45 protein-coding genes, 7 tRNA genes and 2 pseudogenes are annotated in these 56,353 nt (G+C 45.7%); 17 read left to right on the top strand and 37 right to left on the bottom strand.

Features of this window, described 5'->3' with window-relative positions:
- Positions 1-13 precede the first annotated feature (13 nt).
- Together L5M17_RS19250 and L5M17_RS19245 are read right to left on the bottom strand one after the other, a co-directional pair.
- Positions 14-1,172: pseudogene (locus tag L5M17_RS19250) on the bottom strand (IS4 family transposase).
- 227 nt (positions 1,173-1,399) lie between these two features.
- Positions 1,400-2,290, bottom strand: a complete 891-nt coding sequence (locus L5M17_RS19245) for a hypothetical protein (RefSeq protein ID WP_263148868.1) — start codon at positions 2,288-2,290, stop codon at positions 1,400-1,402.
- Positions 2,291-2,651: 361 nt separating this feature from the next.
- On the opposite strand from L5M17_RS19245, the gene L5M17_RS19240 reads away from it, so the two are divergent.
- From L5M17_RS19240 to L5M17_RS19230, 3 genes are all read left to right on the top strand, one after another.
- Complete coding sequence (locus tag L5M17_RS19240; protein ID WP_263148866.1) at positions 2,652-3,299, top strand: peroxiredoxin-like family protein; 648 nt, start codon at positions 2,652-2,654, stop codon at positions 3,297-3,299.
- 132 nt (positions 3,300-3,431) lie between these two features.
- Positions 3,432-4,067: a DUF2913 family protein gene (locus L5M17_RS19235; protein ID WP_263148865.1), complete on the top strand. Its 636-nt coding sequence runs from the start codon at positions 3,432-3,434 to the stop codon at positions 4,065-4,067.
- 422 nt (positions 4,068-4,489) lie between these two features.
- Entirely contained in the window at positions 4,490-5,242 is a 753-nt protein-coding gene (locus L5M17_RS19230) for a substrate-binding periplasmic protein (RefSeq protein WP_113939376.1), read from the top strand.
- 80 nt (positions 5,243-5,322) lie between these two features.
- Here the strand turns inward: L5M17_RS19230 and L5M17_RS19225 are convergent, their stop codons facing one another.
- Genes L5M17_RS19225 through L5M17_RS19215 form a run of 3 tightly spaced genes read right to left on the bottom strand, consistent with a single transcriptional unit; the run spans position 5,323 to position 8,647 of the window.
- Entirely contained in the window at positions 5,323-5,844 is a 522-nt protein-coding gene (locus L5M17_RS19225; protein ID WP_028761343.1) for a hypothetical protein, read from the bottom strand.
- An 18-nt stretch (positions 5,845-5,862) separates the two neighbouring features.
- Positions 5,863-7,986 carry an aldehyde ferredoxin oxidoreductase gene (locus tag L5M17_RS19220; RefSeq protein ID WP_263148864.1) on the bottom strand — a complete coding sequence of 708 codons (2,124 nt, stop codon included), beginning with the start codon at positions 7,984-7,986 and terminating at the stop codon, positions 5,863-5,865.
- A gap of 16 nt (positions 7,987-8,002) precedes the next feature.
- Entirely contained in the window at positions 8,003-8,647 is a 645-nt protein-coding gene (locus L5M17_RS19215; protein WP_105251824.1) for a 4Fe-4S dicluster domain-containing protein, read from the bottom strand.
- Positions 8,648-9,002: 355 nt separating this feature from the next.
- Between L5M17_RS19215 and L5M17_RS19210 the strand changes: the two genes are divergently transcribed.
- Entirely contained in the window at positions 9,003-11,372 is a 2,370-nt protein-coding gene (locus L5M17_RS19210; protein WP_263148862.1) for an OmcA/MtrC family decaheme c-type cytochrome, read from the top strand.
- Between the two features lie 158 nt (positions 11,373-11,530).
- On the opposite strand, the gene L5M17_RS19205 is transcribed toward L5M17_RS19210, so the two are convergent.
- Both L5M17_RS19205 and L5M17_RS19200 read right to left on the bottom strand, forming a co-directional pair.
- A complete protein-coding gene (locus L5M17_RS19205) occupies positions 11,531-13,309 on the bottom strand; it encodes a flotillin family protein (protein WP_263148861.1) in 1,779 nt (592 codons plus the stop codon).
- A gap of 36 nt (positions 13,310-13,345) precedes the next feature.
- Positions 13,346-13,981 carry a YqiJ family protein gene (locus L5M17_RS19200; RefSeq protein WP_028761348.1) on the bottom strand — a complete coding sequence of 212 codons (636 nt, stop codon included), beginning with the start codon at positions 13,979-13,981 and terminating at the stop codon, positions 13,346-13,348.
- A 437-nt stretch (positions 13,982-14,418) separates the two neighbouring features.
- Here L5M17_RS19200 and L5M17_RS19195 point away from each other — a divergent pair, with 437 nt between their 5' ends.
- From L5M17_RS19195 to L5M17_RS19175, 5 genes are all read left to right on the top strand, one after another.
- The gene (locus L5M17_RS19195; protein ID WP_263148860.1) at positions 14,419-15,924 is read left to right on the top strand and encodes a carboxypeptidase M32; all 1,506 of its coding nucleotides are present in this window, start codon (positions 14,419-14,421) and stop codon (positions 15,922-15,924) included.
- Between the two features lie 181 nt (positions 15,925-16,105).
- Positions 16,106-16,603: a GNAT family N-acetyltransferase gene (locus L5M17_RS19190; protein WP_113939489.1), complete on the top strand. Its 498-nt coding sequence runs from the start codon at positions 16,106-16,108 to the stop codon at positions 16,601-16,603.
- Positions 16,600-16,950, top strand: a complete 351-nt coding sequence (locus L5M17_RS19185) for a DMT family protein (RefSeq protein ID WP_006082592.1) — start codon at positions 16,600-16,602, stop codon at positions 16,948-16,950. Before L5M17_RS19190 ends, L5M17_RS19185 begins: the two co-directional genes overlap by 4 nt.
- A 28-nt stretch (positions 16,951-16,978) precedes the next feature.
- Positions 16,979-17,236 (top strand): DUF2960 domain-containing protein, encoded by a 258-nt coding sequence (locus L5M17_RS19180; RefSeq protein WP_263148859.1) that lies wholly within the window; start codon positions 16,979-16,981, stop codon positions 17,234-17,236.
- Between the two features lie 59 nt (positions 17,237-17,295).
- A complete protein-coding gene (locus L5M17_RS19175; RefSeq protein WP_028761351.1) occupies positions 17,296-17,805 on the top strand; it encodes an RDD family protein in 510 nt (169 codons plus the stop codon).
- Between the two features lie 107 nt (positions 17,806-17,912).
- Here L5M17_RS19175 and lptG read toward each other — a convergent pair whose 3' ends face one another.
- Positions 17,913-18,971: an LPS export ABC transporter permease LptG gene (gene lptG, locus L5M17_RS19170; RefSeq protein WP_105251819.1), complete on the bottom strand. Its 1,059-nt coding sequence runs from the start codon at positions 18,969-18,971 to the stop codon at positions 17,913-17,915.
- Positions 18,968-20,080, bottom strand: coding sequence for an LPS export ABC transporter permease LptF (gene lptF, locus L5M17_RS19165; protein ID WP_113939369.1), 1,113 nt, complete (start codon positions 20,078-20,080; stop codon positions 18,968-18,970). Before lptF ends, lptG begins: the two co-directional genes overlap by 4 nt.
- Before the next feature lie 243 nt (positions 20,081-20,323).
- Here lptF and pepA point away from each other — a divergent pair, with 243 nt between their 5' ends.
- The 3 genes from pepA to L5M17_RS19150 all read left to right on the top strand — a co-directional run bounded on the left by pepA (position 20,324) and on the right by L5M17_RS19150 (position 25,576).
- On the top strand, positions 20,324-21,832 hold the full coding sequence (gene pepA, locus L5M17_RS19160) for a leucyl aminopeptidase (protein WP_006082597.1): 1,509 nt from the start codon (positions 20,324-20,326) through the stop codon (positions 21,830-21,832).
- 343 nt (positions 21,833-22,175) lie between these two features.
- Complete coding sequence (locus L5M17_RS19155) at positions 22,176-22,679, top strand: DNA polymerase III subunit chi (RefSeq protein ID WP_263140268.1); 504 nt, start codon at positions 22,176-22,178, stop codon at positions 22,677-22,679.
- 20 nt (positions 22,680-22,699) lie between these two features.
- Positions 22,700-25,576 (top strand): valine--tRNA ligase, encoded by a 2,877-nt coding sequence (locus L5M17_RS19150; RefSeq protein WP_263148858.1) that lies wholly within the window; start codon positions 22,700-22,702, stop codon positions 25,574-25,576.
- A 603-nt stretch (positions 25,577-26,179) separates the two neighbouring features.
- Here L5M17_RS19150 and L5M17_RS19145 read toward each other — a convergent pair.
- The 12 genes from L5M17_RS19145 to recA form a co-directional block, all read right to left on the bottom strand.
- Positions 26,180-26,256 (bottom strand) — tRNA-Arg (locus L5M17_RS19145).
- 103 nt (positions 26,257-26,359) lie between these two features.
- A tRNA-Ser gene (locus L5M17_RS19140) sits at positions 26,360-26,451 on the bottom strand.
- Positions 26,452-26,496: 45 nt separating this feature from the next.
- Positions 26,497-26,573, bottom strand: a tRNA-Arg gene (locus L5M17_RS19135).
- 49 nt (positions 26,574-26,622) lie between these two features.
- A tRNA-Arg gene (locus L5M17_RS19130) sits at positions 26,623-26,699 on the bottom strand.
- 49 nt (positions 26,700-26,748) lie between these two features.
- Positions 26,749-26,825, bottom strand: a tRNA-Arg gene (locus tag L5M17_RS19125).
- A gap of 44 nt (positions 26,826-26,869) precedes the next feature.
- A tRNA-Arg gene (locus L5M17_RS19120) sits at positions 26,870-26,946 on the bottom strand.
- 22 nt (positions 26,947-26,968) lie between these two features.
- Positions 26,969-27,060, bottom strand: a tRNA-Ser gene (locus tag L5M17_RS19115).
- Positions 27,061-27,265: 205 nt separating this feature from the next.
- On the bottom strand, positions 27,266-27,463 hold the full coding sequence (gene csrA / locus L5M17_RS19110; RefSeq protein WP_006082602.1) for a carbon storage regulator CsrA: 198 nt from the start codon (positions 27,461-27,463) through the stop codon (positions 27,266-27,268).
- A gap of 118 nt (positions 27,464-27,581) precedes the next feature.
- Positions 27,582-28,838, bottom strand: coding sequence for an aspartate kinase (locus tag L5M17_RS19105; RefSeq protein ID WP_168822957.1), 1,257 nt, complete (start codon positions 28,836-28,838; stop codon positions 27,582-27,584).
- Positions 28,839-28,847: 9 nt separating this feature from the next.
- Positions 28,848-31,472, bottom strand: a complete 2,625-nt coding sequence (alaS, locus tag L5M17_RS19100) for an alanine--tRNA ligase (protein ID WP_263148857.1) — start codon at positions 31,470-31,472, stop codon at positions 28,848-28,850.
- 319 nt (positions 31,473-31,791) lie between these two features.
- Positions 31,792-32,262, bottom strand: coding sequence for a regulatory protein RecX (locus L5M17_RS19095; RefSeq protein WP_375539965.1), 471 nt, complete (start codon positions 32,260-32,262; stop codon positions 31,792-31,794).
- Positions 32,263-32,279: 17 nt separating this feature from the next.
- The gene (recA, locus tag L5M17_RS19090; RefSeq protein WP_105251812.1) at positions 32,280-33,347 is read right to left on the bottom strand and encodes a recombinase RecA; all 1,068 of its coding nucleotides are present in this window, start codon (positions 33,345-33,347) and stop codon (positions 32,280-32,282) included.
- 402 nt (positions 33,348-33,749) lie between these two features.
- Between recA and mutS the strand changes: the two genes are divergently transcribed.
- Positions 33,750-36,320 carry a DNA mismatch repair protein MutS gene (gene mutS / locus L5M17_RS19085; protein WP_263148855.1) on the top strand — a complete coding sequence of 857 codons (2,571 nt, stop codon included), beginning with the start codon at positions 33,750-33,752 and terminating at the stop codon, positions 36,318-36,320.
- 132 nt (positions 36,321-36,452) lie between these two features.
- On the opposite strand, the gene rpoS is transcribed toward mutS, so the two are convergent.
- The 11 genes from rpoS to mazG all read right to left on the bottom strand — a co-directional run bounded on the left by rpoS (position 36,453) and on the right by mazG (position 46,927).
- Positions 36,453-37,433, bottom strand: a complete 981-nt coding sequence (gene rpoS, locus L5M17_RS19080) for an RNA polymerase sigma factor RpoS (protein WP_028761361.1) — start codon at positions 37,431-37,433, stop codon at positions 36,453-36,455.
- An 81-nt stretch (positions 37,434-37,514) separates the two neighbouring features.
- A complete protein-coding gene (locus tag L5M17_RS19075; RefSeq protein ID WP_263148854.1) occupies positions 37,515-38,411 on the bottom strand; it encodes a peptidoglycan DD-metalloendopeptidase family protein in 897 nt (298 codons plus the stop codon).
- Between the two features lie 100 nt (positions 38,412-38,511).
- Complete coding sequence (locus L5M17_RS19070; RefSeq protein WP_028761363.1) at positions 38,512-39,147, bottom strand: protein-L-isoaspartate(D-aspartate) O-methyltransferase; 636 nt, start codon at positions 39,145-39,147, stop codon at positions 38,512-38,514.
- Complete coding sequence (gene surE, locus L5M17_RS19065) at positions 39,144-39,893, bottom strand: 5'/3'-nucleotidase SurE (RefSeq protein ID WP_105251808.1); 750 nt, start codon at positions 39,891-39,893, stop codon at positions 39,144-39,146. Before surE ends, L5M17_RS19070 begins: the two co-directional genes overlap by 4 nt.
- The gene (truD, locus tag L5M17_RS19060; RefSeq protein WP_263148853.1) at positions 39,890-41,005 is read right to left on the bottom strand and encodes a tRNA pseudouridine(13) synthase TruD; all 1,116 of its coding nucleotides are present in this window, start codon (positions 41,003-41,005) and stop codon (positions 39,890-39,892) included. The genes surE and truD overlap by 4 nt, the downstream gene beginning before the upstream one ends.
- Positions 41,006-41,025: 20 nt before the next feature.
- Positions 41,026-41,511, bottom strand: coding sequence for a 2-C-methyl-D-erythritol 2,4-cyclodiphosphate synthase (gene ispF, locus L5M17_RS19055; protein WP_263148852.1), 486 nt, complete (start codon positions 41,509-41,511; stop codon positions 41,026-41,028).
- 37 nt (positions 41,512-41,548) lie between these two features.
- Positions 41,549-42,340, bottom strand: a complete 792-nt coding sequence (gene ispD / locus L5M17_RS19050; protein ID WP_212601489.1) for a 2-C-methyl-D-erythritol 4-phosphate cytidylyltransferase — start codon at positions 42,338-42,340, stop codon at positions 41,549-41,551.
- 12 nt (positions 42,341-42,352) lie between these two features.
- Positions 42,353-42,652 (bottom strand): cell division protein FtsB, encoded by a 300-nt coding sequence (gene ftsB / locus L5M17_RS19045; protein WP_105253074.1) that lies wholly within the window; start codon positions 42,650-42,652, stop codon positions 42,353-42,355.
- A gap of 99 nt (positions 42,653-42,751) precedes the next feature.
- Entirely contained in the window at positions 42,752-44,047 is a 1,296-nt protein-coding gene (gene eno, locus L5M17_RS19040) for a phosphopyruvate hydratase (RefSeq protein ID WP_105251763.1), read from the bottom strand.
- 229 nt (positions 44,048-44,276) lie between these two features.
- A complete protein-coding gene (locus tag L5M17_RS19035; protein ID WP_012587102.1) occupies positions 44,277-45,914 on the bottom strand; it encodes a CTP synthase in 1,638 nt (545 codons plus the stop codon).
- Between the two features lie 116 nt (positions 45,915-46,030).
- On the bottom strand, positions 46,031-46,927 hold the full coding sequence (mazG, locus tag L5M17_RS19030; protein ID WP_263148851.1) for a nucleoside triphosphate pyrophosphohydrolase: 897 nt from the start codon (positions 46,925-46,927) through the stop codon (positions 46,031-46,033).
- 542 nt (positions 46,928-47,469) lie between these two features.
- On the opposite strand from mazG, the gene aguA reads away from it, so the two are divergent.
- Both aguA and L5M17_RS19020 read left to right on the top strand, forming a co-directional pair.
- Positions 47,470-48,582: an agmatine deiminase gene (aguA, locus tag L5M17_RS19025; RefSeq protein WP_263148850.1), complete on the top strand. Its 1,113-nt coding sequence runs from the start codon at positions 47,470-47,472 to the stop codon at positions 48,580-48,582.
- A 73-nt stretch (positions 48,583-48,655) separates the two neighbouring features.
- A complete protein-coding gene (locus L5M17_RS19020; RefSeq protein ID WP_263148849.1) occupies positions 48,656-50,362 on the top strand; it encodes an amidase in 1,707 nt (568 codons plus the stop codon).
- A 169-nt stretch (positions 50,363-50,531) separates the two neighbouring features.
- On the opposite strand, the gene L5M17_RS19015 is transcribed toward L5M17_RS19020, so the two are convergent.
- The 5 genes and pseudogenes from L5M17_RS19015 to L5M17_RS18995 form a co-directional block, all read right to left on the bottom strand.
- Positions 50,532-51,596 (bottom strand): methionine synthase, encoded by a 1,065-nt coding sequence (locus tag L5M17_RS19015; protein ID WP_263148847.1) that lies wholly within the window; start codon positions 51,594-51,596, stop codon positions 50,532-50,534.
- Positions 51,597-51,651: 55 nt separating this feature from the next.
- The gene (locus L5M17_RS19010; protein ID WP_263148846.1) at positions 51,652-52,626 is read right to left on the bottom strand and encodes a DUF1852 domain-containing protein; all 975 of its coding nucleotides are present in this window, start codon (positions 52,624-52,626) and stop codon (positions 51,652-51,654) included.
- A gap of 442 nt (positions 52,627-53,068) precedes the next feature.
- The gene (locus L5M17_RS19005; RefSeq protein WP_263148844.1) at positions 53,069-53,761 is read right to left on the bottom strand and encodes an IS6 family transposase; all 693 of its coding nucleotides are present in this window, start codon (positions 53,759-53,761) and stop codon (positions 53,069-53,071) included.
- A gap of 53 nt (positions 53,762-53,814) precedes the next feature.
- A pseudogene (locus L5M17_RS19000) lies at positions 53,815-54,027 on the bottom strand (IS6 family transposase); the annotation flags it as partial.
- 134 nt (positions 54,028-54,161) lie between these two features.
- Positions 54,162-54,581, bottom strand: a complete 420-nt coding sequence (locus tag L5M17_RS18995; protein ID WP_011919768.1) for a tetratricopeptide repeat protein — start codon at positions 54,579-54,581, stop codon at positions 54,162-54,164.
- 273 nt (positions 54,582-54,854) lie between these two features.
- Here L5M17_RS18995 and L5M17_RS18990 point away from each other — a divergent pair, with 273 nt between their 5' ends.
- Positions 54,855-55,883, top strand: a complete 1,029-nt coding sequence (locus tag L5M17_RS18990) for an IS110-like element ISSba8 family transposase (protein WP_263138145.1) — start codon at positions 54,855-54,857, stop codon at positions 55,881-55,883.
- 290 nt (positions 55,884-56,173) lie between these two features.
- Positions 56,174-56,353: transposase (locus L5M17_RS18985; RefSeq protein WP_263148842.1), on the top strand; the 180-nt coding region annotated here is incomplete at its 3' end.

Genomic DNA, 56,353 nt, shown 5'->3' with positions numbered 1-56,353 from the left:
TAATGCCGTTCACTTAAGAGTGAACGGCATTTTTCTTTGGTCTAACCGGAAACTTGTTTTTGCTCATTTTAAGAACTCGTGGATATGCCCTTTCCCGTTTACCATCCAGCTTAAATTGCCGTGCATTTCGTTCTATATCCAATACGTCTCTCGGGACATTCCCCGGTGTTTGTGATGGCAGTTGTGTCAACTTGAAGATGATATAACTCGCCGCATCCCGAAAACTCAGTTGATTGGGGTGGACCGATGGCAAGCTTTTGGCCATCAGTAACATCTTATATCGGATTAGATTGTAGGCCAGCAGTATGCCCCACAGCTCTTGAGTCACCAGTTCTGGTAGCTGACTGCGGAGCGTAAAACGGCTCTCCAGTAGATGTTGTTTCATCTCTCTGTAGCCCAGTTCGATTTCCCATCGATGGGCATATAAGTCGACGATGTCTTCGCTGGGGTAACGCATCGGGTCAGTCAACGAGGTCAAAATGGCGACTGACTTACCTTTCACTGTCTTAGTCAATAAACGCGCTTCAAGAGTTTCAGGGAGCTGCGGCCATTTCTTTCTGGCTTGAGGTGTAGTGGTGAGTTTCACCCACTGGTCATGCTTTCCTAGCGTTCGCACCACCTCATATTGAGTGCCTTTCTTCAATGGCAACAACCAGTGGCTATCAGGTTGCGCTTGCTGCCAAGCGTGTAACAGGCCGAGCGAGTAAAATCCTCGGTCAAATAGGGTTAGGCTGTGATTGGGAATGCTAGGAATGAGCTGGGACGCTAAGTTCATTTCATTTTCAGCAACCGAATCAAAGGCGCTGTTGACCAACAAATGGCTGCTTAATTCCATCAAGCAAACCATGCGAATTTGCGGATAAGCCGCTTCGCCTGAAGCGTTTGCGGTACGCGCAAAGGCGGCTTGATTTTGGACACTATCGGGTGTCCGCCACACTACACCGTCAACACCATACAAGTTAAGGCCGCACCAATGAGGATGTTCAGCTCTCGCGTGCCAGGTATTCGGCCCAAATCATCGCGTCCATCGGCAATTTACGCCGTCTTAACGTCGCAACGCCCTGAGAGTCTAGACAAGATTGAATTAACTCAGGTTCTAACACATCTGCTAAGCAGGTGAATTCGGTTAGGCGGGTAATATGAGTACGGGCGAGTGCTTCTGAGAGTTGCATAAAAAATCCGATGACATGAGGTCATCGGATTTTGATCTTTTCAGCGAGATCGTCAAGCGATCTGTCTTAACTGATCGGCATTATCCCAAGGGACGCTTTTTTATTGAGCCGAATTAATGAGCTATAAACCATAGGCTATAAGAGTGACTCGCTCTCAAAGATGGCTTATCTCAGTCCGAACTCTGTGACGAAGTCAATACTTAGCCTACATAACTGAGGCCGATCACTTATTCGAAAAAACCACCAAATAACTGTTTAAGCCTTTGCTCATCAATGGGATTTTCGCCGCGCCAACCCGCTAGCGGTAAGATGATGTCAGAGCGGATACTGCCCGGGTATTTGATATTGCAGATCGCTTCAAATGGCGTAAATGCTTCATAAAGCGGCGTAACATAGGAATTTGGCATGATGCCAAGCTCAGCTAACACCGTCAGTTGGCCACGGAAACTGTACTTTTTAAATTGAGGAATAATCTTGGCTTTCTTCACCCTTTGCTCGAGTTTTCCGGGTGTTTCATCTAAAGGAGCCTGACGGATAGCTTCAATTAACGCACTGAAGATGGCCACATCCTCTATACTGGGTTTACAAGGCGATAGCGTACAAAACTCTTGTAATTCTATGAGATTGTGCGCCCAGCGCTCGTTCCACACACTGCCAGCGTAACAGGAAAAGATTTCTTGTCCCTGCTCAATCCAGTTAACGCGCTTGATGGAACACACAGGACAAATGTCACTATCGGTTGCCATCGAATGTTCTGGTAGCGCCTTAGCAAACAAATAACTGAGAATGGGTTGACGACCGCGAGGGAAGCTTGAAAAACCACATAAATAGGCCGCCAGTAAATTCTCCAGCACAAGATTCGGCTGCTTTAGTATCGCTTTATAGCCGAGCACCACATCATCATGACTCAGCTTAACTCGGTCGTTGACCGGATAGCCACTCTGTTCAATCAATGCGATTTCAGCATCAGATAGGCCTTGATAGGAGTAGATATAAGTTCCCGTATCGACATCAAACACATCGCCATTATCGATTCTTTGTTGATAACCATGCTCGTCTTTGCGGTACGACTTTTTATAATAGACTTTCTTTAACGCCTTAAATAATCCCTTATCCATTTACCACTTTCCTATTGAAAAAATTACCAAACATCACTTCAGCCTTTCAAGGCTGTGGCAATACTATCACTTTCGCGTTCAGCGCCCCACCTTATCTCAGTTAATTAGCAGACTCGATTAGCTTACTCAATTAGCCCATGTTATCGGCTCACACCATTGACTCATATGAGACTAAAACGAGCTTTTGGGTGATTGAGCAATCATTGCTTTAAAAACACCACGATATCTGGATACACACTGCAATAAATTGCAGCATTCGCCGTTCTTATAGCTGTCATCCCCATTCACGACCCAACAAGCGTACAAACCAGAGCCAATCGCTTGAATTGATAGAATAACCCATAACTAAGAGAGATTACTTATGCCGTCCCTACTACAGCGCTTTTTATTGACCACCAGCCTACTGCTTGGCAGTTTTACCACGCAAGCTCAACCTATCGCTAAGGATGAATATTCGGTTAGCCCACTGCTCAATGGCGAACAAATTCCCGCAATTACCTTACAAGATATGAATGGCCAAAGCGTTGATTTAGCAAAATTAACCGCACAAAAACCAACCATTTTCTTCTTTTACCGTGGTGGCTGGTGCCCCTTTTGCAACAACCAAATGGGGCAACTAAAAGCCATCGAACCTAAACTTATCGACATGGGCTTTCAACTGGTGGGGATTTCCACTGATACACCCGCACAGCTAAAGGCATCGGCCGCTAAAAACGAACTCAAATATCAGCTACTTTCCGATGAAAAAATGCAGGCATCGCAAGCCTTTGGTCTTGCCTTTTACACTAGCAAACAAGTCACTGATACTTATCTGAGTCGCTTAAAACTGGATAACCCACTGTGGACAACGCCCGAAGGCGATAAACGCTTAGTTCTGCCAGTGCCGGCAATTTATATTGCTGATACTCAAGGATTAATCCACTTCCAATATGTGAATCCCAACTATAAGGTGAGACCCGCACCTAAATTGATTCTGACGGCTGCCAGCCTCGTCGGTGCACCAGAATAATCCATCCCTCATCAAAGCAGCCGTTAAGAATCGTTATCGATTTAGCGGCCGCTTTGCTAAACTAGCTCCGCCGCAATCAATATCGTCCAAGTTCAAATAGATAACATCACTTCAGCCCGCGGCGGAGTCATAATGAATTCTCAAACCTATAACCAAGCTGTGCTCGAACTCGCCCTTGCGGGTCTTGCCGATTTAACCGCTTCAGCACAGACCAAGAAAGCCCAGCGCACCTCTGCGCAGGAAAGTCATTTTTTGTGTAATTGGATGGTCGAGTCCTTAAAGGAAAAACGCTTTTCTAAACTGGTAGCCGACGATCTCACGGCTTGGATACGTTTGGCTCGCAGCCAAGGTGCGGGCGCCGAACTCAAGCGTTTACTAGAAAGGATAGTGTATCAATATCAATCAATTGAGACATCTGAGCCCGCTTTAGGCACGGCATTAAATGCCATGATAGAAACCTTAAAACAAGCCGATTGGTTAGTCTTTACTGACACTGAAATCAGTGCCAAGCTGAAACTCGATGGTGATGGTCAATCTAGCTTAGTGATTGATGCCAAAGAATTTAATCAACATATTAAAGACAATCAGCTGATCAAGCCAATCAACTTATATGTCCGCGCCGATGAACAGACACTAACGCGTATCGCCCTGTCCCATGGGTTATTGCTCAGTCAAGGCAATAAAAAAACTAGCTTGATTAAGCACCATAAAACCTATCAAATTTTCCCTAATAATCAGCAACCAGCTTTGTGTCAGCTATTGGCTTAAGGTAATACCAATCGTATTAAATATCTGTTCATTCAGCGGGAGTTCAACGCGCTTTAGATAAGGCGAAGGCTTTCGGCATAGTGGTGCTCTGCCGAAAGCCTTAAACGCAGTATAAAGCGCGTTGCCATGTAGTGAACATCAGCCGCCCTTCGGGAGCCACACAGGCATCCCACTCCGGTGTTGCATTGACTTAAAAGGGAATAACCATTTCTGCGTCAATGCGCCTTGGATTGAGATGCCTGTGAGGCTCTGAACTGATTAGATATTTAATGTGATTGGTATAACAGCGAAAAGCAGAAAATAGCTTGAATATGGCGGATGTGACTGATTGTGATCCAATAAACAATTCATTCACATAGTTTAGGTAGAATGGCCATCGGATAGGCCTTGGCTAAAGCAGAGATAACAAGGATAAAAGCAATATGGTTAAGCGATGTTTGCAGTATAAACACTTAGTTCGATTTGCCTTGTTCACCCTTTGCTTGACTCAACAGCACGCCTTTGCGGAACAGCTCAAATACAATATCACTGGCTCCTATTCTTGGTATCCGTATTTTATCGGTGATCAAGCCGAGGCGCCGGGGATGATCACTGAGCTTATTCCGATGATTTTATCTATGGCTGAAATCAAAGGTGAAATCCTCGCCCTGCCGCCCAAGCGCACCAATAATGCGCTAGAAACCGGTCAACTCGACTTTGATATCGTCAGCCCCAGTTGGTTTGAAAAGCAGGATTTAGGGCCGCTGTTTGTCAAATCGGCCCCCATAATGCAAATCACTGAATATGTGGTCACATTACCAGAGAATGTCAGTAAATATAAAGATATCAGCCAGATAAAAGGCCAAGAAATAGGTACAGTGCGCGGTTATTTATATCACGACGATAAAGATTTTATCCGCGCAGACTTTACCTCAGAGCAGGAGCTGATCAAAGCCTTAGATAAACACAGAGTCAATGCCGTTATTGCTGGTAATTACCCGGCGTTGTATTGGTCGACTCAGTTGCGGATCCCAGTTGCACTGGCGGCAGTGCATTCTGATGGTGACTTAGTGTTTAGGTTGCGAAAAGAACATGCCGATTTGCTTCCTGCCATCAATCAAGCCATAGCGACACTGAAGGCCAATGGTAAAATTGACGAAATCATCAAAAAGTACACTCAAACGCTGGCAAGCTAATTTCACGCTAGCTATATGAGATATTTGCGATAAAAAAGCGCCCGAAGGCGCTTAATCAATATCAATAAGGTAGCAGAATCTCAGTTTGACCATTCACAAGGATCATAATTAGCGAGTACGGCCGCATAACTGTGACTCAATCCCAGAGTCGAGTAGTAATAACCTTTCCCCTGATTGTCCACTGCATAATGGATATCCTCGGCCCCAAGCTGTTGCGGCAATTGCTCACGCACATTGGCTAATGTAGGCTCATCATAAAGATAGGGGGCAAACGTCAGTACACTCTCCAGATAGACCTCAGTATGGCGGCAGCTATTGCGACGGATCTGGGCAATAATGGCCTCAAACGCTTCACCCCGCTCCAATGCTAACCATTGCTCAGCGTAACGTTCAACTATGCTTCTGTCGGAATAGAAGAAATACCGCTTATCCGACAAACGCATCTGCACATCCTTGTAAGCCTCATTGAGGATTAGGCGAATATAACTGTTAACCGTTTGCTCACTATCCCACTCGAGCCCTGCCACGGCGGCGATTTGCTCCGCCGTGACTAAGCGTCCGTGTTGGCTAAATACCCTGATATAACCGACAAGTTCAATCATAGTGTCCAACTATAGTGTTCAACTGGGTAACAGGCCTCGCGCCGCCAATCTATCGGCAACAAAACCTAGGCTAAACTTGTCGAGCGTGGCCCGAGTTGGCGCACCGGTTTGAATATCCCAACCAAAGGCTTCATAGAACATGTCCAGCGCCGTTTGCATGTCTGCGCGGTCCATCTTGATGGTGCCCTCTTGACCGAAGTTTTTATCTGGATTCAAATCATAAACCCAGTCACTGAGCACATCATGCTCTTCGCGCATATTGCTTTCATTCATTTGCAATACGGTTAAGGCACGGTGTAAATGCAGCACTCTTTCCGCCTTAAAGTCCAATTCCGTTTCTGTGGTTTCAATCCCAGTCACTAAACTGAACATCTGCGATTCAATAGTGCTATCGCCTTCATAGTTGCGATTTTTATCCGGTGATGCCAACAATGGGAACATCCAGTTACACAGTGTCAGAGAGTCATGTAATACGTTTTTCACCAGCGACCATTTTGCAAAACGGATCTTAGCCGCATTGATTGGGGTATACCAATTCACCTTATCGAATGCACCTTCACCCCATTTTTTCTCGGCAATCGCCACTGTCATATCGTGTGGCAAACCACTGTTAACTATGTTGATGTGGGAATGGCACTGAGCATCACGATTAAAGACGACGTTGATTAACGTACCCACCTGGCCCGCGGTTTCACTGGCATGGTGCACGGCAGCATTGGTTTTCTTGTTGAATACCTTAGTGGCACTTTCTTTATGAATATCCCAATGACCTAACTTGGGATTGGTTCCATCTAAACCCCAGCGTTTGATCAAATCATATAAGCCGTCGGCCATATGGGAGATTTCACCTTCTTTAAACGCCACTCGGCGATAAAAATCAAGTAAGAAAGCGGGATCTTGGTTATCCCAGAGCGCCCAAGGAATACTGTTAAATTCATCTTCAGGTAATAAATGCTTAAACATATCCTTTGTTTTTAGGAATTTAAATAGATGTGAAATGGAGCCATAGTTACACCAAATACCATAGTCATCGAGAATATGAGCCCCTAAAGCGCCCGCCATAGCATGTGCTTCTGTACCATTTTTGGTGCCCATTAAATACTGCGGTACGAGGAATCCCATACAGACGTTAGATATATGTTCGGTTTTACGACCGTATTTGCTTTTCAATTCAGGGACTTTTAGCTCGCAGAAGCAACGTATTGGGCATGAATGACAGCCTCCCGTACGCTTCATCCACTTATTGGCGTATTCCACACCTATGTAGCTCTCTGCCATTGAAGTTCGAAACCCAATACGATTGCGTTCATTCCATGGCACTTCGCCTAAATCGATTTCTTGATCGGCAGCGCCCCACTTCAAACCGGGCCGAGATTTCCAGCGGCTGATAGGTGCTGAGTACTCAGCCCAAGATTGCGGCGTTGAAGGAACGACACCATTATTGTTGGCACCGATAATACCTAAAATATGGTCATCTAAGGCACGCATCTTTTCATTATTGGCGGCGATTTTAACGGCGCCAGTGCCGATAATGCCGATCCCTTTACAATTTTTGGACCCCATTACCGAGCCATGACCACCTGCTGAGTGCCCGCCCTGAGTCATAATGACAGAAAGAGGCACTTGGTTTTCACCCGCTTGGCCAATCGCAGCGACTTGTGCATTGGGTCCCATCATTTGCGCGATCATAGCGTGGGTATCAAATATACCTTTACCCCATAGGGCATCGGCAGGTTCAATCGTGACCTTATCATCCACAATTTTAAGCCACACAGGACTGCTCGCTTTGCCTTCTATAGCAATCGCATCGAAGCCCGCAAATTTCATTGCGGGTGAAAAATGCCCACCAAAGTGACCATCGGCAATCAGATGTTTTTCAATTACGGGACTACGGGAAGTAATGGTTGTTCGTCCAGTACAAATAACGCCTGAACCCGTTAATGGTCCGGCAGAAAAGACAATAATATTATCTGGGTCGATTGCTGTAATATTATCCTTATGATCATCCCACAATATTTTATAACCAATCCCCATACCACCGATATAGTCATAATATTTATTGATTGGCTCATACCATATATGATTAGTTGTTAAATTAACTCTGAGGACTTTACCCGCCCAACCACCTATTTTATCACTCATATTATTTCTCCTGAATTTAAGAAACTAAGCCGGTATATTTTTCATATTGTTCTAATGCAGCTTCAGCCTCTTCCCAGTTATAAAATTTAATTGCACCTGTAGGACAAACTTGCGCGCAGGCAGGTTTACCGTTACATAAATCACATTTGACGGCTTTCATTTTACTGCGAACAACTTTAATGACTTGTTGAGGACACTTATCTGCACAATAACCACATCCGACACAACGTTCTTCATCAATCACTTTGGCGCCAGTTTGTTCGTTCGTTGAAATAGCTTGCTGTGGACAAACTTCAGTGCAAACTTCGCAGTGGCGACAAGTGGAAGGAACAACGGTTTTATCGCCGCATTCTCCTCGTTGTATTTCATAGTCAAATTGCACACCATGTGGGCCATAGTTCATATTTCTTTCTACTTTGACGCGGGCAAGTGTCGGACTGCTATCCCCTTCATGGTTCCAACCACAGGCAATTTCACAGCGTCTGCAGCTAACACAAACCGTAGGGTTCACCACCATGAGTCCACCAGGCATGACTTCTACTATCTCTTGGCTATTACTGTCACTGCCACAACCGGTCAGAAAACTTATTAATGTTCCGCTATAAACTGTACCGACAGCAACGCCCATACCGCCTTTAAGCATTCCTCTTCTGGTAATCATATTTGATCCTTTATTAGTCAAAGCAATATAATTAAAATATGCATACACTTTGATTCCCGACAATTTATGCTAAAGTAATTATGTCTTTGATTTTTAACCTGCGTCACAATTACCCATATTGGGGCATTATTAGATCAAGTTACACGACATGCATCAGAGTAACGTTTTCAAGAATTAACAATTCAACATCTAGCAAATTTAAATAATGCCTCACTTCAAATTACTTTAATATAATTAACAAATAACTTTTAAATTTGGTTAATTAAGTGCAACTCGACTCATAACTAAGTTAATATCTATACCGCATACATTCCGATTAGAGTCCCGACAGAATCTAATTAAAAAGGAATGGAAAATGATGAAAACGAATACCCGTTCTCAATGGAAAATCTTTACGCCAATGGCAGTCGTAGTCTGTCTGATGACAGCCTGTTCCGATGGTGACGATGGGAAAGAAGGTCCACCAGGGATTGTGAGTATCAGCATTGAACAAGCGGATACACTCAAAGCGACAATAGAAAATGTGGTTATCGATGCACAAACTCATGTGCAGGTCGATTTCTTCCTCAGCAATGCCAATGGTATTGCGGTCACAGGACTAGAAAACCTGAAGGAGCTAGATACCTTAGGTGTCGGTATTGCCAAATTAGCACCGCCGCAGGAGCACTATCAAATCACCCAAGCCGCGGCGAATGCTATGGCAACAACTGGCACAGAAGTCACTAACTCTGCAGCAAGCGCGACAGATGCTGCGTTGCAATGGACCAGTTACATCAATAATCAAGTAGAACCTGCCACAAATGCCCAAGCGAATGCACAGACTCAGTGGCAAGCTGGCATTGAAAGCAGCTGTAAAACGGCGTGTCTAACCTCATTAGGCGCGGGCCAATACCGTTACACTTTGAGTAAACCACTCACGGGTTACTCCCAATTTACGGGGATAGATACCCAGTACTCGCCTGAGCTCACCCACAGGATTTACCTAGAGTTAAAACCGTTAGCAAACAGCACAATCGACACTCAGTTGATCAACAGCGTGTACGATTTTGTGCCCGCCACAGGACAGACCGTCGCTGCGGATATGGGCCGTAAAGTGATCGCGCCGGAACAAGCCTGTTTTCGATGCCATAACCCAGACTTAGCCAATACCGATACTCGCCTTTTGATGCACGGCAATAAACGTTTTGCCTTTGAGGGCTGCGTTGTCTGTCACACGACTTACTCTGGCGATCCTGAAACGGGTAATAGCCTTGATATGGCGACATTGACACACCAGATCCACCAAGCCAAATATCAAATTGTAGGTTACAAGGGGCAGCTATATGACTACGCCAATGTGACCTTTCCCGGTGATATGACCCAATGTCAGCAATGCCATATTCCCGGCGCAACGGCGCAAAGTGGCAATAGTAATATCCCCAGTAAAACCGCGTGTCTTGACTGTCACAAAGCGCAAATCCCCGCAGATTGGAATGGTACTGTAGCGGGTTTATTCCACAACAGGGAAATTTTTGCCAACCCATGGGCACTGGGCTGTAGCGGCTGCCACCCTGATAGCACTAATCCTGAAGGTGTCGGGCTTTTCCACAATGCCGCTGTGAAAACAGCCACTAAGCTGGTGAGCGATTACCAAGTTAAGTTACTGAGTTCGCAGCTAAGCGTTGAAGCTAAGACCCTTGCGGTGACATTGCAAGTGCAGCAAATGGAGCAACTGCCCGCCAGTCAACCTATGATAAAATCCTTCTGGTTGATTGCCACAGGTGAAACAAATAGCGCGAATATGCCAATCAATAACGGCCAGCGTAAAGTGTGGGATTTATTAGCAAACACGAGCGACGTCGCCTTAAAAATTACCGCACCCAATCAGCTAACAGTCACTATATCTAACCTGTCGGCTGCCGATTTTGGCGATCTGAGTCAGTCAAAACTCTACAGTAAACTGGTGCTCTGTGCCGATAAAAATACCGGCTTTGCCGTTAACTGTAATATCGCAAATCAAGAGGTGAGTCTCAGTGCCATTAATTCGCTAAGCCTGCAAGGTCAAGCTGTTACGGCAAAAGCTAAGGTCGATGAACAGGCCTGCCGCCAATGTCATGATCAAGGATTAGAAGATAGAGTTCTGTCAGCGCATCAAATGAAAGGAATTTTTGAACCCAATAGCAGCTGTGGCACCTGTCATGCGCCGCAAACGGCAACCGCACTGACCGATGGGCAATGTCAAAGTTGCCACAGTAATGATGCGATTATGTATCTCAATGCCAATGTGATGCATACTCCTGGGGCCAGCCAAATCAAGCCCTATCGCACCATCAACAATACTTTGAGCTACAGGGAAATGGTGCATTCACTGCATGCGGGAACCCGCACTGTAGTGGGTTTTGATAATCCACGTCCCGAACTCACTTACCCTAATGCAAAAAATAACTGCAGTGTTTGCCATAGCGCAGGACAGCTCAGTCTCGAGGGGCTAAGTGCACAACAATCCCTGTTAGTTGCGACACCCGATGCCGCCAACATAGGGCAAATTGCCGAGTACTCACCAACCTTAGCAACCTGCACGGCTTGTCACACGCTTATCGATAGTTTAGTCGTCCATGCACGCAGCTTTGGCGGAGTTTACCAAAGTGATGCCAGCGGTGGTCGAATTTACCAATCAGGACAGGAGTCATGCGCAACCTGTCATGCCGAAGGTCGCTCATCGGGGGTCGATAAGGTACACAAATAAGCCGTTAGATTTGATTTAATGCCAAAATAAAACCGCTCACCATAATGGTGAGCGGTTTTATTTCATTCGTCCTATTTATCAATCTTTTGTCCGCACAAGGCTCAAAAGAGCAACAGCGAGTGCTTTACTTGATTTGACTTAGTTTAATGTCGTTGAGATTAAGGCTTGAGCACACTTTGGCTCTCTACTGCCTGCGTTTGGCTATAGTCCTTAGGTCTAGAGTTCGACAAGGTAACACCACTTAAGGCTTCGGCGGTTAATGTGTTATTACCGTTCAATAAATCATTCAAGGTTCCAGAGTCACCATTCACTAATCCTAACTCCCTGAGCATGGCATCGATAACAGGCGCATTGGCGCGATAGTTTAACGCTGCACTGGTCACTTGCTCTGCGATACCACCTTGATGGTGAGCACCTTCGCCACCCGCAGCAAATTGATGACCTGCACCATAACCTTGAAGAATCTTAATACCTTCGATGTTTTCTAACGGCTTAACGGCTTGTGCCACAATTTCAGGCAAGGCCTTCAAAATGGCGAGGGATTTTTGCAGGGCGATCTGCTCATCACTTAAGACGTTTTCAGCTTCATAAAGTGCTTGTTTACCTGCGGCTTCAACGGCATAAACTTTTTCATCCGCTTCAGCCTGCAGTTTTTTCGCATCGGCACTGGCGCGCGCTTCAATCAGAATAGCACTCGATCTGTCTTCAGCGGCACGTTTCTCAGCTTCGGCCTGCACTGTTACGCCGACAGCATCACGCTCAGCTTCCTTACGAGCATCAATCACTTCAATCTCTTTGCGACGATTAGCTTCTGCCACTTGGCGCGCTGTGATTACCGCTTCTTCTTTTTCAACTTTCAGTTTTTCGGCTTCAGCTGCACGAGCACGGGCAGCTGATTCTTCTTCAGATTTGGCCGCAACCGCAATGCGTTTTTCCTGCTCAGAAACTTCAATATCCCTTTGCTGTTGAATGCGCGATTGCTCAATCGACTTATACTTTTCAATCTCACGGGTTTCGATATCTTTGGTCTTTTCGATTTCAGCGGTTTCAATGGCGCGCTCTTTGGCAATCTCGGCTTCGCGTTCTTCACGGGCCTTGTTTTCTTTCTGCTTAATAATCTCCGCTTTTTGATCGGCGCGTTTAAATTCTAACGACTGTTGCTGGATCAGGCGCGCTTCTTCTTCCGACTTTTCAATCTCTAAGGATTCCTTTTCAGCTTCAAGGTTACGCTGCTCGATCTTAATGCGGTTTTCCTGCTGAATATCGTTGGTTTCTTTGCGTTTCTCTTCGATAATCTTCGCCAGACGCGCACGACCTTCGGCGTCAAATGCGTTGTTTTCATTAAAAAACTGCAAATCAGTTTGATCGAAACCCGTTAATGAAACCGATTCGAGTTCGAGACCGTTTTTCTCCAGATCGTTGGCGACGTTATTTTGCACCCGTTGCACAAAATCGGCACGCTGCTCATGCATTTCTGTCATGGTCATTTCGGCGGCCACGGCACGCAGCACGTCAACAAACTTAGACTCCATCAGCTTTTTAAGCTCTTCAACGCGGTTTGTACGCGTGCCTAAGGTTTGCGCTGCCATTGAAATACCATCGGAATGTGGGGCGACACGCAAGTAGAAATCGGCCTTCACATCGACACGCATTCTGTCCTTAGTGATTAGCGCATCTTTCTGGGTTTTCTCCACTTCGATACGCAGAGTGTTCATGTTTACCGAGATGGTTTCATGTAATACAGGCAACACAATAGCGCCGCCATCTTTAATGATTTTCTCACCACCAAAGCCGGTACGCACAAAGGCCATTTCTTTGGTTGCACGTTTATATAGCTTGGCGAAAATTAACCCGATCACAATGAGGCCGAGTAGCACCATACCCGCAACGAGCAAAATAAAACTACCGGATGAACCTACGTTTGTTAACACATCCATTTGATTTCCTTTCAATTGATTTATGGCTTGGGAAGATTAATTATCAAAACGCGTAGCAGACCAGACTCGGCCTTCTCGCTTAAGCAGCACGACTTGAGTGCCTGAGGCAAACTCGATATCCGAAGTTTCGGGCTCGACTAAAACATAATGTTTTTGTTGATGTTTATCGCGAACGACGGCTTCAGAGGGCATGCCTTTAATTGCGCAACCTAAGGTGATAGTGCCGACATAGCCGCTAAGATCATCTAGCGAGATCGCACTCGATTCATTTTTAGGCAAATGATCTGCAAGCACTCGACCAAAATAACGGCAAGAAAATGCACTAGCGACAATAGCAATGGGTAAAGTGAACAGTTGCGGCAGTAAAAAACCGGCAAGACTAACACTAATAAAATTGACGATATAACCCGCAATCGCAAAACTGGTCAGCGCAAGCACAAACCAAATAAGTAATGGGAGTCTATTTAGACACAGCCAACCGGCAATGCCCGTGAGTCCACCCGCGCCCACATCAGCATCATATTCCACATCAGCAGGCACCCATTGGTCTAACGCACTTAACATGCTTAAACCTATGAATAATGCGAAGACTTCAAACACACCAAGGGCCAGTACGCAGGCAAAAGCTATGGTGTAAGGTAAATTAGGCTGTTCAACTAAAAACGCCCACATAATCATCTCCTTGAACAATACAGCATTCCATTTATTTCACTGTAATTATCGACTTAACCATCACAGAATAGCAAGGCAAGCACAATTTCCAAACTAAAAATTGTCCCTAAAACAGATTTTGACTATCGCTCTGCTGCGCCAAAATCGCGTGACCATCTTCGCTATTAGTACCCTATCGAAAACCACTTTAACACTACAACTCCCTTTTTAACTTAGCGCTAGCGCTGCAAATAGCCGCAATCGCCATATATGGCGTGGATGCCATTTATTCAGGAGCAATAAATGGCCTTGCCTCAAGTGCGTTACTATAGCGTTAATATCAGCCCACTGAGTCCTGCATCTTTAGGTTGTTTGAGTATACTGTTGACGTCATTGTATGATCATCCTGTTATTGTTATTTATTCGCGCAGGATTTGATGCGCCAGAAGGGAAATTCCATGGACTCACCCAAGAGCAAAGTATCAACACCAAGTTACGATAAACTGACAGCACATTTTCAAAAAATTTCTCACTTTGAACATTTCAGCGCTCTAGGTGACTGGGATCAAGCAGCCATGATGCCTATGGGCGGTAATAGCGATCGCGGCGATGCAATGGCTGAACTGGCGCGACATATCCACACACTCAAAACCTCAACTGTCTTAGCCGAACACTTACACGGCGCGACGGACGAATCTCTCACAACGGAACAACAAGCTAACCTGCGGGAAATGCAGTACCAATATCAGCAGGCAAATTTAGTGCCCGGCGATCTCGTGCAAGCCAAAACTAAAATGGCCTATCAATGTGAGAATGCGTGGCGTGAACAACGTAAAAATAATGACTGGCAAGGCTTTAAACCAAACCTCAAAGCCGTAATTGCACTTGCCAAGGAAGAAGCGCAGATCCGCGGCGAAGCCCAGAATATTTCCCCCTATGATGCCCTGCTCAATAAATTTGAGCCGGGAATGACCTCGGCAAAGCTAGAGCAAACCTTTGGCGGACTGAAAGATTGGCTACCGACACTTATCCAAGAAGTGCTGGCTAAACAGGCAAACGAGCCTAAGTTAACGCTAAATGGTCCCTTCGATGTTAGCGCGCAGCAAGCCCTTGGCCGAGACGTAATGGATTTTCTGGGGTTTGACTTTAACCACGGTAGGCTGGATATCAGCAGCCATCCATTCTGTGGCGGCGTGCCAAGCGATGTGCGGATAACGACTCGCTACAATGAGGCTGATTTCAGTAGTGCAATCATGGGCATAGTTCATGAAACAGGCCATGCCAGATATGAGCAAGGTTTACCTAAAGCGTGGCGTGGACAACCTGCGGGACTGGCGCGTTCTATGGGTATCCACGAGAGCCAGAGTCTATTCTGCGAAATGCAACTCGGGGCAAATCCGGCATTTTTACGCCAATTGCAGCCTAAAATTGCGCAACATCTTAATTGTCATTTTAGCGCCCAAGAATTAGCACAGCATTACACCCGCGTAGCGCCCGGACTTATCCGCGTCGATGCCGATGAAGTCACCTATCCTTGCCATATTTTACTGCGCTTTGAGGCAGAAAAAGCCTTTATCGACGGCAGCTTAACCGTAGAGGATTTGCCTGATTTTTGGTCGACGCAGATGCAACAACTACTGGGGATTAATACCGATGGCAACTACCGAGACGGTTGCATGCAGGATATTCATTGGGCCGTTGGTGAACTAGGGTATTTCCCAAGTTACACCTTAGGTGCCATGTATGCCGCTCAATGTCGTTTTGCGATGGAAAAAGCCTTAGGACCGATTGAAGCCCTAATCGATGCAGGCAAGTTGGACTCGGTATTCCAATGGCTGCGCGAGCACATTTGGTCTAAGGGATCCTTGCTCACCACCGATGAACTGATCCGCCAAGCAACGGGCGAAACCCTAAATGGTCAATATCTTGAGCGTCACCTGCGCCAACGATATCTAGGTATTTAACCGCTGCGAACGCTTAAAAACGCTGAAAGCTCAGTTTATACGGGTTTTTAAAGCGCTTTATATTGCCGCTGGAGCCTGCATTTTGAAGCCGCTTGAGGTTATAATGCCGAGCTTATTTGAATCAGGACTCTTTCCACGGAGTTCCTTCAACAGGACTCTTGAAACAGGATAAATGTCGGCCATGTTACTGCGTGCAATCACCCCAGAGGATTGGGATGCCATTTTAGCGATCCAAGACGAGTGTTACTCACAACTGGATCCTGAGCCACTGCACGTACTGCAAAGTAAATGGCAGGTATCACCTCAGTCCTGTTTTGTGTTCGAAGTGGATAAGTCGGTTGTCGGTTATTGCTTGGCTCACCCATGGACCGCCAATATGCCGCCCGCGCTATATCAGCCCATCACCCATTTACCCAAGGCTGATACCTTATACCTACACGATATTGCGATTTCGGCTAAAGCCCAAGGTTTAGGCGCTGGCGCTAAGGCGCTGACCCGCCTAACACTATTGGCGGATCGCTATAATCTCAATTCCTTATCCCTCGTAGCCGTACAAGGTGCCGACAGCTATTGGCTTAAAATGGGTTTTAAACCTAAGGCAATCGATAAATGTCTTGGCAGCTATACTGACGATGCTATGTATATGATTTATAAATTTAATCATAGAGATGAAAAATGAATCCAACCCTAACCACTATCGGTTTACTTTGCTTAAGTAATATTTTTATGACCTTTGCTTGGTACGGGCATTTGAAAACGCTAGGCTCAAAACCTTGGATTATTGCGGCCTTAGTGAGCTGGGGTATCGCCCTATTTGAATACTTGCTGCAAGTGCCTGCTAACCGTATCGGCTACACAGTAATGAATGTCGGCCAGTTAAAAATTTTACAAGAAGTCATCACCTTAAGTTTGTTTGTCCCCTTTGCCTATTTCTATATGAAAGAACCATTGAAGCTCGATTATCTGTGGGCAGGACTGTGCATCTTAGGTGCTGTGTATTTTATTTTTAGAAGTGAATTTAATTAATTTCAGACTTATTTCAGGAGAGCTCCCCATGGCCCGTCAAGTCACTTATACCTTCAAAGGTAAGACTAAAACTATCGCCTTTAGCTACGACAAACACTATGATTTATATGAAGCTGTGGCCGAAGCCGAAGGCATAGATCTGACCAAATTTTTGGCAATGGAACAACAAGTCGCCATGACATCTCGTAAAGGTGCTAAGGCTGAAAAAGAATTCAGGAAAGTAGAGTTTGCCCGCTTTGGTTTTAGCAATATCCACTTTGTCAGAGATGAAGAACCTGAAGCCTAGGCTAATGTATTAATTGTTTTTTGTATTAGCTGTAAGCACTTCAATAACAGGACACTGTAATGCTCAATACCGAACATGCTAACTTCCCCCGCGCAGGATTCTTCCGCCGCCTAGGCGCTGCAGTTTACGATTCGATGTTAGCAGTGGCCGTCTATATGGTTGCTGGCGCAATGGGCTTTGGGATTTTCTACGGCCTCACAGCTTCAGGACTGGCTGGCATGAATGGCTTTGAGCATGTCTCAGATGCACTCAATGGCACGCCGGTTTATCAGGGAATTTATCAACTCTGGCTTGCCTTGTGTGTCGGCACTTTCTACGCATTATTCTGGAGTAAGGGCGGTCAAACCTTAGGGATGCGCGCTTGGCGGCTTAAAATTCAACATCCTAATGGCCAAAACTTAAGCCTGATCACTGCCTATGCTCGCATCATTTGGTCACTGCTCGGCATTGGCAATTTATGGATTTTAATCAATGATGATAAACGCGCACTGCAGGATATGATGACTCGCTCAGAAGTGGTCGTGCTGTCTAAAGAAGCCAACCAAATGCGTAACTGGCATGGGGCATAAGTTTATTCTTAAGTAAATCCGAAATACAAAAAACGACGCAACAGCGTCGTTTTTTATGGGCTATTTTTAATTGACGGAATCCGGAGTAAGGAGTAATAAGCTGCGTATCATCGCCGGATAAAGTAGAAGGCAACGCCAGTAAACAACAAGCTTGGCGCAACAGCCCCCACATAAGCGGGTAGCTCATACACTATACTCATGGGGCCAAAAATCTCATTACTGATATAAAAGCTAAAACCTGCTACGACCCCAAGTAATACGCGCGCGCCCATAGTCACAGTCCGCAGCGGACCAAATACAAACGACAGTGCCACTAACATCATCACTGCGACCGTCACGGGTTGCATCACCTTGCGCCATAAAGCAAGCTCATAACGGCTGGGATCTTGACTGTTAGTTTTAAGGTAATCAAGATAACCGACCAGACCACGTATAGATAACGCCTCGGGTTTAATCGAAACCACACTGAGCTTATCTGGCGTTAAACTCGACTGCCATTGGTCTTCTTCAAGATACTCAAGCACGACTTTTTCATAGCTTAAATCAGTACGTTTAACGTCAAATAAACGCCAGCGATCTTGGGAAAATACCGCTCGGTCTGCGTGAACCACGTTGGTGAGCTTAAGTTCGCTATTGAATTTATAAAGCGTGATATTGCTGAGTTTATTGATGTTTTCAACTTCACCAATATTAACGAACAAATCACCATCCTTTGCCCAAATTCCACGATGGGACTTAATTAAACTCCCGCCAGAGAGTTTAACAGCTTGTAACTCATTCGCTTTTTGCTCAGCAATCGGTGCGCCCCACTCCCCTAAAACCATCACCAATAACATCAAAGGCACAGCAGTTTTCATCGCCGACATAGTGATCTGCAAACGTGACATGCCAGAAGCTTGCATCACCACAAGTTCGGAATTCGATGCCAACATTCCCATACCAATCAAAGCGCCTAGCAAGACGGCCATAGGGAAAAACATTTCAATATCCCGTGGCACTAAAAATAAAACATAGATGCCAGCATCCATCATGCTGTAGGTGCCACGGCCAACTAAACGCAGCTGATCAACCCATTTGATAATCCCTGATAAACCAGTCAACACCAGCAAACAAAGCGCTGAAGTGCTTAACAATATTCTGGCGATATAAAGGTCTAATATCTTCATGCTGCCACCTTCTTATTGGCAAACAAGGACGATATACGACTGAAAATAGGCCTATCTTTGCCGAGCAAGAATAACCCCATCAAGAGCGCAGAAACATGGATCCACCACATACCTAAATACAGTGGAATAATCCCATCTTGCAATGCCTTACGTCCCGCGACCATTAGTCCAAAATAGCCAAGGTACAAAAGAACTGCCGGGAACATCTTAGCAAACTTACCTTGGCGCACATTCACCCGCGCTAACGGCACAGCAATCAGTGTCATAATTGGAATCGCGAGTGGGATAGCAAGACGCCAATGGAATTCAGCCGCGGCTTCAGCACCTTCAATTTTCACGAGTTCATCAACGGGCAGTGCAGATAACTTACGGCGACGCTCATCAACTTGCTGCTCTTTAATTTGCATTTTATAACCACCAAATTCGATCATTTGGTAGTCCTTTGCCTTCGGGCTGCCTTGATAACGCACGCCGTCATTCAAGTTCAATTGTTGAGCACCTGAACTATCTTCCTGTACTCGTCCACCTTTAGCCACCACGACATTGGTCACGCCAGTTTCATCATCAGGATCTGGCAACTGGGCTACAAACACTTTATCTAACTCGTTATCTTTACCAATACGCTCAACAAATAATACCGCGCGACCATTGGGACTCGCCTGAAAACGCCCTTGGATTAAGGCAGCAAGACCCGCTTCGGACTGGGCTTTTTCGAGCACTTGGTTTTGCTGTTCTTCTGCCCAGGGGGCAACATAAAGCGATAAATAGCCAGTAAACAGCATATTGATCACGGCGAGGATCAGCGTCACGCGGGTGACATACCACTCACTAACCCCAACACCGTGGAGAATGACCATTTCATTTTCGGAATACATACGGCCGTGGGCCAGTAAAATACCCAAGAACAAACTTAGCGGCAGCACTAAGATCACCAGATAAGGCAAGTTAAGCCCAATCAGAGTCATGATTAAAGAGGCGGGAAAATCGCCGTCGGAGGCATCGGCCAGTATACGCACGAAATGCTGGCTAATAAAAATAGTTAACAGCACTAAAAGTACCGCAATTTGTGCCTTTAAAACTTCTCGAATAAGGTATTTAAATACAATCACAGGCAGGATCCGGTCTCTAAACTTATCTTTTTGCTGGTAACAGACTAACTTTCATGTAAACTGTTTACTTTTGATAGTTTTCTGACCAGCTTCAGGGGTTCTTGGTAAACTTAACGTCACGAAATGCGTGACTCAAGCGCCGAGAATAAATCACCTTTGGAGTAATAACTTAGGCCCTTTTCGGGACAAGCAGACATTATCCAATAAATATAAAAATTTGTCTTTAAGAATCTAGGAGTGCTCATGGAGTTTAGCGTAAAGAGCGGTAGCCCCGAAAAACAACGCTCAGCCTGTATCGTGGTCGGTGTTTATGAACCCCGTCGTCTGTCGGGTATCGCGGAGCAATTAGATAAAATTAGCGAAGGTTATATCAGTAACCTACTGCGTCGCGGCGATCTGGAAGGTAAACCTGGCCAGATGTTATTGCTGCACCATGTTCCTAACGTATTGAGTGAACGTGTATTATTAGTAGGTTGTGGCAAAGAACGAGAATTAGACGAACGCCAATACAAACAAATCATCACTAAGACAATCAACACCCTTAACGAAACGGGTTCAATGGAAGCCGTTTGCTTCTTAACTGAACTGCACGTGAAAGGACGCGATACGTATTGGAAAGTACGTCAAGCGGTTGAAACCACTAATAGCAGTCTTTATAGCTTTGATGCCCTGAAGACCCGCAAAGGTGAAACTCGCCGTCCACTGCGTAAATTAGTATTCAATGTCCCGACTCGCCGTGAATTAACCTTAGGTGAGCGCGCCATCGAGCATGGTATGGCAGTATCTGCTGGCATGCATTTATGTCGCGATGTAGCAAACATGCCACCGAACATCTGTAATCCAGCCTATTTAGCTTCTCAAGCTCGCCAAATGGCTGAAATACACGACACTCTGCATGTCACCACTATCGGTGAAGAGCAAATGGCCAAACTGGGCATGAACTCATACCTTGCAGTCGGTCGCGCCAGTGCCAATGAATCCATCATGACTGTGATGGAATACAAGGGCGCTGTCGATAGCACAGAAAAACCCATCGTATTAGTCGGTAAAGGGTTAACCTTCGACTCGGGTGGTATTTCATTGAAGCCTGGCGAAGCCATGGACGAAATGAAGTACGACATGGGCGGCGCAGCAGGTGTTATCGGCACCATGAAAGCCATCTGTGATATGAAGTTACCTATCAACGTTGTGGGTATTCTGGCTGGCTGTGAAAACATGCCATCGGGTAATGCTTACCGTCCAGGTGACATTCTGACCACTATGTCAGGTCAAACCGTTGAAGTGTTAAATACCGATGCGGAAGGCCGTCTAGTCCTATGTGACGTATTAACCTATGTTGAGCGTTTCGATCCTGAATTAGTTATCGATACTGCAACCCTGACTGGCGCGTGTGTGATTGCCCTTGGTAAACACGCATCGGGTCTGTTCTCATCGCATAACCCTCTGGCACACGAGCTATTAAGTGCCGGTGAGCAAAGTGGTGACCGCGCATGGCGCATGCCATTGTGGGATGAGTATCAAGATATGCTCGACAGCCCATTTGCTGACATGACCAACTTAGGTGGCCGTCCTGCTGGAGCTATCACTGCAGCATGTTTCCTTTCGCGCTTTGCTAAAAAGTACAACTGGGCTCACTTAGACGTTGCAGGCACAGCTTGGAATAGCGGTGCTAACAAAGGTTCTACGGGCCGTCCAGTGCCACTATTGACTCAGTTCCTGATCAATCGTGCTGGCGTCGAACTCGGCGAATAACCAACTATCCGGCCTTAGTGTGTTAAAGGCTCGATAAATGAAAGGCGAAGATGAAAATCTTCGCCTTTTTTATTTTCTTAATTTAATCAGAAAATCGATTTCCTGAATAAATTAAGAAAATAAAAAAACTGAACAACTAATGGTTTTAGAATCATTTTTCAAAGAGTTATAGTTCTACCCTCTTCATCTCCAACGGTTTGAAAGCATCCCATTAAGTCCCGCCAGACAGTGATAGATAAAACCTCACCGTAAGGTTTGCCCTAAGCATTAACCCATACTGACTTTTAGTGTAAACTGCTGCTCTCGTTCGCCACTAAAACAAGTGAAGCAAGGCATTGAAATCATGACTCAAGTGCTGTTTTATCTTATGCCGCCAGTGGCATCGCCTGCCAAAACCAAGGCTGATTCACCTGTTGCAACCGCGAATGCGAACCCTGCACTTTGCGAGATGCATCTTCTGGCATGCCAACTGGCGCAGCAGGCTTTTGTGAAGCAACAATGGGTCTATATCCATTGCCAAGATAAACAGCAAGCCCATGCAATTGATGAACTTTTATGGCAGTTTGAGCCAAGTGCCTTTGTACCCCATAACCTCAAAGGTGAAGGCCCGATGACGGGATCGCCGGTTGAAATCGGTTTTGATCGCCTCGGCGCCAACAAAAGTCGCCAAGTTCTGATTAATCTTGCAGACCAAGCGCCCCCATTTGCGGTAAACTTTGGCCACATTATCGATTTTGTTGCCAATGACGATCAGCATAAAGCGGTCGCTCGCGAACGTTATCGACAGTATCGCGGCTTAGGGGTCAATTTACAGACCCAAGACTTAGCAACACATCCACTTAATTAGTTTGAGACAGACACGTTCCCATGGAAAAAACATACGATCCGCAGTCCATCGAGCAAACGCTTTACCAAAACTGGGAAGAGCAAGGTTACTTCAAGCCACACGGTGATGAATCCCAAGGCAATTATTGCATCATGATCCCGCCACCAAACGTGACGGGCAGCTTGCACATGGGCCACGCCTTCCAAGACACCATTATGGATACTTTGACCCGTTACCAACGGATGAAAGGCAAAAATACCCTATGGCAAGTCGGTACTGACCATGCGGGTATCGCCACCCAAATGTTGGTTGAGCGTAAGCTTGAAGCCGAAGAAGGCAAAAATCGCCATGACCTAGGTCGCGATGCCTTTATGGATAAAGTGTGGGAATGGAAAGCGCAATCGGGCGGCACTATCACTAAGCAGCTACGTCGTATGGGCGCTTCTGTTGATTGGGACCGCGAGCGTTTCACTATGGACGAAGGCTTATCTAAGGCCGTACAAGAAGTGTTTGTACGTCTGTACGAAGACGAGTTGATTTATCGCGGTAAGCGTTTGGTCAACTGGGATCCAAAGCTGCACACGGCTATCTCTGATTTAGAAGTGGAAAGCAAAGAAAAACAGGGCCACATGTGGCATCTGCGTTATCCACTGGCCGACGGTGAACTGACTGCCGATGGTAAAGACTATTTAGAAGTCGCTACCACGCGTCCAGAAACCATGCTCGGCGACAGTGCGGTTGCAGTGCATCCCGATGATGAACGCTATCAAGCGCTAGTCGGTAAGTTTATTCTGTTGCCGATTGTTAACCGCCGCATTCCTATCGTGGCCGACGATTACGTCGACATGGCCTTTGGTACAGGGTGTGTGAAGATCACCCCTGCCCATGACTTTAACGACTATGAAGTCGGTAAACGTCACAACCTGCCAATGTTCAACGTGCTGACCTTAGATGCCGCCATTCGCGTGAGCGCCGAAGTGGTGAACTCTGACGGTACCTTTAACAAAACGCTCGATGGCAGCTTACCTGAACGCTTTGCCGGACTTGATCGTTTTAAAGCCCGCGATGCTATCGTCGCCGAATTTGACACCTTAGGTCTGCTCGAAAAAATCGCACCTCATGCCTTGAAAGTGCCTTACGGCGATCGCTCAGGTGTGGTTATCGAGCCGATGCTGACCGACCAATGGTATGTGGCTGTTGCGCCAATGGCGAAAACGGCTATCGAAGCCGTTGAAAATGGCAGCATTAAATTTGTACCACAGCAATACGAGAACATGTACTTCTCGTGGATGCGTGACATTCAAGACTGGTGTATTTCACGTCAATTGTGGTGGGGTCACCGCATCCCAGCATGGTACGACGAAAATGGCAAAGTCTATGTCGGCCGCAACGAAGCCGACGTCCGTGCTAAGCACAATATCGCCGACTCGATGACATTACGCCAAGACGAAGACGTACTGGACACTTGGTTCAGCTCAGCCCTGTGGACTTTCTCGACCTTAGGTTGGCCTGACAATTTAGAAGATTTAAAAACCTTCCACCCAACCGACGTGTTGGTGACAGGTTTTGACATCATCTTCTTCTGGGTTGCCCGTATGATCATGATGACCATGCACTTCATCAAAGATGAAGACGGTAAACCACAAGTCCCGTTCAAAACCGTCTACGTAACCGGTCTTATCCGCGATGAAGCGGGTAACAAGATGTCAAAATCTAAGGGCAACGTACTCGATCCATTAGACATGATCGACGGTATCGGCCTTGAAGATTTAATTGAAAAACGTACCGGTAATATGATGCAGCCACAACTGGCCGCCAAGATTGAAAAGAGCACTCGCAAAGAGTTTGCCGACGGTATCGAAGCCCACGGCACAGATGCACTGCGCTTTACGCTTGCGGCAATGGCATCAACGGGTCGTGACATCAACTGGGATATGAAGCGCTTAGACGGTTACCGTAGCTTCTGTAACAAGTTGTGGAACGCCTCACGCTACGTGCTGATGAACACAGAAGATCAAGATTGCGGCCCAGGCTCACCAGAGCACAAAGGCGGCGAGATGGAGCTGTCGTTAGCCGATCGCTGGATTATTGGCTTGTTCAATCAAACCGTTAAGACCTTTGACGATCACATGACAGCATACCGTTTCGACTTAGCGGCCAATACCCTGTATGAGTTCACTTGGAACCAGTTCTGTGACTGGTACTTAGAGTTAACCAAACCGGTATTGCAAAACGGCAGCGAAACGCAAATGCGCGGCACCCGTCACACCTTAGTGACAGTGCTCGAAGCGATGCAACGCCTGATGCACCCTATGATGCCGTATATCACTGAAACCATTTGGCAGCGCGTTAAACCGTTAGCCGGTGTCGCAGGTGATACCATTATGCTGGCACCGTTCCCAACATTTGATGCCGCTAAAGTCGATAGCGCAGCAATGGCTGATTTAGAATGGGTTAAGCAAGTAATCGTCGCGGTGCGTAACATTCGCGCCGAACTGAACATTGCCCCATCTAAACCGCTAAAAGCCCTACTTCGTGGTGTTAGCGCGCAGGATAAAGCCCGTGTAGAAGCAAACCAAACCTTCTTCACTACGCTTGCCCGCTTAGAAAGCATGACCATTTTAGCCGATGGCGAAACTGCGCCTATGTCGACCACAGGTTTAATTGGCGAAATGGAGCTACTGATCCCTATGGCAGGCTTAATTGATGTCGCCGCCGAAATGGCCCGTATCGACAAACAGCTTGAAAAACTCGGCCAAGAGATCGCTCGTATCGAAGGCAAATTGTCGAACCAAGGCTTCGTGGCAAAAGCTCCAGCCGAGGTTATCGACAAAGAGCGCGCCAAGATGGCCGATCTCAAGCGAGATATGGACAAACTCAATGAACAAAAATCTGAGTTTGCTAAGTTAGAAGCTTAAGCCTCTCATTTACTCTGATTCACTTGTTATGATTAGTTCTAACTGAATAAAGGGCAGCCACTAGGCTGCCCTTCTTGTATCTATATCACTGCAATCTATGAGCAATTATGAGCCTTAATCTACGCTCTTGAGCCAGATGCCGCATTGAACCCGAGTCAATTCTAAACACTGCCATTTAACCTACGGCACTGTATTGAAACCACCTCACAATTCATCCTCATCACTCCCCGTGGTCTATCGCTCATGAGCTCACACGTAGCCCATCACTGCCTACATGAGTAAACTGCCACTACAAACCGCACACATGTAGACTAAAGAACAACTAATACCTCCAGAGACAGCACTGAGAGACTGACATGGGTATCCAATGTCGTCATCGACTATTAACACAGGCAAAAGCAGATTCTTCAGTGAGTTGAACCTAAGAAAGAGAAGTGTTTAAAGCGAAATGGCTAAAGATAGCGACACCGAAGATACTAAGGTAAGGCAAAAGATGATGATGCAAAGTTAAGGTTAAACCTAAGCGGGTAAAAATATAATGAGTTAAACCATACAGATTAAAAAACAAAAAAGCCCTGCAATTGCTTGCAGGGCTTATCTATATGGTGCGCGTGGAAGGAGTCGAACCTCCGACCGCCTGGTTCGTAGCCAGGTACTCTATCCAGCTGAGCTACACGCGCAAACTCGTTTTTGTACTTCTAATAGATCCAATCATGATTGAGTCTAGGATAAGCACTTTTATCTCGCAAATTTATTCTATTCCCCTCGACTAAGAGAATAGAATGGCGGAGAAGGAGGGATTCGAACCCTCGATGGGAGTTAAAGCCCATACTCCCTTAGCAGGGGAGCGCCTTCGGCCACTCGGCCACCTCTCCGCGTTTAACGCTTTAAATCAACAAGACGTATCTTGTTAACTATATTGGTGCGCGTGGAAGGAGTCGAACCTCCGACCGCCTGGTTCGTAGCCAGGTACTCTATCCAGCTGAGCTACACGCGCATGTTAAACGGTAAAACACTAATACGACCTAAATCATATTAATTTAAATTGGTGCGCGTGGAAGGAGTCGAACCTCCGACCGCCTGGTTCGTAGCCAGGTACTCTATCCAGCTGAGCTACACGCGCATGTTAAACGGTAAAACATTAATACGATTTAAATCATATTAATCTAAATTGGTGCGCGTGGAAGGAGTCGAACCTCCGACCGCCTGGTTCGTAGCCAGGTACTCTATCCAGCTGAGCTACACGCGCGACTTGTATCTAAATTTACTTTTACATCAAACACTAATAAAAAATGGTGCGCGTGGAAGGAGTCGAACCTCCGACCGCCTGGTTCGTAGCCAGGTACTCTATCCAGCTGAGCTACACGCGCACTGTTTTCTATCTTTAAGAAATGGCGGAGAAGGAGGGATTCGAACCCTCGATGGGAGTTAAAGCCCATACTCCCTTAGCAGGGGAGCGCCTTCGGCCACTCGGCCACCTCTCCGTTTTCTTGGCGCACATATTACTGTTTGACGAAAATAAGTCAAACCCTTTTTCCGAAACAGATTCCATTTGAACTGTTTTTAATCACATTGCTGTTATATCAAGCCAATGTATTGATTTACGCCAATCTTTCGGTCTAAAAAATAAAAAAGCCAGTTAAAAAACTGACTCTTCTGTTGCCGTAGTACGCTTGCCAAAACAAGGTACTAAAAGTTACCACCTTCCGATGGTGTACCTGATTTTTCAGATTGAATGCGTTGGTAGATTTCTTCGCGATGAACAGAAACCTCTTTTGGTGCATTCACACCAATACGCACTTGATTGCCTTTTACCCCTAGCACTGTAACTGTGACTTCATCACCAATCATCAGTGTTTCGCCAACACGACGAGTCAAAATCAGCATTCGATAGCTCCTTTATTTCTTAATTCAGCTTACACACGGCACTCATCCGGTAGATGGGCTTATTATAAGGTCAGCTTAGTACAAATTAATAGTATTCAATACTCAAACGGTTATTTAATTACACCTTATTTAGCTCGAAAGCGTGATGTAACGCCCGAACCGCCTTGTGTAAGTCCCTTTCATCGATAACGGTTGATAATTTACTCTCTGACGTCGTGAGTAACTTAGCATGAATAGTTTCATTACCCAAGACTTCTAACATCTTAGTCAATAATCCCATTTTTGCCTGTAAACCTTTGCCAACTAAAGATACTTTTGCACGTTGACGTTCGATAATCAATGGCCCGAGTGCGAGGCTTTCACTTAAGCCTTCGAGCTCATTAAGTAGAGTATCGACCTTAGCCTCAGCGAGCATAAAACTGACTCGACCCGAAGGATCATCCTCGTGGATCCTCAATGGGGAAATAAATTCCACATCGATTTCCAATCGAGTTAAACAGCCTAACAGCGCTTGATAGCGTTCACTGGTGGTAAACAGCCCTTCGATCGTCAGCGTTGCCAGCGCCTTATTAATCGCAATACCTTGGACTAACGAGGCAATCGTTAATTCCGACTCGTCGCCAAATTGGATTAACGTCCCCTGCCCAACTTCAAAGCTCGACAATACTCGCAGCGGTACGCGAAAACGCTCGGCGTATTCAACAGAATCAGGATGCAATACTTTAGCGCCAAGCTTTGCCATTTCGAGCATCACATCAAACCCAATCACATCGAGGCGACGTGCACTGCTATCAATATTCGGATCTGTGGTAAATACCCCTGCCACATCGGTAAAAATCTGGCATTCATCGGCTTCTAACGCTGCCGCTAAGGCTACTGCTGTGGTATCTGAACCACCGCGTCCTAAGGTGGTCACTTCGCCTTGAGAATCGATGCCCTGAAACCCAGCAACGATCGGCACAACACCATCGGCAAGCAAAGACTGCAAATATTCAGTATCAACTCGCTCGATGCTGGCGCGGCCGAATTGACTATTTGTATGAATTTGCACTTGATCGCCCGTAAGGGATTTCGCTTTTATGCCGCGACGTTGTAGCGCCATCGACATCAAAGCAATGCTCACTTGCTCACCCGTCGAGACTAGCATGTCTAACTCGCGCGCCGAGGCGCGCGGATTAATTTGTGCTGCAAGTGCAAACAGGCGATTCGTCTCACCCGCCATAGCTGATAAAACTAAGACTTGCTGCTCACCATTGTGAGCTGACTTTGTAATCTGCTCAGCGACCGCTTCGATACGTTCAATAGAACCCACCGAAGTGCCGCCGAACTTTTTCACAAAAAGCTTGCTACCACTAAGCTTTCGTTTTTGGGGCACAGCAACCTCTTAAGCTAGACGCTCAGTAATCCAAGGTAATACTTGAGCCAATGCCGCATCCAGATTTTCTGGCTGGCTACCGCCCGCTTGAGCCATATCAGGACGACCACCGCCTTTACCGCCCACTTCTGCAGCGACCATAGCGACGAGCTCACCCGCTTTGACTTTACCGATCAGATCGTTACTCACACCCGCGATCAGGTTAACTTTCCCTTCCTGCGCTGTACCAAGCACGATAATGGCCGATTTCAATTTCTGTTTTAATTCATCTTGCAAGCCGCGTAATGAACTTGCCTCAACGCCGTCTAATTTTTTGATCAGTACGTTAACGCCATTAACTACAACGGCATCACCCACTAAGTCTGCACTCGCTGCGGCCGCGAGCTTATCTTTCAGCTGCGCCATTTCTTTTTCGAGTTGCTTCATCTTATCGAGCTGCACTTTTAACTTAGCCACCACTGAGTTGGCATCGCCTTTCAATAAGGCAGCGGCTTCTTCCAGTTCAGCTTGTTGCTGCGCCACATAAGCCATAGCAGCAGCGCCAGTCACGGCTTCGATGCGACGTACACCCGCAGCAATACCCGCTTCAGAGGTGATTTTAAATAAGCCGATATCGCCAGTGCGACCGACATGTGTACCGCCACACAATTCGATAGAGAAATCGCCCATAGTCACAACACGCACTTGTGAATCATATTTCTCACCAAAGAGTGCCATCGCGCCTTTCTCTTTAGCTTCATCTATGCCCATTTCAGCGGTTTTCAGCTCATGGTTACGACGAATTTGAGTGTTAACTAATTCTTCAACTTCTTTTAATTCAGCAGCTTTTACGCCTTCGAAATGGGAGAAGTCAAAACGTAAACGCTCAGGATCAACCAAAGAACCTTTTTGCGAAACATGAGTACCGAGCACCTGACGCAGCGCGGCATGCAGTAAATGCGTAACAGAATGGTTTAACTGAGTACGGTGACGCAGTTTTTTGTCCACTTTCGCTTCAATAACTTGGCCAACGCTCAAGCTACCTGTAGCCAAAACACCTTGATGGCCCGTTGCTTGACCATACTTTTGCGTATCGTTTACCGTAAACTCAATACCGTTCGCAACCAATTGGCCTTTATCGCCTACTTGACCGCCAGATTCCGCGTAGAAAGGGGTTACATCGAGCACGACAACGGCTTCATCACCCGCTTTGATCGCCGTCACTGACTCACCACTTTGATAAATCGCGGTGACCTTAGCTTGACCCGCTAATTCGGTGTAACCACTAAATGCAGTTTCAGCATCAATTTTCAGCGCAGCGTTATAATCTGCACCAAAGTTACCGGCAGCTTGTGCGCGGCTACGTTGCTCAGCCATGGCGACTTCAAAACCTGCTTCATCGACAATGATGTTGCGCTCACGGCAGACATCAGCGGTCAAATCCATTGGGAAGCCATAGGTGTCATACAGCTTAAATACGGTTTCACCGTCTAAGGTGTCACCTTTCAACTCGTTTAAGGCAGTATCTAAAATGCCTAAGCCACGTTCAAGCGTACGGGCAAATTGCTCTTCTTCCGCTTTCAGTGCCTTTTCAACAATCGCTTGAGTCTCAGCTAACCCTTTTGCTGCATCGCCCATCACCGCAATCAAAGACGGAACCAGCTTGTAGAAGAAAGCTTCGGTCGCACCTAACTTGTTACCATGGCGAACAGCGCGGCGAATAATACGGCGCAACACATAACCACGGCCTTCGTTCGACGGCATAACGCCATCGGCAATTAAAAATGCACATGAACGGATATGATCGGCAATGACTCGCAGCGACTTTTCAGATAAGTCACTAACACCAATGACCTCTGCGGCTTTAGCAATCAAAGTACGGAAAATATCGATTTCGTAGTTAGAATGTACGCCCTGCATAATCGCAGCAATACGCTCAATCCCCATGCCTGTATCAACCGAGGGCTTAGGCAAAGGTAACATTTCACCCGATGCTTGACGGTTGTACTGCATGAAAACGATGTTCCAGATTTCGATGAAACGATCACCATCTTCTTCAGGACTGCCAGGACGTCCGCCCCAAATATGATCACCATGATCATAAAAAATCTCAGTACATGGACCACAAGGACCGGTATCACCCATTTGCCAGAAGTTATCTGACGCAAATGCAGCACCTTTATTGTCACCGATGCGTATGATGTTCTCGGCAGCGACACCAATTTTTTTATTCCAGATTTCATAGGCTTCATCATCTGTCTGATAAATAGTGACGCACAGACGTTCCTTCGGCAGCTTTAACGTTTCAGTTAAAAAAGTCCAGCCCAAACGAATCGCTTCTTCTTTGAAATAATCTCCAAAACTGAAGTTACCTAGCATTTCGAAAAAGGTGTGATGACGTGCTGTGTAGCCAACGTTATCCAAATCGTTATGTTTACCACCGGCGCGTACACAACGTTGAGCAGTGGTCGCACGCGTATAATTGCGTTTGTCCATGCCAAGAAACACGTCCTTGAACTGGTTCATGCCTGCATTGGTAAATAAAAGTGTGGGATCGTTGCCTGGCACTAATGAACTACTGTCCACAACTTGATGACCATTGCTGCGGAAAAATTCGAGGAAAGCGCTTCTGAGCTCTGCTGTAGTTTGATACATGAAATCATCCTGAATTGGGTAAGCATTACCAGCTACGCCTTAGGCTAGCCGTATTTCTATTTGCCCAGCATTATAAGCAGACTAAGGAAGGACGACCAGTCTTGATTGGTGATATACACATCAGGAATTTAATATTTTAGCGTGAATCGCCCACACCAGAGTCACTAGAAGCAAAACGACAGGATAAAGCACAAATAAAGACGGTGTAAGTTTATCGCGGCACGGACAATATTTAAGCAAGTGAGTCTAATGTGAAGTATGAAATTGACAATACCCATTGATGATATTTAGATGAGCTTTTACAGTCTTAGCTCCAAATTTAATAATCTTCATCGAGATCATTGGGATCTGAATCTAGTGCGTAAGTGATTTGATCGTAGCTAAAGCCTTGGCCCATTAAAAAACGCACTCGTTTGGCCTTTTCCTTTGCGATCAGATCCCGAGCTTTAGAGCCCTTCACTTCTGTCACACGGGGAATGCCGTATTTTTTGGTGGCTTTATCTTTTGCTAGCTCAAACCAATCACAATCACAATTAACCAAAGCGGCTTCAATGCAGTCTTTAGATAAGCCTTTCTGTGCGATTGCTTGGCGGATGCGTATTGCACCGTGGCCTCGACTGATGTGGCTACGCACCAACAGTTCGGCATAACGAGCATCATTAATAAAACCGGAGGATTCGCAAGCATCGAGTACAGGTTCGATATCGTTAAGTTCGAAACCTTTTTCGAGCAATTTATCGCGGATTTGTAAACGGGAATAATCGCGGCGCGCTAACAGCGCGACCGCAATTTGATGGGCTGACTGACTCAGAATACTTCGCCTGTCTCTAAATCAATATTGTCCTCAGTACTATCATCAGCTTTGGCAGCCAAGGCACTCGGATTACTCAAAAGCAACTCACGTAGCGTCTTGTCAATTTCAGCAGCAATAGCAGGGTTTTCAGTCAGATATTTGCCAGCATTAGCACGACCTTGGCCGATTTTATCGCCTTTATAACTGTACCAAGCGCCCGCTTTTTCAATCAACTTATGGGCTACGCCTAAGTCTACTAACTCACCAGTACGGTTAATACCTTGGCCATAAAGGATTTGGAACTCAGCCTGCTTAAACGGCGCTGCAACCTTGTTTTTCACCACTTTAACGCGAGTTTCGTTACCGACCACTTCATCGCCGTCTTTAATCGCACCAGTGCGGCGAATGTCTAGACGAACAGAAGCATAAAACTTCAGCGCGTTACCACCGGTTGTCGTTTCTGGGTTACCGAACATCACACCAATCTTCATCCGAATTTGGTTGATGAAGATAAGTAAGGTGTTAGATTGCTTTAAGTTACCCGCAAGTTTACGCATAGCTTGGCTCATCATACGCGCCGCTAGGCCCATGTGAGAATCACCAATTTCGCCTTCGATTTCAGCTTTAGGCGTTAATGCCGCCACTGAGTCGACTACGATAACGTCAACAGCACCTGAGCGAGTTAAAGCATCACAAATCTCAAGCGCTTGCTCGCCAGTATCCGGTTGCGAACACAGCAGGTTATCAATATCTACGCCCAATTTTTTAGCATAAATAGGGTCTAGTGCATGCTCTGCATCGATAAAGGCACAGGTTTTGCCTTCACGTTGCGCTGCCGCAATCACTTCTAAAGTCAGTGTTGTTTTACCTGATGATTCAGGACCATAGATCTCAACGATACGACCCATTGGCAAACCGCCAGCACCTAAAGCAACGTCCAGAGACAGAGAACCGGTAGAAATGGTCTCAACATCCATAGAGCGATCTTCGCCCAGCTTCATGATGGAGCCTTTACCAAATTGTTTCTCAATTTGGATCAATACCGCAGCAAGTGCTTTCTCTTTATTTGGATCGACCTTCATTCCTGTTCCCTCATCAAGACAAGCATTAAGCTGTCAAAAGTGATATTCAATTTACAAACGGGTAATTCAAAAAGCCGCGCTTTTTGTCTTAATTCTGCTGACTAGTATACTGTACAATCATACAGTATCAAGACCTGTGACTGAATTATTTTTAGCTGATAGGATTTTTAATATGGCCAAGGTTTTAGCGAATATCAAATCAGATAATAGCTCCCTTTGATCAATATCCATCGTTAAGGGCTCAATTTTCGCTAAATTATTGCTAAGATTGGCGCAACAAATTTTGCGTGGTCTTTTTAGCTGAAAATTGTACAGCAGTCTTCCGCTTCCATAGCGCTTAATCACCCTTAACCACACAAACTGTATCGCCTTTAGGCAGCCACAACGGACGATAACGATTTAATGAATGTAATTGATACCGATGATTTAGAAAAACATACTCCTATGATGCGTCAGTACTTGACGATGAAAGCAGAACATCACGATATGTTGCTGTTTTATCGCATGGGTGACTTCTACGAGTTGTTTTATGACGATGCTAAACGCGCTTCTGAGCTGTTAGGCATTTCACTCACTGCGCGCGGTAAAAGTGGTGGCGATCCTATTCCGATGGCGGGGCTTCCTTACCATGCTGTGGAAGGCTATCTTGCAAAATTAGTTCAAATTGGTCAATCAGTTGCGATTTGCGAACAGATTGGCGATCCCGCGACATCTAAAGGGCCAGTAGAACGTAAAGTGGTGCGAATTGTCACGCCAGGCACTTTAACCGACGAAGCGTTGCTACAAGAACGCCAAGACAATCTGTTAGCCGCGGTTTATCAAGGTAAAGTTGGTTTTGGTTATGCCACATTAGATGTTTCATCCGGACGTTTTGTGATTGCAGAGCTCGACACGCGAGAGTCATTAGAAGCAGAATTGCAACGCACTAATCCCGTTGAAATTCTCTACAGTGAAGACTTTGGCGAACTAGGTCTACTTAACGGTTTTAAAGGTAAACGTCGTCGCCCTGAATGGGAATTTGATTACGATACGAGTATCAAGTTACTGCTAGCTCAGTTTGGCACTAAAGACTTACATGGTTTTGGTATCGCAGATGCACGTTTATCACTGCAAGCTGCGGGTTGCTTGATGCAATATGTCAAAGACACACAGCGCACGGCACTGCCCCATATCAATGCCATTATCCGCTTCAATCAAACCGATAGCATAGTACTCGATGCGGCAACTCGCCGAAATCTAGAACTCACTCAAAACCTTGCCGGTGGCCGCGATAATACCTTAGCCGCAGTATTAGATAACACGGCAACGCCTATGGGCAGTCGTATGTTACAACGCTGGATCCATCAGCCTCTGCGAGATCCTAAGCAAATTAAGGCGCGCCAACAGGCGGTGACTGAACTCCTCGATACCGCAGCCCACGAAGGTTTGCATGAGCAGTTAAAGGCACTTGGCGATATCGAACGTATCATGGCAAGGTTAGCCCTGCGCACTGCCCGTCCAAGGGACTTTGCACGTTTACGTCAAGCTCTGGGCTTATTGCCTGAATTACAACAGAGTTTAAGTACACTGAGCGCGCCGCACACGACTCAATTGCGTCAACACTTAGGCGAGTTCCCCGCTGAGCAAGCCCTACTTGAGCGCGCGATAGTCGATAATCCACCTATGCTTATCCGCGATGGCGGGGTGATCCGTGAAGGCTACAACAGCGAACTAGATGAATGGCGCGGTCTGAGCGAAGGAGCGAGTGATTACTTAGTACAACTTGAAGCCAGAGAAAAAGAACGTACTGGCATCAATACACTTAAAGTCGGCTATAACCGCGTACACGGCTATTACATCGAAGTAAGCCGCCTGCAATCCTCACAAGTACCGCTCAATTATCAACGACGCCAAACACTTAAGAATATGGAGCGTTATATCACGCCTGAACTTAAAGAATACGAAGAAAAAGTCCTCTCGAGCCAAGGTAAAGCCCTGGCACTCGAAAAGCAGTTATGGGAACAGTTATTCGATCTTATTCTGCCGAAATTACATGAATTACAGGCTTTTGCTAGAGCTGCGGCTGAGCTTGATGTACTGAGTAACTTTGCCGAGCGTGCCGAAACCTTGGGCTACACTTGTCCAGAGCTGAGCCAAGATATCGGCGTACAAATAGACGCAGGTCGCCATCCAGTGGTGGAGCGTGTTAGCCAAACGCCGTTTATCGCTAACCCAGTAATCTTACATAATCAACGACGTATGTTGATTGTGACTGGACCTAACATGGGCGGTAAATCAACCTATATGCGCCAAGTCGCCTTGATTACACTGATGGCCCATATTGGTTGTTTTGTTCCAGCAGATCGCGCCCTGATTGGCCCGATTGATCGCATCTTTACCCGTATTGGCGCATCAGACGATCTGGCCTCTGGCCGCTCAACCTTTATGGTAGAAATGACTGAAACTGCCAACATCCTGCACAATGCCACTGCCAGTAGTTTAGTGTTAATGGATGAAATCGGCCGTGGAACATCCACCTATGATGGTTTATCACTAGCTTGGTCGGCGGCGGAATATTTAGCCCAGCAAGTAGGGGCTATGACCCTATTCGCCACCCATTATTTTGAGCTAACTCAATTACCTGACTTAATGGCAGGTGTTTACAATGTGCACCTTGATGCCATAGAGCACGATGATACCATCGCCTTTATGCATGCAGTACAAGAAGGCGCCGCCAGTAAAAGCTACGGCTTACAAGTTGCGGCGCTTGCCGGCGTGCCAAACAAAGTGATTAAAGCAGCGAAACATAAATTGCAGCAATTGGAGAGTCGCGATCATCAACCAGAAGGAACGAGGACGCCCATTCAAAGCTTACTCGCTTTACCTGAACCGGTTGAAAATCCAGCTTTGACTAAATTAAGTAGCATTAATCCCGATAACTTAACGCCAAAACAGGCGCTTGATTTGCTCTATGAACTGAAACGCTTGAGCTAGACATCAGGTGATCTAAATAAAAGCCTAAAAATAACAACGCCCACTCTATAGTGGGCGTTTTACTTTATGACGAGATCTCACACTAAGTACATTTTTTGGATAGCTTCTCTGAAAGGCACCAGAAGACAGATATTAGTTTCTAAATAAAGCTTCAACAGATAAACCTTGAGAACCCAATAAATCACGTAAGCGTTTTAATGCTTCCACTTGGATTTGACGAACACGTTCACGGGTTAAACCAATTTCAGCCCCCACATCTTCAAGCGTAGAAGGTTCATAACCTAACAAACCAAAACGACGGGCTAATACTTCTCTTTGTTTTGTGTTCAACTCGTTAAGCCATTTCACCACAGAGTTAGAGATGTCTTCATCTTGCACTTTATAGTCAGGGCCAACACTATCATCATCGGCCAATACATCTAATAATGCTTTCTCGTTATCGCCCCCCAAAGGCGTATCAACAGAGGTAATTTTTTCATTCAGCTTAAGCATGCGGCTCACATCAGAGCTAGAAACTTGCAGTTTTTCAGCAATTTCTTCCGCTGTAGGTTCATGATCCAGTTTTTGTGCTAACTCACGGGCAGTACGCAAGTATACGTTGAGTTCTTTAACAACATGAATAGGCAAACGAATAGTACGAGTTTGGTTCATGATAGCGCGTTCAATCGTCTGTCTGATCCACCAAGTCGCATAGGTTGAAAAACGAAAACCTCTTTCTGGATCAAACTTTTCTACGGCACGAATTAAACCTAAATTACCCTCTTCGATAAGATCAAGCAGTGCTAAGCCGCGGTTATTGTAACGACGTGCAATTTTTACGACGAGACGTAAATTACTTTCGATCATGCGATTACGGGATTTTGCACAACCTTTTAAGGCCTTACGGGAAAAGTAAACTTCTTCTTCTGCGCTAAGCAGTGGGGAAAAACCAATCTCACCTAGATAAAGTTGAGTGGCATCAAGATTTTTTTGCAGGTCATCTTGGACCTGTTGTTCTATTCCTAGCTCTTGGACTAGATCGGTGGCAACTTCTTCTTTTTCAAGATCAAAGTCTACGGTTTCTACGGAAAAATCTACTAGTGCTTCTGCGGCAGTGCTATTTATGCGGCTCATGATCAAATCTCCCAAACCTAATTAAACTGCTGAATTAGTGCAATTTCCTATCCTCCATTTGCCAACAAGGCCCCCAAACAATCATTGTTTAGGTAAATAAGTAAGTGGGTTTACAGACTGTCCATGGTAACGAATTTCAAAATGTAACATTACCCGATTGGCACCTGTATTGCCCATTTTTGCAACAGTCTGCCCTGCGAGGACATGTTGCTTTTCTTTGACTAAGATCTTGTCCGTATGAGCATAAGCACTAAGGTAATCGTCACTATGTTTAATAATCACTAAATTACCGTAACCCCTAAGAGCACTTCCTGCGTATACCACCCGCCCATCTGCAGCAGCTTTGATGATATCTCCCCGATTTCCCGCGATCTTAATACCTTTATTTCCCTGCTCATTGGCAGAATAAGTTCCGATTAACTTCCCTCTTACTGGCCACTGCCACTGACTCACACTGGCTGGCAGTGTTGAGGTGGGTGGAACCATTAGCCGGTTAACATTTTGTTGGGAACTTGTTACAAGGTACGCGGGCTTAGCTTTCTGATCAAGTGTTTTTTTCAGATCGTCACTTGACTTAGCATTAGACTGATAAATCTTATCATCTAATTGTTTTTTATCACTTTTACTTGAGTTAGCATCTGAATTACCCGTTATATTTCCATCTAAAGTCGTAGATTTTGATTGGTTACTAGATTTAGCATTAGCTAAATATAAAATCTGTCCAGGGTAAATTGTATAAGGGTTATCTAATTGATTAAGTTTAGCTATTTCAGAAAAGTCTTTCCCTGCAGCCCAAGAAATAGAGTAGAGAGTGTCGCCTTTTTTAACTTTATATGAATTCGATTTAATGTGGCCTTTGCTATTTTTAGAGTAGCTATGGGAAATATTTTCGACGGGTGCGGGTCTGCTGGCCTGAAAGCTACAGCCTACAAGCAGAAATATAAAGCAAAGGTTTAAGAGTAAACCCGCATTCAACAATAAAAACTCCTTGGTAAGGTTGTATTACTGTTTATGATGAAAAAATGACGCCTTCTGTGCAAAACAAGCACTTCGCTTAACACAGTAGCACAACACAAGGTTAAGCTAACTCTCCATTAATTAAAGGTACAAATTTAACCGTTTCAATGGTTTCAGAACTAAAGCGGTCAGCAGTGCGCGTAATACGCATCAATTGCTGAGTATCCTCTCCCACAGGTAAGACTAACACCCCTCCATCAGCCAACTGAGACAGCAAAGCTTCTGGTATAGTCGCCGCCGCCGCAGTCACCATAATGGCATCGAACGGACTACGATTAGCCCATCCCAACCAACCATCACCATATTTAAACGACACATTATGCAAATCTAATCGTTTTAAACGCTGTCTTGCTTGAATTTGTAAACCTTTGATCCGTTCGATAGTACAAAGCTGAGGCACCAATTGAGCCAAAATGGCTGCCTGATAGCCCGATCCCGTCCCCACTTCTAGCACTCGCTGTGGCATCTTGTGCAGTAAGAGTTCGCTCATACGGGCAACGATATAAGGCTGCGAAATGGTTTGCCCTTGTCCAATTGGCAAAGCCGTATTTTCATAGGCTTTATGGGCTAGCGCATTATCGAGAAACATTTCTCGCGGCGTATGCGATATCGCCTTTAACACGGCTTGATTACGGATCCCCGCATCTTGAAGCTTTTTAGCTAAATTCACCGCCGATGTTAAGGCAACTCGAGTCATATTTTATCTACCCAATTTTGCAATGCCGTTAGTTGTCCGTAGGCGGTTAAATCAACCGTCAAGGGCGTAATTGAAACATAGCCATTGGCGATAGCATGAAAATCAGTGCCCTCTGTGGCATCCTGCTCTTGTCCCGGTGGACCAAGCCAGAAGATTTCACGTCCGGCAGGATCTTGCGTTCGCACTATGCCTTCGGCCTTATGACGAGCACCGAGGCGAGTCACTTTGATCCCTTTAATTTGATCAAGTGGCAAGTCAGGCACATTCACATTTAAGATCTGATCTTTTGCCAAAGGCTGGGCCAACAAACCTTGAACTATCCGCCGAGCATAAACAGCAGCCGATTGATAATGTTCGAATTTACGGCCATTAAGCGAAATCGCTATTGCAGGAAAACCTAAAAAGCGTCCTTCCATCGCGGCGGCAACTGTCCCCGAATATAAGGTGTCATCACCCATATTTGCCCCCGCATTGATGCCAGACACCACCATATCAGGTTCGCCATCACATAATTCTCGGATAGCCAAATGAACGCAATCTGTCGGTGTACCGTGAACGGAAATATAGCCATTATCTAACCTATTAATTCTTAATGGATTAGTCAAGGTTAATGAGTTGCTCGCACCAGAGCAATTTCGATCCGGCCCCACAGTCAGCACTGTCGCAATTTCAGCCAAAGCCTCAGATAAGGCTTTGATACCTGGAGCATTAATCCCATCGTCATTGCTAACAAGGATACGGATCATGACTCTGCTTCAGTCTTAACAGTATCAATGTTAGCCACTACGTTAGCGTTAATTACCTCAGGCGCAGGCTCCTGCACCAATGTCGCTTGCCATTGCTGCTCTTTAACATCTTGATAATTAACCAACTCTCTCAACAAGGATGTGGCAAAACTGCCCGCAGGCAACACAAACTCCAGCACTAAGCCATCGGCGGTTTGTTCATATTTAAGGCCTTGGGGCTCAAGCAGTAACGGACGGCGTTCTTGCTCTAATCCGGCGTGCTCTAAACCATAGCAATCGTCAGCTAACTCACTCATGGCTAAGGTTTCCACCGCAGCAGCTTCACCTTGGGGTAACATCATGCCGCGCCCCCACAATGGTGCAGAAAGTTGAATGTCTTTTTCAATCAGACGCTTCAATACGATGAGATCCCATTCAGGCGTAACAAAGAAGCTTTTGCTGCCCGCTAACATCACACAATCACCCGCTAAAGGCTTAGTGCCATGGTTGGCTAAACGATATGACACCACAGTGTTAAACAGATTTGAGCGCACGGCAGACAAATACATGCTGCGCTTATTTCTGTCTTTCACTTTTTTACCCGCCATCATTTGGCGACCAAACACTAAGTTTTTGCCATCGTGACCAAAGCGCTGCTCACCAAAGTAATTGGGCACGCCCACTTGAGCGACCTTTTCGATACGACTGATAATGTCTTCCACTTGGGTGACATTTCTCAGGGTAAGAATAAAGCGGTTACCGACTAAGGCACCAATTCGCAGTTTCTTGCTGTGGCGGCTGCTCGATAATATGGTCAAACGCTCGCTATTGAGATCCTTCCAAGCAGGCGTTTCTTTACCAGGAATACGCACACCGAACCATTGTTCTGTGATGGCATTTTTATCTTTTTGCCCAGCGTAGGTCACTTCCTTTGGATGCACCTTAGCAAACTTAGCGATCATTTCAGCGACTTGTACTGTATTTAGCCCTTCTTTGCGTACATGCAGCATATGATGTTCACCTTCACCCGTCGGGCTAAAAGGCAAAATCTCTTTCACGATAAAATCGCTATTTTGGGTTCTTAGATCTGCTGTACCTAAAGGCTTACCATACAGATAATGTAATTCGCTCATGGGACTTTTTTACTCTTAAGTTAATCGTGTTTGCGGGCCATAAGTACCACGGCTTCTACCGCAATACCTTCTTTACGCCCGGTAAATCCAAGCTGTTCAGTCGTGGTCGCTTTGACATTAATATCGCCAAGTTCCGCGGTTAAATCGGCGGCTAATATCTGGCGCATTGCCTCTATGTGCGGTGCCATTTTAGGAGCTTGGGCTATGATAGTGACGTCAAGATTGCCGAGCACAAAGCCTTTCTCCCTCGCTAAAGCATAGCAATGACGCAGCAATACGCGGCTATCAGCCCCCTTATAGGCGGCATCGGTATCGGGGAAATGTTTGCCTATGTCACCGAGCGCTAAAGCACCGAGGATGGCATCGGAAATCGCATGCAGTACCACATCACCATCTGAATGTGCGACTAGGCCTGTTTCATAGGGTACTTCCACGCCACAAAGGATAAGTGGCCGCGCCGCACCAAATTTATGCACATCGAAACCATGGCCGATACGGATTTTCATTTAATATTCCTAACGTATTATTTTACTTTGATTATGACTATTTAACGGCACGCATCAAAAACAGTTCGGCTAGCCCTAAATCGTCGGGATGCGTTACTTTTATATTATCAGCACGGCCAGAAACGAGTCCGGGTGATATCCCCGCCCATTCCATCGCCGAAGCCTCATCTGTGACTACCGCACCTGCAGCCAGAGCCGCATTGAGGTAATTTTTTAATTGCTGCGCTGGAAATAACTGCGGCGTCAATGCATGCCATAAATTATCGCGACACACAGTGGCACTGATTTCACCCTGTTTATTCGCGCGCTTCATGGTATCGCGTACAGGCATTGCCAAAATAGCACCTTGGGGAAATTGCACTCTGGATGCGAGTAACTTGTCGATATCTGTCGCGGTTAAACAAGGTCTTGCCGCATCATGCACTAAGGCCCAACTGTGCTCGGGCGCAATTTGCAGCGCCGCCAACACAGAATCAGCGCGCTCACCGCCACCTAATACTGTAATCAATTTGGGGTGCACGGCCTGTGGCAAGGTATCGAAGATAGTATCGTTCGAATGTAAGGCGACGATCACTTGAGAAATGTGCGGATGGGACAAGAGCTTATCTAAGGTATGAGCAAGAATACTCTGGCCGCACACCTCAAGATATTGCTTAGGTCTGTCGGCGCCCATACGGCTACCTATGCCCGCAGCTGGAACGATGGCAACCACAGCTTGAGTGACATGCTCAGCTTGGCGCTGCAATTCAATTTGTGTTACCAGATCAGATTGGCTATCGGGATTGGATTGTTCATTTAATCCAAGATCTAAATGTCCTAGCTCTGTCATCCTAACTCCATATTACTGAGATGGACTCGATACCGAGCGCTCACCACCCACGACGCGATAGAAGGTCTCGCCTTCTTTAACCATGCCAAGTTCGTTACGTGCGCGCTCTTCGATGGCTTCTGTACCACTTTTCAGATCGATGATTTCTTCCTTCAGCACTTGGTTACGCTCATTGAGTTTGGCGTTACCTTCTTGCTGGGCGGCAATTTGTTTTTGCAGAACGAAATATTCAGGAAGACTATTACCTCCCGACCAAAGACGGAATTGCAGTACACCGAGTAGCACTATGAGTGCAATGACAAAAAATTTCATGGAGGAATTAGCGTCAGTATCTTGGATTAAAAAAATATACAGCAGATAGTACAACAAAAAAGGCCACCAAGTGGTGGCCTTTTTACATCAAATATTAAATTACGCCTGACCTTTGATCTCTTTCAAACCACGGTATGGGGCTTTTTCACCTAATTGCTCTTCGATGCGCAGCAATTGGTTGTATTTAGCGACACGGTCAGAACGACACAGTGAACCGGTTTTGATTTGACCAGCAGCAGTACCCACGGCTAAGTCAGCAATGGTTGAATCTTCAGTCTCACCACTACGGTGTGAAATCACGGCGGTATAACCCGCTTCTTTCGCCATACGAATAGCCGCTAAAGTCTCAGTCAATGAACCAATTTGGTTAAACTTGATAAGGATTGAGTTAGCAATACCGTTTTCAATACCACGGGTTAAGATTTTAGTGTTAGTAACGAATAAATCGTCGCCCACTAATTGGATCTTGTCGCCCATGATTTGAGTTTGGTAAGCCCAACCATCCCAATCTGATTCGTCTAAGCCATCTTCGATAGACACGATTGGGTATTGGTCAGCCAATGATTTTAAGAAATCAGAGAAACCATTCGAGTCGAAGACTTTGCCTTCGCCCGCTAAATCGTATTTGCCGTCTTTGTAGAATTCAGATGCAGCGCAATCCAGCGCTAACGTCACATCAGTACCTAACTTGTAACCAGCCAGTTCAACCGCTTCTTTGATAATGGCTAACGCATCAGCGTTTGACGCTAAGTTAGGTGCAAAACCACCTTCGTCACCCACAGAAGTGCTTAGGCCTTTGTCGTGCAATACTTTTTTCAGCGTATGGAAAATTTCAGCGCCCATGCGCAGTGCTTCACGGAAAGTTTTCGCGCCAACAGGTTGCACCATGAATTCTTGGATATCAACGTTGTTATCCGCGTGCTCGCCACCGTTTAAGATGTTCATCATAGGCACAGGCATAGAATATTGGCCTGGTGTACCGTTTAATTCAGCGATATGCGCGTATAAAGGAATACCTTTAGATGCTGCAGCTGCTTTAGCAGCCGCTAAAGACACAGCCAGAATCGCGTTTGCGCCTAACTTGTCTTTGTTTTCTGTGCCATCTAAGTCGATCATGATTTGATCAAGCTCAGCTTGTGCCGTCGCATCTTTGCCTAATAATGCAGCGCGGATGACACCGTTTACGTTAGCAACAGCGGTTAATACGCCTTTGCCTAAATAACGGCTCTTATCGCCATCACGTAATTCTAACGCTTCGCGGCTACCGGTAGATGCGCCAGAAGGCGCCGCAGCCATACCCACAAAACCACCTTCTAAATGCACTTCGGCTTCAACAGTTGGGTTACCACGAGAATCCATAATCTCGCGACCAATCACGTTAATAATCTTAGCCATAACACCCTCGATTTAAGTTTAAAGATAAAAGAAAAAACCAATACCTATGGGAATAAATGGAAGTCACATACCGCGGAAAATAACAAAATTCCATTTACGGTTTGCGTCCATACAGATGCAACTAGTACGCATGCTGTTTATACCCAGAGGTATTAAGTTCTTATGTTTCAAGTCTGATGAGTGTAACAAAAGGCCGGCCCCACTGTCGCGGGTCCGGCCTCAAATATTCTTACTTCAGGTCACGTTTTTGATGCGCACTTGCCGCAGCAATAAACCCTTCGAACAATGGGTGACCATCGCGCGGAGTTGAGGTGAATTCAGGATGGAATTGACCTGCAACAAACCATGGGTGATCTTTTAATTCGATCATTTCCACCAGTTTACGATCAGAAGACAAACCGCTGAAGATCATGCCAGCTTGCTCTAAACGCTCTCTGTATTTGTTGTTCACTTCGTAACGGTGACGGTGACGTTCTACACAGCTGTTGCCTTTGTAGGCTTGAGCCGCTTTTGAACCCTCGAGTAAATGACACAATTGAGCGCCTAAACGCATAGTGCCACCTAAGTCAGACGCCTCATGGCGCTGCTCAACATTACCTTCTTCGTCAATCCATTCAGTGATCAAACCCACCACTGGGAACGGTGTTTCTTTATTGAATTCAGTTGAATGTGCATCAGCCATACCTGCAACATTACGCGCAAATTCAATCAAGGCAACTTGCATACCTAAACAAATACCGAAATACGGTAAATTGTTTTCACGGGCAAATTTTGCCGCCAGTATCTTACCTTCAACACCACGCTCGCCAAAACCGCCTGGTACTAAGATACCGTCTAAGCCCTGTAAGACTTCTTCGCCTTTAGCTTCTACGGTTTGTGAATCAATATACTTGATGGTCACTGATACGCGGTTTTTAAGGCCTGCGTGTTTTAATGCTTCGTTGACTGACTTATAGGCATCTGGCAGTTCAATGTATTTACCCACCATACCAATAACGACTTCGCCGTTTGGATTAGCTTCTTGATAAATAACATTTTCCCACTCAGACAGATCCGCTTCACGGCATTCTAAACCGAAACGCTTAACCACTAAGTCATCCAAACCTTGTGAACGTAACAAAGCTGGGATTTTATAAATACTATCAACATCTTTTAATGAAATAACCGCACGCTCTTCGACGTTACAGAACAGCGAGATTTTGGCTTTTTCATTAGCAGGAATCGCACGGTCACCACGGCAAACCAACACATCTGGTGCAATACCGATAGAACGCAGCTCTTTCACTGAGTGTTGAGTTGGCTTAGTTTTCACTTCGCCAGCAGCACCTAAGAAAGGCACTAAGGTTAAATGCATGAAAAGAGTACGATCACGACCCAGCTCAACACCGAGCTGACGGATAGACTCTAGGAACGGCAAGGATTCGATATCACCCACAGTACCGCCGATTTCGACGATAGCGACATCATGGCCTTCGCCACCGGCTAATACTTTTTCTTTAATCGCATTAGTGATGTGTGGGATAACCTGAATGGTTGCGCCCAAATAATCGCCACGACGTTCTTTACGTAATACTTCTTCGTAAATACGACCGGTAGTGAAGTTGTTACGACGATTCATCTTAGTACGAATGAAACGCTCGTAGTGACCCAAGTCGAGATCTGTTTCTGCACCGTCTTCAGTAACAAATACTTCGCCATGTTGGGTTGGGCTCATGGTACCCGGATCAACGTTAATGTAAGGGTCCAGTTTCATGATGGTTACATTGAGACCGCGGGCCTCTAAAATTGCAGCTAATGATGCTGCTGCAATGCCTTTACCTAGTGATGAAACAACGCCACCAGTAACGAAGATATACCTTGTAGTCATGCTGAACCTGAGAAAATGAGTTTGAAAATACGTGCTTGTAAGAAAGCACTAGGACGGGGCAGTAGTATACCAAAGGCGGCGCGATTCGACAAACACCAATCGGGATAATTTGCCGTTTATCTCGTCTCCATCGCTTTTACTTGGTCCCAATAGGCATCGAGCTCCATTAATGTGTGCTCTTCCATGCTTTTACCGCTGTCACTCGCCAACTGTTCTACACCGCGAAAACGGCGTTCAAATTTAAGGTTAGCTTGGCGCAACGCTTGTTCTGGATCGACCTTAAGATGGCGAGCTAAATTCACCACGGCAAACAGCAAGTCGCCCATTTCGGACTGCACTTTAGCTTGGTCTTGCTCGTCTTGATTCACTTCATGCAAGACTTCATCGATTTCTTCATGGATTTTAGCGACCACAGGTTCAAGTTCGGCCCAATCGAAACCGACTCGCGCCACCCTTTGCTGAATTTTGATTGAGCGCGACAGCGCAGGTTGGGTACGCGGAATATTGTCTAACGCAGAAACCACTGTATCAGTTTGGGTTTTACCCGCCACTTGCTGGGCCTTTTGTTCACGCTCAGTCGCTTTTATCGCCTCCCAATTGGCTTTCATTGCTTGGGCGCTATCGCCTATTTGCGGATTTTGTTCGCCAAACACATGGGGATGACGGCGGGTCAACTTGTCGCTGATTTTCTCAATCACTGTGGCAAAATCAAACAGCCCCTGCTCTTTACCGAGCTGACAATAAAATACGATTTGAAATAATAAATCCCCAAGTTCATCGGGCAACTCATCCCAGGCTAAACGCTCTATGGTATCGGCAACTTCATAGGCTTCCTCTAAAGTAAAAGGCACTATGGTTTGAAAGGTTTGTGCTTTATCCCACGGGCAACCCGTGTGCGGATCACGCAGTTTTTCCATAATGTTAAGCAGCGGCTCAACATCTGTTATAGAAAATCCCGTTGTAGAAGGTTCCGTGGTTGAAAATGAAGTTAATGGCGCAGTGTGGGAAGTCATGCTTACCTCCTTTAAAGATAAATGCTAAAACAGGCTAAATACTGAGGATGAACAAAAAGAATACGCCTCAGCAGTGCTTGTTAGTAAAAGGCTATAATAACGCGATGATAAGCGAGGTAAAATAAAAGCGCTATTTTGATGCTGAGATCAGATCTTAGGGTTCTTATTTAATAGGTCTTATTTTAACTAAAAGTGCATTCGCGCCATGTAGTGGTGAAATTCACCCAAAGAGCAATAAATCGACGATTTAACGACCCAATAAATTCTCATCTATGTCCTGCATACAAGTATTTAGCGCAAGCCATCTTAAATGATAAGATACGCAGCAATATTTCAATGAAGCTAAAACTCACTGAGTGAAGACCTAACAATTTCGGCCTAACTATACATGTGATGAATGCATGTGATAAATGCTCGTAATGAGCGCAGCGTGATAAATACGGTCATTCGATTTATTTGATTATGTTAGGTGTATTTCTATTCTGTCGCCCAAAATGGGGCGTACTCCCTTATAGATTTGAGCATTACTGGAGACAAAATTCATGACAAACGCGAATGTGGATGCCACGCCGTTAACGACTAAGCCATCACAAGATGGTTTTTATATGCCCGCCGAATGGGCGGCGCAGCAAGCCGTATGGATGATTTGGCCATATCGTCCCGATAATTGGCGCTCTGCTGGGGCTTATGCTCAAGCAACCTTTGCTAAAGTGGCCGATGCCATTGGTGGTGCAACGCCCGTGTATATGGGTGTACCTAAAGCCTTTTTAGCTGAAGCTCAAAAAGTGATGCCATCGCACGTCACCTTGGTTGAAATGGACAGTAACGATTGCTGGGCTCGCGATACAGGGCCAACCGTAGTTGTGAATGATAATGGCGAATGCCGTGGTGTTGACTGGGGTTTTAATGCTTGGGGCGGCCATAACGGTGGTTTGTACTTCCCATGGGATAAGGACGAGCAAGTCGCGCAGCAAATGCTTGCGCAGCATGGTTTTGCCCGTTACAGCGCGCCGCTGATCCTCGAAGGTGGCTCCATCCATGTCGATGGTGAAGGCACCTGTATGACGAGTGCAGAATGTTTACTCAATGCCAACCGTAACCCTGAACTGACAAAAGAACAGATTGAAGACTTACTGCGTGACTATTTGAATGTTAAGCAGTTTATCTGGTTGCAAGATGGCGTGTATATGGATGAGACCGATGGTCATATCGACAATATGTGCTGTTTTGCCCGTCCTGGTGAAGTCATTCTGCACTGGACCGATGATGAGACTGATCCACAATATCCACGCTCAAAAGCGGCGCTAGAGGTCTTGCAAAATACCGTGGATGCCAAAGGCCGTAAGTTAAAAATCCATCTATTGCCACAACCGGGGCCGCTGTATTGCACCGAAGAAGAATCAAAAGGTGTGACCGAAGGCACTGGCGTGCCACGCACGGCGGGTGAGCGTTTAGCCGGTTCTTATGTGAACTTTTTAATCACCAATAATCGCATCGTGTTCCCACTGCTTGACCCTGCAACCGATGATATCGCCGCCCAAAAACTGCAGGAAATCTTCCCAGAGCATGAGATTGTGGGTGTGCCAACCCGTGAGATTTTATTAGGTGGCGGCAATATCCATTGTATTACTCAGCAAATCCCTGCTGGAAAGTAACCCAAGGAGAACAGCATGACGATTGATGTCACTGTTATTACACCACAATTGGCTTTCTGCGGGAGGGCGCAAGATGTTTGAAGTCACTGAAGTTTCCATTGCCGAGCTGCGTGCTGCGCTCGAATCTGGCCACACCACCGCAGTGGAGTTGGTTAAGTCGTATCTCGCGCGGGTTGAGGCGTATGACGGCCCTGCGACAAAGACTAAGCTCAATGCGTTAGTGGTACACAATCCCGATGCGCTGAAAGAAGCCGAAGCCTCAGATGCGCGCCGCGCCCGTGGTGAAACCTTAAGCCCACTTGAGGGTATTCCGTATACCGCCAAAGATAGCTATTTGGTGAAGGGGCTGACGGCGGCGTCTGGCAGCCCAGCATTTAAAGATTTAGTGGCCCAGTACGATGCCTTTGCCGTTGAGCGCCTACGCGCCGCGGGTGCCATTTGCCTAGGCAAAACCAATATGCCACCCATGGCAAATGGCGGCATGCAGCGAGGTCACTATGGCCGCGCTGAAAGCCCATACAATGCTGAGTATCTTACTGCACCATTCGCTTCGGGCTCTTCCAATGGGGCGGGCACAGGCACGGCGGCAAGTTATTCGGCTTTCGGTCTTGCCGAAGAAACTTGGTCAAGCGGTCGAGGTCCTGCGTCCAATAACGGTTTGTGTGCTTACACTCCGTCTCGCGGCGTGATTTCCGTGCGCGGTAACTGGCCGTTAACGCCGACCATGGATGTCGTCGTGCCCTATACTCGCACTATGGCGGATATGCTTGAAGTGCTGGATGTGATTGTGGCCGACGATCCTATCACCCGTGGCGATCTCTGGCGTCTGCAACCTTGGGTACAAATCCCTAAAGCATCGACAGTTCGCCCAGAATCTTATCTGGCGCTGGCCGCTAGCGCAGACACACTTAAGGGTAAGCGTTTTGGTGTGCCGCGCATGTACATCAATAAAGATGAATTGGCGGGCACCAGCGAAAATCCGGGCATTGGCGGCCCAACGGGTCAACGTATTCATACCCGCCAATCGGTTATCGATCTATGGGAAGCGGCTCGTAAAGCCTTAGAAGCCGCTGGCGCCGAAGTGATTGAAGTGGATTTCCCGCTGGTATCAAATTGTGAAGGCGACCGCCCAGGTGCGCCGACAGTGTTTAACCGCGGTATCGTCACGCCTCAATTCCTCCATGATGAATTATGGGAACTCTCAGGTTGGGCATTCGATGAATTCCTGCGTGCTAACAATGACCCTAAACTCAACAAGCTTGAAGATGTTAACGGCTATCTGATTTTCCCCCACGACTTGGGCACCTTGCCTAACCGTGAAGGTGACTTAGCGGCAGGCATGGAAGAGTACGTCAACATGGCTAAGCGTGGTCTTAAATCCTATGACCAGATCGACAGTATTCCCGATGGTCTGCGTGGCTTAGAGAAGACGCGTAAGCTAGATCTCGAAGACTGGATGGACGGGCTAAAGCTTGATGCCGTGCTGTTCCCAACCGTGGCAGATGTGGGCCCTGCCGATGCCCATGTGAATCCGGCTTCAGCCGATATAGCTTGGAGCAACGGAGTTTGGGTCGCTAACGGAAACCTTGCGATTCGCCATTTAGGCGTGCCGACTGTGACTGTGCCTATGGGCGTGATGGCCGATATTGGCATGCCAGTCGGTTTGACCTTCGCCGGTCGCGCCTATGACGATAATAACCTGCTTAAATTTGCAGGTGCATTTGAGTCAACAGGTGACAGGCGCATGATCCCGCCACGTACACCAAAGCTTGGCGAATAAGCGCTAAGCCCAAGCACTAAATGCATGAGCTTAAAAATGAAAACGGGATTGGCATCAATTTGCCAATCCCGTTTTTTTTAATACCGACGTCGATACCCTTTCAACAAAGCTGGATTCATGCTGCTATAAAACATGCTGCTGTAAAAAAAACAGCAACACTTAACACGTCTTATCTTAATGCCAAGAGTTCTTTTCTGACGATCTCTGCGCCTGCACTTAAGGCGTTGAGTTTGCCTCTTGCGATTTGATGAGATAAAGGCGTCATACCACAGTTGGTACAAGGATAAAGCTTGTCGGCATCGACAAATTTAAGGGCTTTTCGTAGGGTGTCAGCGACTTCCTCTGCGGTTTCAATCGTGTCGGTGGCAACATCAATCGCGCCGACCATGACTTTCTTACCGCGAATGAGTTCAAGTAGCTCCATTGGCACATGGGAGTTGTGACATTCTAGCGAGATAATATCGATATTCGATTTTTGCAGTTTAGGAAACACTTCTTCATATTGGCGCCACTCTGAGCCCAAGGTTTTTTTCCAATCTGTATTGGCTTTGATGCCATAACCATAACAAATATGTACCGCAGTTTCGCATTTAAGCCCTTCAATGGCTCTTTCTAAACACGCAATGCCCCAATCGTTTACCTCATCAAAAAACACATTAAAAGCAGGCTCATCAAATTGGATAATATCAACACCCGCCGCTTCTAATTCTTTGGCTTCCTCATTAAGAATTTTGGCAAATTCCCAAGCGAGCTTTTCGCGACTTTTATAATGGTCATCATAAAGCGTATCTATCATGGTCATTGGGCCAGGCAGCGCCCATTTAATCGGTTGCGTGGTTTGCTTGCGTAAAAATTTGGCATCTTCAACAAACACCGACTTTTGGCGGCTCACTGGGCCGACAACCGTGGGCACGCTTGCATCATAGCGATCACGAATTTTAACGATTTTACGTTTTGAAAAATCAACGCCGTTGAAGTGCTCAATAAAGGTAGTGACAAAATGTTGCCGCGTTTGCTCGCCATCACTGACAATATCAATCCCCGCTAGCTGTTGATCCTGTAATGACAAACGCAGTGCATCGTGTTTACCGGTAATTAATTCCTCTCCTTGCAATTTCCATGGAGACCAAAGTGTTTCAGGCTCTGCAAGCCATAAAGGTTTAGGCAAACTGCCCGCAGTTGAAGTCGGTAACAGTGTCTGGTTAAGCGATGTTTTATTAAGTCGTGTTGTCATAATAATGATGCCGTATTGGGTTAATTATTGAGCGTGACGATTAGGCTCAGAGCAACTAATCGTAATTAGCAGACCATTGTTCAAAAAACGTTTGATATGGTTTGATAAAGTGCTCCGCTGCAAATTTGCCTTGCTCATTCGCCAATTGGCTACGTTCAGCTCGGTCATAAACAATTTGAGTCAGTGAATGATCCAAGTTTTTCAAATTAGGTTGATAGCATTTTCCTGCAACAGCATTGGCATTATAAATCTCAGGGCGATAGATTTTTTGAAAAGTTCCCATAGTGCTGATGGTGCTTATCAACTCAAGATGGGTGTAATCATTGAGTAAATCACCAAAGAAATAAAAAGCTAAAGGCGCCACACTATTTGGTGGCATAAAATAGCGCACCTGTAAGCCCATTTTTTTGAAATATTGCTCAGTTAAAGACGATTCATTTGGCTGATATTCACCCCCTAATACGGGATGCTGATTCTCAATTCTATGGTAGGTTTTATTATCCGACACACTGAGACAGATAACCGGTGGCTTATTAAAATTCTGTTTATAAGCATCAGAATTAACAAAAGACTGAAATAGCTTGCCATGTAGACCACCAAAATCATCTGGAATACTAAATTTGGCTTGGCCCTTATTATGTTCTGCCAGTAACACGCTAAAGTCATAATCGCGTACATAAGATGAAAAGTTATTGCCGACAATACCTTCAATACGTTTATTGGTTTTATGATCAACAATATTGGTTTTCAAAACTTCAATCGATGGGAAGGTTTGACCGCTGCCGTCAATATCCAAATTAACGGAGATAATTTCAAGTTCGACAGTATAACGATCGCCTTTAGGGTTATCCCAATGCGCTAAGGCATTAAAACTGTTATCAATCATCTTTAACGCGTTGCGTAAGTTCGCTTGGCGATGACTTCCTCTGGCCAAATTAGCAAAGTTGGTCGTGATACGCGTCTTGTCTGAGGGATGATAATTTTCATCAAGACAAATGCTGTTAATCGTAAATGTAAAATGCTTATTCATAGTGATCCAGTATCCCATTGTCTGATTTCAAACCTGAGTTTATGCCCTGCGCTTCTAGCTTCTCGACCCGACTCTGATAGACATTATTCGTGTTCTGTCTGAGGTTCTATTTAACTTAAGTGCCGATGACTTAAGTCCTGATGGCTTAGCTAGTGTGCAACTTCAAGCTTGTCTAATATTTCGCTTGGAGTCATTTATACGTGGTTCGGCACATGAACAAAAACGGTTTTATTTCACATACAACATGAGCCATATTCATGATCAATTAACATGGCTTTGTAGATTAACCTGAACTTGGGATAGGGAAAAGCAGGAGCAGCAATATGTTTTCGAGTTAGTTCTCCTAGAGCCGGCTTGTAATAGCCGATTACACATATTTGGTTCTGTCGCAAACTGAGAGCTTGCAGCTAAGATTTGAGGGCGCAAGATCCCTCAGATACAATTATGCGGCTAAAGAATAAAATTGTTCCCATGGTTTCATCTTTTCGGTGGTGTTCATTTGCCCTTGCTTTATCATGAACCAAAGTTCAACGCCAGCAAGCGTTGATTCGGCACCTTCCCAAGACTTCCAACCCAAACATTGATGCATTTTACCTTTCACTTTTCGATGACTTTGCTCAACAATATTATTCAGATATTTTATGGCTAAAACCTCAATCATAAACAACATGCAACCAGACAGCCAAAGACGAATATTAATGGTGTCTAATGCCGCAGCATTCGCCCCACTTTGATCAATGACGACCTTTTCAGGTAAGCCATGTTGGTTGATAGCTTTATTGAAAAACGCCCGAGCAGCAGGTTCATCACGGGTCTCACTCAAATAAAAATCAATAATAGCACCGTATTTATCCACGGCGCGATAATAGTAAACCCAGCGACCTTTAATCTTTATGTAGGTTTCGTCCATTCGCCACGCCCCTGATACTCGACGCTTTCTCTTCCTGAATACGGCTTCGAGTTGCGGCGCATATTTGATAACCCAACGGTTCAGTGTTGAGTGGTCAAAATGGATATTACGATCAGCGAACATCTCCTCAATTTCACGGTAACTCAGTTTATAGGCCAGGTGATATCGTAGGGCTTGCATGATGATATCTGTTGGGAAATGGCGTCCAGAAAAGTTTAGCGACATTGATGATGTTAGTTAAGAGAGCATCGCTCATGATAAACTCGTTCCTCAGTTTGCGACAGAACCCGCTTTTTTGCTCTGAACTTAGCTTCAAGTTGTGGCACGTATTTAATAACCCAACGGTTTAAGGTTGAGTGGTCAAAGTGGATATTACGCTCAGCGAAGATTTCCTCAATATCACGGTAGCTAAGCTTATAAGCAAGGTAATAGCGAAGTGCCAGCATGATGATATCTGATGGATAATGCCGTCCCGAAAAATTGAGTGTCATGCTGTGGATGCTCCAAATTCATATTCGAAGATCATCCACCATGAAACTCTTAACGTCAACTTTGCGACAGTACCCGAGAAAGTGATTGGTGCCTTTATCGAAAGGCACCATTTCAACTGATTGGAGGCATTACCCTATTTTTTATACGATTTAAAAAAATCAAAATATTTTTTGTTATAGCCTTGAAAGGCTCTGCCTTTCCCTCTTGCATATGCTTTTGAAAAACACTCAAAAGCATTATCCTTATCTTCCAGCTCGAAATATATTACCCCTAAATCAATTAGCTCTGACGTTCCATACTCAGGAATGTTATATTTAAATATCTCAAGAGCCCACTTCTTTGCCTCAAGATATTCTTTTTTTAAGAAATACACACCACATATGCATGAAATTAACCACCGAGCCTCTTCCGATTTATATTTATCAACAATGGCATCTTCTATATCAGTTAATGCCGAAAAATAAACCTCCAATGCTTTGTTAAAATCCCCCTTATCTTCAAAGGAATTCCCAAGCTCGATTTTTTTAACAATTTCAGATTCAATGCCACCCATAAGAACCTCGTTTTAAATCAATGGCTTTAAATATGTTTGCCCTAACATAGCACCTTGCGATCTGTTTATAGAGTAATGATCAAGGTAATAGTTATTTGAGTCCAGCATCCAGTTTCTAACCTCAGGAGGTCTTGCTCCATATCCTCTTCCGGTACTGTTCCACCAACTTACTGCATCGACTCTATGTGTAGTGATGTGATGGACGCCTCAGCACCTAAGCTTGCAGTATTATGCCAAGCTTAAAGCTGACAAATAGTTCTGGAGGTTTCCATCATGGATATTAAAGTTATTGGTATCGATTTAGCCAAAAATGTTTTTCAAGTTTGTGTTTGTCTTATGGATAACTCTGTCATGAGTAACAAAAAGGTTAACAGAAACAAGCTGCTCGATAAAATTAGACAATTCCCCGAAGGTAGCCTTATTGCTATGGAGGCCTGTGGTACGGCGCATTACTGGGGAAGACAATTTCAAGCTCTTGGTTATCAAGTGCAATTGATCCCTGCTCAACATGTTAAGCCATTTGTTGCAAACCAAAAGAATGATGCCAACGATGCCCTCGCTATATGCGAAGCGGTTTTCAGACCTAATATCCACATGGTTCCAGTTAAAACTGTTGAGCAACAAGACATTAAAGCATTACGTTGTGTACGTAGTCGTCTCGTTCAAAATCGAACCGCCATGGTCAATCAAATTCGAAGCCTAGCGAGCGAGTCTGGTGTGATCTTCTCTGTCGGCAGGTTGCAATTACAAGCGTCACTTAGCCGTATTTTAGCAAATAATGAGCATGAACTGTCTCATACGCTTCATTACCTGTTAAAATTTTTATATGAAGATTTATGTGTTTTAAATGAGAGAATTAATCAAATCGAGCGCGACATTAAAGCGCTATGTCAAATCCAACCTCGCTACAATGCATTGCTGTCGATCCCTGGCTTTGGACCATTAGTCACAGCAAGCTTTATGAGTGAATTAGGTTCGGGTCATCAATTTAAAAATGGCCGGCAATTATCTGCATGGTGTGGCTTAGTGCCATCGCAATCGAGTTCTGGTGGAAAAGTTCGACTAGGATCGATCACGAAAAATGGCAGCTCAGAACTACGTGTTTTACTCATCCACGGCGCCAGAGCCGTTGGCCGATTTGCGAGCAAACATGATGATAGACTTGGGCGATGGTTTAATGCACTTGCGTTAAGGCAAGGTCGACACAAAGCCGTTGTCGCATTGGCCAATAAAATAGCGCGTATAGGATGGCGGATCCTCACGAGTAACGATAATTTCGACGTTAATAAAGCGTTTGCGTAAGACGTTAAGTATCACGTAACAGTTTACATGCACTGATGAATAAACGGTCAACCGTACCTATTAGAGCCTGACTGTGCCAAGGCATTAAATGCCGATGTAGTGATAAGGTAATAGGTTTCGGATTTACATCATGGCGCGGGTAAAAAAGCCTATTTAGACGCCGAATATATGGTAGTGAACCAATCATTCAACGGTGTTGTAAAAGCTGAGGCGTCCATATATGGCACACTAATTTTGGCCACCTAAATAGAGGTGATATTATTACCTCGTAGATGACTTTAGGTGAACACATGAGATCGACAACCAGAAAAACATTTAGTGCTGAATTCAAACTTGAAGCAGCCCAATTAGTCCTCGATAAAAACCATAGCATCATCGAAGCTGCAAAGGCGATGAACGTTGGTAAGTCCACTATGGATAAATGGGTGAGACAGTTAAAACTAGAACGCCAGGGTGGCACACCAAAAGCA

The organism is Shewanella sp. SW24 (genome assembly GCF_025653395.1).
GTDB classification, from domain to species: Bacteria; Pseudomonadota; Gammaproteobacteria; order Enterobacterales; family Shewanellaceae; genus Shewanella; species Shewanella oncorhynchi.
The sequence above is the reverse complement of the archived record's forward strand: the minus strand, read 5'-3'. Positions and strand labels throughout refer to the sequence as shown.

What these genes read in the sequence shown, in the direction of transcription:
- L5M17_RS19245 (WP_263148868.1), bottom strand. Translation starts at nt 2,290, where the DNA reads ATGGATAAGGGATTATTTAAGGCGTTAAAGAAAGTCTATTATAAAAAG.
- L5M17_RS19240 (WP_263148866.1), top strand. Translation starts at nt 2,652, where the DNA reads ATGCCGTCCCTACTACAGCGCTTTTTATTGACCACCAGCCTACTGCTT.
- L5M17_RS19235 (WP_263148865.1), top strand. Translation starts at nt 3,432, where the DNA reads ATGAATTCTCAAACCTATAACCAAGCTGTGCTCGAACTCGCCCTTGCG.
- L5M17_RS19230 (WP_113939376.1), top strand. Translation starts at nt 4,490, where the DNA reads ATGGTTAAGCGATGTTTGCAGTATAAACACTTAGTTCGATTTGCCTTG.
- L5M17_RS19225 (WP_028761343.1), bottom strand. Translation starts at nt 5,844, where the DNA reads ATGATTGAACTTGTCGGTTATATCAGGGTATTTAGCCAACACGGACGC.
- L5M17_RS19220 (WP_263148864.1), bottom strand. Translation starts at nt 7,986, where the DNA reads ATGAGTGATAAAATAGGTGGTTGGGCGGGTAAAGTCCTCAGAGTTAAT.
- L5M17_RS19215 (WP_105251824.1), bottom strand. Translation starts at nt 8,647, where the DNA reads ATGATTACCAGAAGAGGAATGCTTAAAGGCGGTATGGGCGTTGCTGTC.
- L5M17_RS19210 (WP_263148862.1), top strand. Translation starts at nt 9,003, where the DNA reads ATGATGAAAACGAATACCCGTTCTCAATGGAAAATCTTTACGCCAATG.
- L5M17_RS19205 (WP_263148861.1), bottom strand. Translation starts at nt 13,309, where the DNA reads ATGGATGTGTTAACAAACGTAGGTTCATCCGGTAGTTTTATTTTGCTC.
- L5M17_RS19200 (WP_028761348.1), bottom strand. Translation starts at nt 13,981, where the DNA reads ATGTGGGCGTTTTTAGTTGAACAGCCTAATTTACCTTACACCATAGCT.
- L5M17_RS19195 (WP_263148860.1), top strand. Translation starts at nt 14,419, where the DNA reads ATGGACTCACCCAAGAGCAAAGTATCAACACCAAGTTACGATAAACTG.
- L5M17_RS19190 (WP_113939489.1), top strand. Translation starts at nt 16,106, where the DNA reads ATGTTACTGCGTGCAATCACCCCAGAGGATTGGGATGCCATTTTAGCG.
- L5M17_RS19185 (WP_006082592.1), top strand. Translation starts at nt 16,600, where the DNA reads ATGAATCCAACCCTAACCACTATCGGTTTACTTTGCTTAAGTAATATT.
- L5M17_RS19180 (WP_263148859.1), top strand. Translation starts at nt 16,979, where the DNA reads ATGGCCCGTCAAGTCACTTATACCTTCAAAGGTAAGACTAAAACTATC.
- L5M17_RS19175 (WP_028761351.1), top strand. Translation starts at nt 17,296, where the DNA reads ATGCTCAATACCGAACATGCTAACTTCCCCCGCGCAGGATTCTTCCGC.
- lptG (WP_105251819.1), bottom strand. Translation starts at nt 18,971, where the DNA reads ATGAAGATATTAGACCTTTATATCGCCAGAATATTGTTAAGCACTTCA.
- pepA (WP_006082597.1), top strand. Translation starts at nt 20,324, where the DNA reads ATGGAGTTTAGCGTAAAGAGCGGTAGCCCCGAAAAACAACGCTCAGCC.
- L5M17_RS19155 (WP_263140268.1), top strand. Translation starts at nt 22,176, where the DNA reads ATGACTCAAGTGCTGTTTTATCTTATGCCGCCAGTGGCATCGCCTGCC.
- L5M17_RS19150 (WP_263148858.1), top strand. Translation starts at nt 22,700, where the DNA reads ATGGAAAAAACATACGATCCGCAGTCCATCGAGCAAACGCTTTACCAA.
- csrA (WP_006082602.1), bottom strand. Translation starts at nt 27,463, where the DNA reads ATGCTGATTTTGACTCGTCGTGTTGGCGAAACACTGATGATTGGTGAT.
- alaS (WP_263148857.1), bottom strand. Translation starts at nt 31,472, where the DNA reads ATGTATCAAACTACAGCAGAGCTCAGAAGCGCTTTCCTCGAATTTTTC.
- recA (WP_105251812.1), bottom strand. Translation starts at nt 33,347, where the DNA reads ATGAAGGTCGATCCAAATAAAGAGAAAGCACTTGCTGCGGTATTGATC.
- mutS (WP_263148855.1), top strand. Translation starts at nt 33,750, where the DNA reads ATGAATGTAATTGATACCGATGATTTAGAAAAACATACTCCTATGATG.
- rpoS (WP_028761361.1), bottom strand. Translation starts at nt 37,433, where the DNA reads ATGAGCCGCATAAATAGCACTGCCGCAGAAGCACTAGTAGATTTTTCC.
- L5M17_RS19070 (WP_028761363.1), bottom strand. Translation starts at nt 39,147, where the DNA reads ATGACTCGAGTTGCCTTAACATCGGCGGTGAATTTAGCTAAAAAGCTT.
- surE (WP_105251808.1), bottom strand. Translation starts at nt 39,893, where the DNA reads ATGATCCGTATCCTTGTTAGCAATGACGATGGGATTAATGCTCCAGGT.
- truD (WP_263148853.1), bottom strand. Translation starts at nt 41,005, where the DNA reads ATGAGCGAATTACATTATCTGTATGGTAAGCCTTTAGGTACAGCAGAT.
- ispF (WP_263148852.1), bottom strand. Translation starts at nt 41,511, where the DNA reads ATGAAAATCCGTATCGGCCATGGTTTCGATGTGCATAAATTTGGTGCG.
- ispD (WP_212601489.1), bottom strand. Translation starts at nt 42,340, where the DNA reads ATGACAGAGCTAGGACATTTAGATCTTGGATTAAATGAACAATCCAAT.
- ftsB (WP_105253074.1), bottom strand. Translation starts at nt 42,652, where the DNA reads ATGAAATTTTTTGTCATTGCACTCATAGTGCTACTCGGTGTACTGCAA.
- eno (WP_105251763.1), bottom strand. Translation starts at nt 44,047, where the DNA reads ATGGCTAAGATTATTAACGTGATTGGTCGCGAGATTATGGATTCTCGT.
- L5M17_RS19035 (WP_012587102.1), bottom strand. Translation starts at nt 45,914, where the DNA reads ATGACTACAAGGTATATCTTCGTTACTGGTGGCGTTGTTTCATCACTA.
- mazG (WP_263148851.1), bottom strand. Translation starts at nt 46,927, where the DNA reads ATGACTTCCCACACTGCGCCATTAACTTCATTTTCAACCACGGAACCT.
- aguA (WP_263148850.1), top strand. Translation starts at nt 47,470, where the DNA reads ATGACAAACGCGAATGTGGATGCCACGCCGTTAACGACTAAGCCATCA.
- L5M17_RS19020 (WP_263148849.1), top strand. Translation starts at nt 48,656, where the DNA reads ATGTTTGAAGTCACTGAAGTTTCCATTGCCGAGCTGCGTGCTGCGCTC.
- L5M17_RS19015 (WP_263148847.1), bottom strand. Translation starts at nt 51,596, where the DNA reads ATGACAACACGACTTAATAAAACATCGCTTAACCAGACACTGTTACCG.
- L5M17_RS19010 (WP_263148846.1), bottom strand. Translation starts at nt 52,626, where the DNA reads ATGAATAAGCATTTTACATTTACGATTAACAGCATTTGTCTTGATGAA.
- L5M17_RS19005 (WP_263148844.1), bottom strand. Translation starts at nt 53,761, where the DNA reads ATGTCGCTAAACTTTTCTGGACGCCATTTCCCAACAGATATCATCATG.
- L5M17_RS18995 (WP_011919768.1), bottom strand. Translation starts at nt 54,581, where the DNA reads ATGGGTGGCATTGAATCTGAAATTGTTAAAAAAATCGAGCTTGGGAAT.
- L5M17_RS18990 (WP_263138145.1), top strand. Translation starts at nt 54,855, where the DNA reads ATGGATATTAAAGTTATTGGTATCGATTTAGCCAAAAATGTTTTTCAA.